Annotated in this window: 42 protein-coding genes and 1 pseudogene (1 of these 43 running past the window's edge); 15 read left to right on the top strand and 28 right to left on the bottom strand. The window is 72.7% G+C overall.

Features of this window, described 5'->3' with window-relative positions:
• Window positions 1-465: 465 nt before the first annotated feature.
• Window positions 466-3,195 carry a phosphoenolpyruvate carboxylase gene (gene ppc / locus SYYSPA8_RS34165; protein WP_323451328.1) on the bottom strand — a complete coding sequence of 910 codons (2,730 nt, stop codon included), beginning with the start codon at window positions 3,193-3,195 and terminating at the stop codon, window positions 466-468.
• Between the two features lie 209 nt (window positions 3,196-3,404).
• On the opposite strand from ppc, the gene SYYSPA8_RS34170 reads away from it, so the two are divergent.
• Window positions 3,405-4,379 (top strand): acyl-CoA desaturase, encoded by a 975-nt coding sequence (locus tag SYYSPA8_RS34170; RefSeq protein ID WP_323451329.1) that lies wholly within the window; start codon window positions 3,405-3,407, stop codon window positions 4,377-4,379.
• Window positions 4,376-5,062: a TetR/AcrR family transcriptional regulator gene (locus SYYSPA8_RS34175; protein ID WP_323451330.1), complete on the top strand. Its 687-nt coding sequence runs from the start codon at window positions 4,376-4,378 to the stop codon at window positions 5,060-5,062. Before SYYSPA8_RS34170 ends, SYYSPA8_RS34175 begins: the two co-directional genes overlap by 4 nt.
• A gap of 21 nt (window positions 5,063-5,083) precedes the next feature.
• Here SYYSPA8_RS34175 and SYYSPA8_RS34180 read toward each other — a convergent pair whose 3' ends face one another.
• Window positions 5,084-5,449, bottom strand: coding sequence for a VOC family protein (locus tag SYYSPA8_RS34180; RefSeq protein ID WP_323451331.1), 366 nt, complete (start codon window positions 5,447-5,449; stop codon window positions 5,084-5,086).
• A complete protein-coding gene (locus tag SYYSPA8_RS34185) occupies window positions 5,446-6,300 on the bottom strand; it encodes a trans-aconitate 2-methyltransferase (protein ID WP_323451332.1) in 855 nt (284 codons plus the stop codon). Before SYYSPA8_RS34185 ends, SYYSPA8_RS34180 begins: the two co-directional genes overlap by 4 nt.
• A gap of 235 nt (window positions 6,301-6,535) precedes the next feature.
• Here SYYSPA8_RS34185 and SYYSPA8_RS34190 point away from each other — a divergent pair, with 235 nt between their 5' ends.
• On the top strand, window positions 6,536-7,033 hold the full coding sequence (locus SYYSPA8_RS34190; RefSeq protein WP_323451333.1) for a MarR family winged helix-turn-helix transcriptional regulator: 498 nt from the start codon (window positions 6,536-6,538) through the stop codon (window positions 7,031-7,033).
• Here SYYSPA8_RS34190 and SYYSPA8_RS34195 read toward each other — a convergent pair.
• The 14 genes from SYYSPA8_RS34195 to rsmI form a co-directional block, all read right to left on the bottom strand.
• The gene (locus tag SYYSPA8_RS34195) at window positions 6,992-7,774 is read right to left on the bottom strand and encodes a response regulator transcription factor (RefSeq protein ID WP_323451455.1); all 783 of its coding nucleotides are present in this window, start codon (window positions 7,772-7,774) and stop codon (window positions 6,992-6,994) included. The two genes, SYYSPA8_RS34190 and SYYSPA8_RS34195, sit on opposite strands and share 42 nt — an antisense overlap.
• 301 nt (window positions 7,775-8,075) lie before the next feature.
• Entirely contained in the window at window positions 8,076-9,212 is a 1,137-nt protein-coding gene (gene galK, locus SYYSPA8_RS34200; protein ID WP_323451334.1) for a galactokinase, read from the bottom strand.
• Window positions 9,209-10,168, bottom strand: coding sequence for a UDP-glucose 4-epimerase GalE (gene galE, locus SYYSPA8_RS34205; protein ID WP_323451335.1), 960 nt, complete (start codon window positions 10,166-10,168; stop codon window positions 9,209-9,211). Before galE ends, galK begins: the two co-directional genes overlap by 4 nt.
• A complete protein-coding gene (gene galT / locus SYYSPA8_RS34210) occupies window positions 10,165-11,208 on the bottom strand; it encodes a galactose-1-phosphate uridylyltransferase (RefSeq protein ID WP_323451336.1) in 1,044 nt (347 codons plus the stop codon). Before galT ends, galE begins: the two co-directional genes overlap by 4 nt.
• A gap of 388 nt (window positions 11,209-11,596) precedes the next feature.
• The gene (locus SYYSPA8_RS34215) at window positions 11,597-12,304 is read right to left on the bottom strand and encodes a response regulator transcription factor (RefSeq protein ID WP_323451337.1); all 708 of its coding nucleotides are present in this window, start codon (window positions 12,302-12,304) and stop codon (window positions 11,597-11,599) included.
• 221 nt (window positions 12,305-12,525) lie between these two features.
• The gene (locus tag SYYSPA8_RS34220) at window positions 12,526-14,103 is read right to left on the bottom strand and encodes an outer membrane protein assembly factor BamB family protein (protein WP_323451338.1); all 1,578 of its coding nucleotides are present in this window, start codon (window positions 14,101-14,103) and stop codon (window positions 12,526-12,528) included.
• A gap of 63 nt (window positions 14,104-14,166) precedes the next feature.
• Window positions 14,167-16,272 carry an outer membrane protein assembly factor BamB family protein gene (locus SYYSPA8_RS34225; RefSeq protein ID WP_323451339.1) on the bottom strand — a complete coding sequence of 702 codons (2,106 nt, stop codon included), beginning with the start codon at window positions 16,270-16,272 and terminating at the stop codon, window positions 14,167-14,169.
• Between the two features lie 252 nt (window positions 16,273-16,524).
• Window positions 16,525-18,321 (bottom strand): ABC-F family ATP-binding cassette domain-containing protein, encoded by a 1,797-nt coding sequence (locus tag SYYSPA8_RS34230; protein WP_323451340.1) that lies wholly within the window; start codon window positions 18,319-18,321, stop codon window positions 16,525-16,527.
• Between the two features lie 145 nt (window positions 18,322-18,466).
• Complete coding sequence (locus SYYSPA8_RS34235; RefSeq protein ID WP_407706152.1) at window positions 18,467-19,390, bottom strand: 4-(cytidine 5'-diphospho)-2-C-methyl-D-erythritol kinase; 924 nt, start codon at window positions 19,388-19,390, stop codon at window positions 18,467-18,469.
• Complete coding sequence (rsmA, locus tag SYYSPA8_RS34240; RefSeq protein ID WP_323451456.1) at window positions 19,360-20,175, bottom strand: 16S rRNA (adenine(1518)-N(6)/adenine(1519)-N(6))-dimethyltransferase RsmA; 816 nt, start codon at window positions 20,173-20,175, stop codon at window positions 19,360-19,362. Before rsmA ends, SYYSPA8_RS34235 begins: the two co-directional genes overlap by 31 nt.
• A 118-nt stretch (window positions 20,176-20,293) precedes the next feature.
• Window positions 20,294-22,183: a ubiquitin-like domain-containing protein gene (locus SYYSPA8_RS34245; protein WP_407706150.1), complete on the bottom strand. Its 1,890-nt coding sequence runs from the start codon at window positions 22,181-22,183 to the stop codon at window positions 20,294-20,296.
• A 175-nt stretch (window positions 22,184-22,358) separates the two neighbouring features.
• On the bottom strand, window positions 22,359-23,231 hold the full coding sequence (locus SYYSPA8_RS34250; protein ID WP_323451342.1) for a TatD family hydrolase: 873 nt from the start codon (window positions 23,229-23,231) through the stop codon (window positions 22,359-22,361).
• 58 nt (window positions 23,232-23,289) lie between these two features.
• A complete protein-coding gene (locus SYYSPA8_RS34255; RefSeq protein WP_323451343.1) occupies window positions 23,290-23,745 on the bottom strand; it encodes a hypothetical protein in 456 nt (151 codons plus the stop codon).
• Between the two features lie 201 nt (window positions 23,746-23,946).
• Complete coding sequence (gene rsmI / locus SYYSPA8_RS34260) at window positions 23,947-24,795, bottom strand: 16S rRNA (cytidine(1402)-2'-O)-methyltransferase (protein WP_323451458.1); 849 nt, start codon at window positions 24,793-24,795, stop codon at window positions 23,947-23,949.
• A 326-nt stretch (window positions 24,796-25,121) separates the two neighbouring features.
• Here rsmI and SYYSPA8_RS34265 point away from each other — a divergent pair, with 326 nt between their 5' ends.
• Both SYYSPA8_RS34265 and SYYSPA8_RS34270 read left to right on the top strand, forming a co-directional pair.
• On the top strand, window positions 25,122-26,894 hold the full coding sequence (locus SYYSPA8_RS34265) for a dolichyl-phosphate-mannose--protein mannosyltransferase (RefSeq protein WP_323451344.1): 1,773 nt from the start codon (window positions 25,122-25,124) through the stop codon (window positions 26,892-26,894).
• 264 nt (window positions 26,895-27,158) lie between these two features.
• A pseudogene (locus SYYSPA8_RS34270) lies at window positions 27,159-27,500 on the top strand (DUF805 domain-containing protein); the annotation flags it as partial.
• Window positions 27,501-27,884: 384 nt separating this feature from the next.
• Here the strand turns inward: SYYSPA8_RS34270 and SYYSPA8_RS34275 are convergent.
• Complete coding sequence (locus SYYSPA8_RS34275) at window positions 27,885-28,313, bottom strand: PPOX class F420-dependent oxidoreductase (protein ID WP_323451345.1); 429 nt, start codon at window positions 28,311-28,313, stop codon at window positions 27,885-27,887.
• Between the two features lie 205 nt (window positions 28,314-28,518).
• Between SYYSPA8_RS34275 and SYYSPA8_RS34280 the strand changes: the two genes are divergently transcribed.
• Entirely contained in the window at window positions 28,519-30,129 is a 1,611-nt protein-coding gene (locus SYYSPA8_RS34280) for a penicillin-binding transpeptidase domain-containing protein (RefSeq protein ID WP_323451346.1), read from the top strand.
• 184 nt (window positions 30,130-30,313) lie between these two features.
• Window positions 30,314-31,138 carry a hypothetical protein gene (locus SYYSPA8_RS34285; RefSeq protein ID WP_323451347.1) on the top strand — a complete coding sequence of 275 codons (825 nt, stop codon included), beginning with the start codon at window positions 30,314-30,316 and terminating at the stop codon, window positions 31,136-31,138.
• Between the two features lie 98 nt (window positions 31,139-31,236).
• On the opposite strand, the gene SYYSPA8_RS34290 is transcribed toward SYYSPA8_RS34285, so the two are convergent.
• The 5 genes from SYYSPA8_RS34290 to SYYSPA8_RS34310 all read right to left on the bottom strand — a co-directional run bounded on the left by SYYSPA8_RS34290 (window position 31,237) and on the right by SYYSPA8_RS34310 (window position 37,592).
• Complete coding sequence (locus SYYSPA8_RS34290; protein WP_323451348.1) at window positions 31,237-33,207, bottom strand: anthranilate synthase family protein; 1,971 nt, start codon at window positions 33,205-33,207, stop codon at window positions 31,237-31,239.
• A gap of 20 nt (window positions 33,208-33,227) precedes the next feature.
• Entirely contained in the window at window positions 33,228-33,980 is a 753-nt protein-coding gene (locus tag SYYSPA8_RS34295) for an isochorismatase family protein (protein WP_323451349.1), read from the bottom strand.
• A gap of 81 nt (window positions 33,981-34,061) precedes the next feature.
• Window positions 34,062-34,832, bottom strand: a complete 771-nt coding sequence (locus SYYSPA8_RS34300; protein ID WP_323451350.1) for a 2,3-dihydro-2,3-dihydroxybenzoate dehydrogenase — start codon at window positions 34,830-34,832, stop codon at window positions 34,062-34,064.
• Window positions 34,833-34,936: 104 nt separating this feature from the next.
• A complete protein-coding gene (locus SYYSPA8_RS34305) occupies window positions 34,937-36,178 on the bottom strand; it encodes a 3-deoxy-7-phosphoheptulonate synthase (RefSeq protein WP_323451351.1) in 1,242 nt (413 codons plus the stop codon).
• A gap of 133 nt (window positions 36,179-36,311) precedes the next feature.
• Entirely contained in the window at window positions 36,312-37,592 is a 1,281-nt protein-coding gene (locus SYYSPA8_RS34310) for an IS701 family transposase (protein WP_323451352.1), read from the bottom strand.
• A 281-nt stretch (window positions 37,593-37,873) separates the two neighbouring features.
• Here SYYSPA8_RS34310 and SYYSPA8_RS34315 point away from each other — a divergent pair, with 281 nt between their 5' ends.
• From SYYSPA8_RS34315 to SYYSPA8_RS34335, 5 genes are all read left to right on the top strand, one after another.
• On the top strand, window positions 37,874-38,827 hold the full coding sequence (locus SYYSPA8_RS34315) for a 4-hydroxy-3-methylbut-2-enyl diphosphate reductase (RefSeq protein ID WP_323451353.1): 954 nt from the start codon (window positions 37,874-37,876) through the stop codon (window positions 38,825-38,827).
• 126 nt (window positions 38,828-38,953) lie between these two features.
• Window positions 38,954-40,042 carry a polyprenyl synthetase family protein gene (locus SYYSPA8_RS34320; protein WP_323451354.1) on the top strand — a complete coding sequence of 363 codons (1,089 nt, stop codon included), beginning with the start codon at window positions 38,954-38,956 and terminating at the stop codon, window positions 40,040-40,042.
• 5 nt (window positions 40,043-40,047) lie between these two features.
• On the top strand, window positions 40,048-41,895 hold the full coding sequence (locus tag SYYSPA8_RS34325; RefSeq protein WP_323451355.1) for a 1-deoxy-D-xylulose-5-phosphate synthase: 1,848 nt from the start codon (window positions 40,048-40,050) through the stop codon (window positions 41,893-41,895).
• Window positions 41,892-43,073, top strand: a complete 1,182-nt coding sequence (ispG, locus tag SYYSPA8_RS34330; RefSeq protein ID WP_323451356.1) for a flavodoxin-dependent (E)-4-hydroxy-3-methylbut-2-enyl-diphosphate synthase — start codon at window positions 41,892-41,894, stop codon at window positions 43,071-43,073. The genes SYYSPA8_RS34325 and ispG overlap by 4 nt, the downstream gene beginning before the upstream one ends.
• A gap of 720 nt (window positions 43,074-43,793) precedes the next feature.
• Window positions 43,794-45,962 carry an ATP-binding protein gene (locus tag SYYSPA8_RS34335; protein ID WP_323451357.1) on the top strand — a complete coding sequence of 723 codons (2,169 nt, stop codon included), beginning with the start codon at window positions 43,794-43,796 and terminating at the stop codon, window positions 45,960-45,962.
• Window positions 45,963-46,128: 166 nt separating this feature from the next.
• Here SYYSPA8_RS34335 and SYYSPA8_RS34340 read toward each other — a convergent pair whose 3' ends face one another.
• From SYYSPA8_RS34340 to SYYSPA8_RS34360, 5 genes are all read right to left on the bottom strand, one after another.
• On the bottom strand, window positions 46,129-47,103 hold the full coding sequence (locus tag SYYSPA8_RS34340) for a UbiA family prenyltransferase (RefSeq protein WP_323451358.1): 975 nt from the start codon (window positions 47,101-47,103) through the stop codon (window positions 46,129-46,131).
• A 116-nt stretch (window positions 47,104-47,219) separates the two neighbouring features.
• Entirely contained in the window at window positions 47,220-48,584 is a 1,365-nt protein-coding gene (locus tag SYYSPA8_RS34345; protein WP_323451459.1) for an NDP-hexose 2,3-dehydratase family protein, read from the bottom strand.
• 86 nt (window positions 48,585-48,670) lie between these two features.
• The gene (gene rfbB / locus SYYSPA8_RS34350) at window positions 48,671-49,699 is read right to left on the bottom strand and encodes a dTDP-glucose 4,6-dehydratase (protein ID WP_323451359.1); all 1,029 of its coding nucleotides are present in this window, start codon (window positions 49,697-49,699) and stop codon (window positions 48,671-48,673) included.
• Window positions 49,696-50,751, bottom strand: a complete 1,056-nt coding sequence (locus SYYSPA8_RS34355; RefSeq protein ID WP_323451360.1) for a glucose-1-phosphate thymidylyltransferase — start codon at window positions 50,749-50,751, stop codon at window positions 49,696-49,698. Before SYYSPA8_RS34355 ends, rfbB begins: the two co-directional genes overlap by 4 nt.
• A gap of 354 nt (window positions 50,752-51,105) precedes the next feature.
• Window positions 51,106-54,369, bottom strand: coding sequence for an AfsR/SARP family transcriptional regulator (locus SYYSPA8_RS34360; RefSeq protein WP_323451361.1), 3,264 nt, complete (start codon window positions 54,367-54,369; stop codon window positions 51,106-51,108).
• A 159-nt stretch (window positions 54,370-54,528) separates the two neighbouring features.
• Between SYYSPA8_RS34360 and SYYSPA8_RS34365 the strand changes: the two genes are divergently transcribed.
• The 3 genes from SYYSPA8_RS34365 to SYYSPA8_RS34375 all read left to right on the top strand — a co-directional run.
• Window positions 54,529-55,113, top strand: a complete 585-nt coding sequence (locus SYYSPA8_RS34365; protein WP_323451362.1) for an NADPH-dependent FMN reductase — start codon at window positions 54,529-54,531, stop codon at window positions 55,111-55,113.
• Between the two features lie 158 nt (window positions 55,114-55,271).
• Window positions 55,272-56,489 (top strand): class I SAM-dependent methyltransferase, encoded by a 1,218-nt coding sequence (locus tag SYYSPA8_RS34370; protein ID WP_323451363.1) that lies wholly within the window; start codon window positions 55,272-55,274, stop codon window positions 56,487-56,489.
• 132 nt (window positions 56,490-56,621) lie between these two features.
• Window positions 56,622-57,671: the 5' portion of a nucleotide disphospho-sugar-binding domain-containing protein gene (locus SYYSPA8_RS34375; RefSeq protein ID WP_323451364.1), read on the top strand. 69 nt of this gene lie beyond the right edge of the window; the window shows 1,050 of its 1,119 coding nt (coding positions 1-1,050); its start codon is at window positions 56,622-56,624; its stop codon lies off the right edge, out of view.

Below are 57,671 nucleotides of genomic sequence, written 5' to 3' on the forward strand. Positions count from 1 at the left end.
CCCCCCCCCCCCCCCCCCCCCCCGGCGGGGCTGGATTTTGCTCGGGTGATCGTCGGCAAGGCGGGTTTGTGCGGGTCAACGTGGGCGAGGCTGGTTTTGCTCGGGTCGACCGCCGCGCGGGTGTCGTGCGGGTTGGCGGGGCCTCCGGGCTCACCTCCTCGGGGTCGGCGAGCGTACTCACCAAGTTTTGTGCGGGTCGGCCTCCGCCGATCCCCTGCGGGGGCGACCCTGCACCCCCACCCACGGACCACGCGAAGGTGGCCGGTACCCCCGCCGGGGGAAACACAGGTGCGGGACCCCGTACCGACGCGGCCGGGGAGGGCGGGGCCCCGGACGAGCGCACCCCGCCCGCATCGGCGCGGGCCGGACAGCGCAAGGGCGGCCGGTGGCCCGGGGCGGGCCCGGCCGCGGACGGGGCGGGGGAACCCGGGGGCCAGGTGCGCGGCCCCCGGGCCCACGGGCGGGTCAGCCCGTGTTGCGGAGGCCCGCCGCGACGCCGTTGACCGTCAGGAGGAGGGCCCGTGCCAGCAGCGGGTCCGCCGCGTCGCCCCGTTCCGCCGCTCCCCGCTGGCGGGCCAGCAGGGAGACCTGGAGGTAGGAGATCGGGTCGAGGTAGGCGTCCCGGATCGCGAAGGTCTGCTGGAGGACCGGGTTGGAGTCGAGGAGGCGTTCGCCGCCGGTGACCTTCAGGACCTCGCTCACGGTCAGGCGGTGTTCCGCCTCGATGGTGTCGAAGACGTGCTTCAGCTCGTCGGGGACGAGGGTGTCGACATAGTGGCGGGCGATCCGCAGGTCGGTCTTCGCGAGCGTCATCTCGACGTTGGCGATGAAGTTGCGGAAGAAGTGCCAGTGCTCGTGCATCTCGTCGAGGACGGTGTCGAGCCCGGCCTCGCGCAGGGCCTTCAGGCCGGAGCCCACGCCGAACCAGCCGGGCACGATCTGCCGGGACTGGGTCCAGCCGAAGACCCACGGGATCGCCCGCAGCCCGTCGAGGCCCGCGCCGCTGTCGGGGCGGCGGGAGGGCCGGGAGCCGAGGTGGAGGTCGGCGAGCTGGTCGACGGGGGTGGAGGCGAAGAAGTACGCGGGCAGGTCCGGGTCCTCGACCAGGCGCCGGTAGGTGTCGTGCGCGGCGTCCGAGACGGTGTCCATCGCCGCGTCCCAGCGGGACAGGGCCTCCACGGACTGGCGGGGCGCGGTGTGCAGCGCGGACGCCTGGAGCGTGGCGGAGACGGTCAGCTCCAGGTTCTCCCGGGCCAGGGAGGGGATGAGGTACTTGTCGGAGATGACCTCGCCCTGCTCGGTCACCTTGATCTCGCCCTCCAGGGTGCCCCAGGGCTGCGCCAGGATCGCGTCGTGGGTGGGGCCGCCGCCGCGGCCGACGGTGCCGCCGCGGCCGTGGAAGAGCCGCAGCCGTACGCCGTGGCGGTGGGCGACATCGCGCAGTCGCCGCTGGGCGCGGTGGATCTCCCACTGGGAGGTGGTGATGCCGCCGAACTTGGACGAGTCGGAGTAGCCGAGCATGACCTCCTGGACGTCGCCGCGGAGCGAGACGAGCCGCCGGTAGGAGGGGTCGGAGAGCATGCCGTCGAGGATGACGTCGGCGGCGCGCAGCTCGTCGGTGGTCTCCAGGAGCGGCACGATGCCGATCTTCGCCCAGCCGGCGTGGAGGTCGATCAGGCCGGCCTCGCGGGCGAGGACGGCGGCGGCGAAGACGTCGTCGGCGCCCTGGCACATCGAGATGATGTACGACTCGATGACCTCGGGCCCGAAGCGTTCGAACGCTTCCTTCACGGTGTGGAAGACGCCGAGGGTCTTGGCGCCGGCGGCGTCCAGGGGCGCCGGGGTGGAGGCCAGGGGCCGGCGGGAGCGCAGTTCCTTGGCGAGGAGCTTCTGCCGGTATTCGCGCGGCATGTCGGCGTACCGCCAGGACTCCTCGCCGAGCCGGTCGAAGAGCTGGCCGAGGGCGTGGTGGTGGGCGTCGGCGTGTTCGCGGACGTCCATGGTGGCGAGCTGGAGGCCGAAGGCGGCGAGGGTGCGGATGGTGCGGTCGAGACGCCCGTCGGCGAAGAGTCCGCCGCGGTGCTCGCGCAGGGAGGTCTGGATCAGGGTGAGGTCGGTGAGGAGTTCCGCGGTGCCGAGATAGTCGCGGCCGGGCTGGTGCGGGGTGCCCTTGGCGAGGCGTTCGCGGGTGTTGACCAGCTTCTGCTGGATGCAGGTGGCCTTGAGCCGGTAGGGCTCCTCCGCGTTGAGGCGCTTGTAGCGGGGGCTGATCTCCGGCAGCCGCTCCAGGTCGGTCTGGAGCGAGGTGAGGAGTTCGTCGGTGGCGCCGGTGTAGCGGATGGACTGGGAGAGCTGTCCGCGCAGGGCGTCGATGAGGGCGAGGGCGTCGGTGATGCCGTGCTCGTGCTGGAGGATCAGCACCTCGCCGGTGACGGCGGGGGTGACGTTGGGGTTGCCGTCGCGGTCGCCGCCGATCCAGGTGCCGAAGGTCAGCGGGCGGGTGCCGGCGGGCAGCTCGACGCCGATGCGTTCGAGTTCGGCGGCGAGGTCCTCCAGGACGTCGCCGACGGCGTCGGCGTGCAGTTCGTCCAGGTAGTAGATGGCGTTGCGGGCCTCGTCGGCCGGTTCGGGACGGACGACGCGCAGCTCGTCGGTCTGCCAGATGAGGTCGATGTTCTCGGCGAGCCGGAGGTCGACGCGGCGCCGGTCGGAGGGGACGGCGGGCCCGTCGAGGAGTTCGGCGATGCGGCGGAGCTTGTTGAGGACGGAGCGCCGGGCGGCCTCGGTGGGGTGCGCGGTGAAGACGGGCCGGACGTTGAGGTTGCGCACGGTCTCGCGCAGGTGCTCGGGGTCGGCGTCCTTGAGCCGGTCGGCGGTGCGGGCGAGGAGGCTGCCCTCGGCGGCGCGGAGCCGGCGCAGTTCGTGGCCCCGGTGCACCTGCTCGGTGACGTTGGCGAGGTGGAAGTAGGTGGAGAAGGCGCGGACCAGCTTGGCCGCGGTCTCCAGGTCGGTGTCGCCCAGCAGCTCGGCGGCGGACTCCCCGTCGCTGCGGGTCAGGGCCCGTACGCGCTCCACGAGTTCGAGCAGTTCGGGCCCTTCCTGCCGGGCGATGGTCTCGCCCAGGAGGTCGCCCAGTCGGCGGATGTCGGCACGGAGTTCGGCGCTGGCCGTGGGTGTCTGGTCGGCACTGCTCACAGGTGCGGCTCCTTGCAGTGTTTGAGCACGTCTGGAGGGGTACTGGAGGCTGCGGACCGCGCTGTCCGACGAGACCCAGGATAGGTCTCCGGCGTGCGGTACTCGCCCGCAGGGCCCTTGCCGGGGCGGCGGCCGCTGACATACTGGCGTCGCCCAAGGTCACAGGCCGCTGGCTCGGAGTGATCTTCCTTCTTTACAGGGACTCCTTCATGACAACAAGCCCGGATGTGGTCGAGGTCGGGGATCGGACCGGGGGGCTGCCGTCCGCGACGCTCGGCGGGGACAGCAAAGGGTCCGTCGAGCAGCTGGCGCTGGCCCTCTTCATCATGGTGCCCTTCCTCGCCGTGGTGGCGGCGGTGCCGCTGGCCTGGGGCTGGGGAGTGAGCTGGCTCGATCTGGGGCTGCTGGTGGGGATGTACTTCCTCGGCTGTCACGGGATCACGATCGGCTTCCACCGCCACTTCACCCATGGCGCCTTCAAGGCGCGGCGGCCGCTGCGGATCGCGCTGGCGGTGGCGGGGTCGCTGGCGGTGGAGGGTCCGCTGGTGCGCTGGGTGGCGGATCACCGCAAGCACCACCGCTTCTCGGACGCGGAGGGCGACCCGCATTCGCCGTGGCGGTACGGGGAGAGCGTGCCGGCGCTGCTGAAGGGGCTGTGGTGGGCCCATATGGGCTGGATGTTCGACAAGGAGCGGACCCCGCAGCACATCTACGCGCCGGATCTGATCAAGGACCCGGCGCTGCGGCGGATCTCCCGGGACTTCCTCTGGTGGACACTGCTGTCGCTGGCGATCCCGCCGCTGGTCGGGGGCGTGGTGACATGGTCGTGGCAGGGCGCGGCCACGGCGTTCTTCTGGGGTTCCCTGGTGCGGGTGGCGCTGCTGCACCATGTGACGTGGTCGATCAATTCGATCTGTCACGCGGTGGGCCGCCGTCCGTTCCGGTCCCGGGACCGCTCGGGGAACGTGTGGTGGCTGGCGGTGCTGTCGTGCGGTGAGTCCTGGCACAACCTGCACCACGCGGACCCGACGAGCGCCCGGCACGGGGTGCTGCGGGGCCAGGTGGACTCCAGTGCGCGGGTGATCCGCTGGTGCGAGCGGCTGGGCTGGGCGTACGACGTGCGCTGGCCGAGCCGGGCCCGGATCGAGTCCCGGCGCGTTGCCGCACCGTCCGACACGGCATGATGGGAGATGTGGCGACCGACGGCAGCAGTAATGGAACCCCCGAGAAGACCCGGCCCACCCGGCGGACCCGCCGGGTGCGGATGACGGGCGCGGAGCGCCGTGAGCAGCTGCTGGACATCGGCCGGACCCTCTTCGCCGAGAAGGGTTTCGAGGGCACGTCGGTGGAGGAGATCGCCGCGAAGGCGGGTGTGTCCAAGCCGGTGGTGTACGAGCACTTCGGCGGCAAGGAGGGCCTGTACGCGGTGGTGGTCGACCGCGAGATGCGCCAGCTGCTGGAGGGGGTGACGGGGGCGCTGACCGCCGGGCATCCCCGGGAGCTGCTGGAGCAGGCCGCGTTCGCGCTGCTCGACTACATCGAGCGGTACACGGACGGGTTCCGGATCCTGGTGCGGGATTCGCCGGTGGCCCAGTCGACGGGGACGTTCGCCTCCCTGATCAGCGATATCGCCACGCAGGTCGAGGACATTCTCGGGATGGAGTTCAAGAACCGGGGCTTCGACCAGAAGCTGGCGCCGCTGTACGCGCAGGCGCTGGTGGGGATGGTGGCGCTGACCGGCCAGTGGTGGCTGGACGCCCGCCGCCCGAAGAAGGCGGAGGTCGCCGCGCATCTGGTGAATCTGGCGTGGCACGGTCTGGACGGTCTGGAGCCGAAGCCCCGGTTGATAGGGCACCGGAAGAACTGACACCCGGGTTCGGGGCCCGGATCACCCAGTGGGTTCCAGGAACTCCAGGCGGTTGCCGACCGGATCGACGCAGTGGAAGCGGCGCTGCCCGGGGAGCGCGGTGTCCCAGACGATGTCGGTACCGGCCGCCCGGACCGCCGCGGCCACGGCGTCGATGCCGGTGACCCGCAGCGCGGGATGGGCCTTGGCGGACGGGCGGTGCTCCCGCTCGATGCCCAGGTGGAGCTGGACCGTCCCGGACGCGAACCAGCAGCCGCCACGGCCGGCGAGCGCGGGCGGCTTGGGGATCTCGGTCATCCCCAGCACCCCGGCGTAGAACGTGCGCAGCCGCTCCTCCGAGCCGGGCGGCGCGGCCAGCAGGACATGATCGAAGCCCGTGATCGTCATCGTGTTCCCGCCCGCTCCGCGACAGCGAAGATCCTGCGGAACGGGAAGACCGTGCCCGCGGGACCCGGCGGGTACGCGGCCCGCAGCCCCTCGGCCAGCTCGCCCAGGAAGGCGTCGGCCGCCGCCCGGTCCTCGCCCAGCTCGGTCAGGAGCGGGCGCAGCACCGTGCCCTTGATCCAGTCGAGTACCGGGTCGTCGCCGGTGAGCAGCTGGAGGTAGGTGGTCTCCCAGACGTCGGCGGTCAGGCCCAGCTCGACCAGGCGGGTCAGGTACTCGGCGGGTTCGCGGACGGAGGCGACGACGCCGTGGTCGCCGACGCGGTCCCGCCAGCGGGGGTCGGCGGCCAGCGCGGCGACGAGGGTGTGGCTGGGGGCGGCGAAGTTCCCGGGGACCTGGAAGGCGAGGACGCCGCCGGGGGCGAGCGCTGCGGCCCAGCGGCCGAGGAGTGCGGTGTGGCCGGGGACCCAGTGCAGGACGGCGTTGGAGACGATCAGGTCGTACGGGCCGTCCGGGGTCCATTCGAGGGCGTCGCCCTCCTCGAAGTCGAGCCGTCCGCCGCCGGGCGTGGGCCCGCCGTGGGCGGTGCGGGCGTGGGCGACCATCTCGGGGGAGTTGTCGAAGCCGGTGATCAGGGCGTCGGGCCAGCGGCCGGCGAGCAGGGCGGTGACATTGCCGGCGCCGCAGCCGATGTCGGCGATCCGCAGGGGCCGGACCGTTTCACCCGCACGGGAGCGGGGCGGCTCGGGGATCCGGGCGAGCAGGTCGAGGAAGGGCCGGGTGCGGTGCCCGGAGTGCCGGAGGTACTGCGCGGGGTCCCAGGTGGGCGGGGTGGCTGACGCGGCCGATGACATGGCGGACGGGCCTCTCGGTGCGGGGAATCCCAGTACAGGAATCCCGGTGAATCCCCGTGCGGGGAACGACGGCCGTTCACATGGGGAGAACGGCGACGGTTCCCACGGGAAAAAGGGCGTGAGGGCAGGAAGAAGCCGGGCAGACGCCCTCTTCCGTCCCTCGGGCACCATCGTGCGCCGGAAGTATCTTGACGTCAAGAGACTTCACGTCGACAGACCAACTACACTGATCGTCATGGAGGACGAGGTCGATCGACTGGTCGCGGCATGGCGCCGGGAGCGCCCCGACCTCGACGTGGAACCGCTGGAAGTGCTGAGCCGCGTCTCACGGCTCGCACGGCACCTCGACCGCGCCCGCAGGCTGGCCTTCTCCGAGCATCAGCTCGAACCGTGGGAGTTCGACGTCCTGACGTCGCTGCGCCGCGCCGGGGACCCGTACCAGCTCTCCCCCGGCCAGCTGCTCACCCAGACACTGGTCACCTCGGGCACCATGACCAACCGCATCGACCGGCTCGCCAAGAAGGGCCTCGTGGAGCGGCTGCCCGACCCCAGCGACCGGCGCGGGGTACTGGTCCGGCTCACCCCGGAGGGCAGGGACCGGGCGGATCTGGCCCTGGCCGGACTGCTCGACCAGGAGCGGGCCATCCTCGCCCGGCTCTCCCACGCCCAGCGGGCCGAACTGGCGGCCCTGCTACGCGAGCTGACCGCCCCGTTCGACAACATCCCCGGCTAGGTCGACCGGGCCCACCCCCGCGCGGCGGGCCAGCGCCACCGCCGCCAGCGTGGAGTGCACCCCCAGCTTCCCCAGCACGTTCTGCATATGGGTGCGGACCGTGTGCGGGGAGAGGAAGAGCCGCTCGGCGACCGCCTTGCGGCCCAGGCCCGCCACCATGCACCGCAGCACCTCCCGCTCGCGCGGGGTCAGCGACTCCACCAGCCGCTCGCTCTCGGTGCGGTGCTTGCGCGCGGCCGTCAGCTCCCGCAGTACGCCGGTGAGCAGCGCGGGCGGCAGATGCGTCTCGTCCCGCAGCACCCCCCGGATCACGGCCAGCAGCCGCTGGAGCGAGCAGTCCTTGGCGACCCAGCCCGAGGCCCCCGCCTGGAGCGCGAGCGCGGCCCGGCGCGGGTCGTCCTTCTCGGCGAGCACCACCGTACGGACGGCCGGGTACGCCGAGCGGACCCCGGCGACCAGGCTGATCCCGTCGACCAGCCCCTCGCCGCCGTCGTCGGGCACCGCGCGGGCGACCGGCACCCGGGGCGACTGCGGGTGGACCCCGCCGCCGCCGAGGTCCGCGTCGACCAGCATCACGTCGAAGCCGCGCCCGTCGGCGAGGGCCCGCTCAAGACAGCGCAGCGCCGCCGGGCCGCTGCCCGCCGCCGCCACCTCGACATCCGGCTCGGCCGCCAGAGCGGCGGCGAGGGACTCGGCGAAGATTCGGTGGTCGTCCACCACCAGGACCCGGATACGGATCACAGACACCCCCTGGTTCGGAGGACGGATGACGCGGGTACGGCGCCCGGGAGCGGGACCGTGCGCGCGGCCGCCGCCGCGTCACACTGCTACCCCGCCCCGGGCGTCGTACCCGACTGATCTCGCCCCCTGATAAACACCGGCCCCCACCGGTGCTGAGCATCAGAGTACGGGCGGTGGACGGCAGGGGAAGGCTATTTGCAGAACTGTTTGCCTGCTGTGTGCAAGGTGGGCCTGAAGTTTTCCTTTGGGACACAAGTCCACAGAGATCCACAAGCCGAACTCCAGGAAGAGCGTGCTCCGCTCAGGACAGACGGCGTGCGCCCCCGGCGGGCCGCGCGGACCGGACCACCGGCGCACGGAAGCTCGCCTCCGCAAACGCGTGCTCCACCGCGCCGGTCACGGCCGCCGCCGTGCCCGCCCGGGCGAGCACGACCGCCGACCCCCCGAAACCGCCGCCCGTCATCCGCGCCCCCAGCGCCCCGGCGGCCAGCGCCGCCGACACCACCAGGTCCAGTTCCGGGCAGGAGACGCGGAAGTCGTCCCGCAGCGAGGCGTGCCCCTCGGTGAGCAGCGGCCCGACAGCCCGCGCGTCACCCGCCGCCAGCGCCGCCGCCACCCGCTCCACCCGCCGGTTCTCCGTGACGACATGACGGGTCAGCCGCCGCTGCTCCGGGTCGGCGAGCCGCTCCAGCGCGGCCGGCAGCTCCTCGTACCCGATGTCCCGCAGGGCCGGTACGCCGAGGGCGGCCGCCGCCGCCTCGCAGCCCGCGCGCCGCCGGCCGTACGCACCGGTGCTGTGCGCGTGCGTGACCCGGGTGTCGAACAGCAGCAGCGTCAGGCCGGCCGCCGCGAGGTCCAGGGGCAGGGGCCGCCGGGACAGGTCCCGGGTGTCCAGGAGCAGCGCGTGGCCCTCCGTACAGCAGGCGGACGCCATCTGGTCCATGATCCCGGTGGGTGCCCCGGCGTACGCGTTCTCCGCCCGCCGGGACAGCAGTGCCAGCTCGCTCCGGTCCGCGTCCAGTTCGTACAGGTCCCGCAGGGCGAGTGCGGTGACCACCTCCAGCGCGGCGGACGAGGAGAGTCCGGCGCCCGCCGGGAGGGTCGAGGTGTAGTGCAGTTCCGCGCCGCCGACCCGGTGGCCCGCCGCGCGCAGCGCCCACACCACACCCGCCGGGTAGTCGCTCCAGCCGCGCGGCCCGTGTCCGGGGGCGAGGTCGGCGACGCGCAGGTCGACGGCCTCGCGGCCGGGTCCGGCGCCGGTGGAGCGCAGCCTCAGGACGCCGTCGTCCCGGCGCCGGGCCTCGGCGACGACGGTCAGCGGCAGCGCGAAGGGCATCACCAGGCCGTCGTTGTAGTCGGTGTGCTCGCCGATGAGGTTGACCCGGCCCGGGGCCTCCCATATGCCCGCACTCCTGCCTGCGCCGGTGCTCGCGCTCACGCGAACCGGCCCTGGGCGAACTCCCACGCGTCGGAGACGATCGCGGCGAGCGCGGGCCGCCGGGGCGCCCAGCCGAGCCGGTCCCGGGCGACGGCGGCGGACGCCACCAGGACCGCCGGGTCGCCCGCCCGGCGCGGGGCGGCGGTCTCCGGCACCGGGCGGCCGGTGACCCGGCGCACGGTGTCGATGACCTCCCGTACCGAGAAGCCGCTGCCGTTGCCCAGATTGCAGATCAGATGCTCCCCCGGCCGGGCCGCGTCCAGCGCCAGCAGATGGGCCTCGGCGAGGTCGGCGACATGGATGTAGTCCCGTACGCAGGTCCCGTCGGGTGTCGGATAGTCGTCCCCGTAGACGGCGACCGAGGCCCGGCGGCCGAGCGCCACGTCGAGCACGAGCGGGATGAGATGGGACTCGGGGTCGTGCCGCTCGCCCTGCCGGCCCGCGGCGCCCGCCACGTTGAAGTAGCGCAGGGAGACCGCCGCGAGCCCGTGGGCCGCCGCCTCGCCGCCGATCATGTGGTCGACGGCCAGCTTGGTCGCGCCGTACGGATTGGTGGGGGCCGTCGGGTCGGTCTCGGCGACCGGGGTACGGGCCGGCTCGCCGTAGGTCGCCGCCGTCGAGGAGAAGACCAGGGTGCGCACGCGGGCGGCCCGCATCGCCGACAGCAGCGCCATGGTGCCGCCGACGTTGTTCTCCCAGTACTTCTCCGGGTGCGTGACGGACTCCCCGACCTGCGAGAACGCCGCGAAGTGCAGGACGGCGCCGTAGGAGTGGTCGAGCCATTTGGCGGCGTCGCGGATGTCGCCCTCGATGAACTCGGCGCCCTCGGGGACGCCCTCCCGGAAACCGGTGGAGAGATTGTCCAGGACCGTGACCCGGTGGCCCGCCGCCAGGAGCCGCTGTGCCACCACCCCGCCCACATACCCCGCCCCACCGGTCACCAGGAACTTGTTCATGCGCTCGCTGCCTCCCGCAGTCGCCGTGCCGCGGTCTCCGGCGGCACGTCATTGATGAACACACTCATGCCCGACTCCGAACCGGCGAGGAACTTCAGCTTGCCGGGAGTGCGTCGGACGGTGAAGAGCTCCAGATGGAGCGCGAGGTCCTCCCGTCCCGGCGCCCGGAACGGGGCCTGGTGCCAGGCCGAGACATAGGGCGTCGGCGGCTGTCCCTCGCCGAAGACCCGGTCGAAGCGGACCAGCAGCTCCAGATAGACCCCGGGGAACTCGGCGCGGGCCACGTCGTCCAGCTCGCGCAGGTCCGCGACGCGCCGCCGGGGGTAGAGATGGACCTCGTACGGCCAGTGCGCGGCGTACGGGACGAAGGCCAGCCAGTGCGCGGCGGCCAGGACCACCCGCTCGCCGGCCGCGCGCTCCCGCTCCACCACGTCGTCGAAGAGGTTGCGGCCGGTGCGCCGCCGGTGGGCGGCGGCCGAGCCGAGCATCAGCCGGGTGCGCGGGGTGACGAAGGGGTACGCGTAGATCTGGCCGTGCGGATGGCCGAGGGTGACGCCGATCTCGGTGCCCCGGTTCTCGAAGCAGAAGACCTGTTCGACGCCGGGCAGGGCGGCGAGTTCGGCGGTGCGGTCGGTCCAGGCGGCGAGGACGAGCGCGGTCCGCTCCTCGCCGAGACCGGCGAAGGAGGCGTCGTGGTCGGGGGTGAAGCAGACGACCTCGCAGCGGCCCAGCTCCCCGGCGAAGGAGGGGAAGCGGTTCTCGAAGACGACGACGTCGTAGTCGTCGGCCGGGATCTCGCTGAGCCGGCCGCCGCGCGAGGGGCAGAGCGGGCACTCGCCGGGGGGCGGCCGGTAGGTGCGGTCCTGCCGGTGGGCGGCGACGGCGACCGTGTCCCCGAGCAGCGGATCGTGCCGGATCTCGGTCCGGGGGGCGGCGGGGGCGAGCGGCCGGAGGTCGACGGCGTCGCGGACGGCGTCGTCCCGGGAGTCGTAGTAGAGCAGTTCACGACCGTCGGCGAGCCGGGTCGACGTCTTCTTCACACGAGACTCCCTCACCCTCCTCCAACATAACCGCACACAACAAACCATGACTCAACAGCCCAGTCAACAGCCCAGCCATGGGGCCACCGAAGAGGCTGTATTCATGACGAACACGCCTATATCTACTCATGGTTCGGAGGGCGGACGACCGAATATCGCGCGCGCCGCGCGGGGGAGCGTCCGGAGGAACGCAGGGGGACACGACCGCGCGTGGGGGCGCGTGCGGTTACGGGAGAGCGTGTGCGAACGCGGTGGGACGCGCGGACGGGTCCGGGCAGGCGTCACCGGTCGGACGGCTGCGAGAGATACGGCGTACGAAAGGTACGGCGTGCGAGAGGTACGGCTGCGAAAGGTACGGCCGCGGACAGGGAGTACGGGGGTACGGGGGTCAGCGCTCCGGGAGCCGGGAGATCCGGGCCAGGGGCGCCGCCGCCGTCGCCGCCCGGTCCAGCAGCCCCGTCCGCGCGGCGAGCGCCGCCGCCTCCAGCCGGGACCCCACACCCAGCTTCATCAGCACCCGCTGCACATGGGTACGGGCGGTGCTGGGCGCGATCCCCATGCCCGCCGCGATCAGCCGGGTGTCCTCGCCCTCGGCGACCCGCACCAGGACCTCGACCTCGCGCGGCGTGAGCAGCCGCAGCAGCCGCTGCCCCTCGTCGTCGGGTTGCGCCACCGGGTTCAGCAGCTCCGCGAACGCGCCCTGGAGCAGCGCGGGCGCCACCACCGCCTCACCGGCGCGGGCCTTCATCATGGCCCGCTCCACGCCCTCGATCCGCTCGTCGTGGCGGACATAGCCGGAGGCGCCCGCCGCGAACGCGGCCGCGATCCCCCGGGGGCTGGGCACCGGCCCGAGGACCACCACCGCCACCTGGGGCCGCTCCCGTTTGATCTTCACCACCGGGTCGAAGGCGCCCGGTTCGGCCGGCGCCGCCGTGCCCAGCAGACAGACCTCGGGGGCCCTGCTGACCACGAGATCGGCCGCGCCCGCGGCCGGAGCCGCCGCCGCGAGCACCCGGTGCCCGCGCAGCTTCAAGGCCGACGCGAGCGCTTCCGCGAGCAGTCGGTGATCGTCGACCACCATGAGCCGCACGCCCATCGAGAAAACCCCTCCCCCGCTGTACTGGCCCCCGGCCCTGCCCCGGCAAGCTACACGCTTGTTCGACTGTGCGCCGCCACAACCCGGCAGAAGTCCCCCATCGTGCGGAATCAGCTGGGGAACGGGAACAGTTATGACCACTCCATGACCAACGCATGACCAGGGCCCGGTATATCGGAGTACCGATATACCGGGCCCAAGGTTCGACCGTAGCGAGAAAATCAGTCGGCGGTCGTATAGGCCAGAATCAGCTGCTTGTCCTGCCCGGTGTGCTTGTTCATCAGAGTGGCGCTCAGATAGAGCCGGCCCCGGTGGTAAAGGATGTCGTCGCCCGCGTTCGCGAAGCGGCTCTCCGCCTCCCGGGTCCTGCGGTCGGCCGGGTTCCGCATCAGCGTCGTCGGCGCGAAGGTGGCCCCGTCCACGCTGACCACCTGGCCACCGGCCGTGTACGACGGTGTCCGGTACGCGATGACATCACCGCCGTCCATCCGCAGCGGGAAGATCATGTGCCGGTCGCCCGCCGCCAGCCGGTCGCTGGTCGGCTTTCCGGTGGCGAGGTCGTACGAGACCAGGTCGTTGGTATTGCTGAATCCCGGCTCGGAGTCGCCCTCGCGTTCGACGGTCGGGAGATAGACCCGGCCGTTGCCGACGGCGATCCCCCGGCAGCTCTCCACCTCGGTGACACCGCACTCGGCCGCGAACGTCTCGCCGGCGGCCGAAATCCGGGCCAGCTGCCGTCCCTTCCCGTCCACCGAGAAGAGATCGGAGAATCCGGCCGACCCGGCGGTGTCGCCCAGATCGGCCGCGACCACGAGCGGTTCGGCCGAGACGACGCTCGCGTTGTCGGCGCCGTCGGGCAGCCGGTACGACACCAGCGGCCGGCCGCCGGCCGGGTCGACGCGCTGCACGGTGAGCCGGGGCCGGGACGGCTCGCCGCACTGGCGGACCGCGACCAGCGCCGGGCCGCCCGCGTACCCCCGGTCGTAGCAGTTGTCGGAGCCGACCACGGGCTTCCAGCGGACGGCGCCGGTCGCCAGGTCGAAGGCGGCGCCGCCGGAGGTGCCGCCCGCCGCGACCGTGTTCCCGCTCTGCGTCACCTCGGCGAAGGCGACCTTCGCGTCGCCGCCGGTCGTACTCGTGACGGAAGCGCTCCACAGCAGTTCGCCGGTGTGCAGGTCGACCACGCCGACCTCGGTGCAGGGCTGGAAGAAGCGGGGCGCGGCGCGCGGGGCGGCCTCGAAGACGACGGCCGTCCGGCCGTCCGCCGACTGGTGGCGGGAGGCGGCGCAGACCTGGCCGGGGAGCCGGAGCGTCCAGGCGGCGGCGCCGTCCGGCCCGTATCCGGCGAGCGAGCGGATCCCGGGCTTGACGAACAGTTCGTCGGTGGCCCAGGAGCCCCCGACGTCGGTGATGTCCTCGACGCGGGGCTCGGGGAGGGTGAAGGCGACCCTGGCCGCGGTGTCGGCCGGCGGCTTCTCCCGGCCCTGCCCGCCGGGGGCGCCGTCGCCGTTCTTCCCGTCGCCCCCGGGGCGCTCCGCCTCGTCCCCGGGGCGCTCCGCCGCCGTGGTCCCGCCGCCGTCCCGCGCGCCGGAGTACCAGACGCCCGCGCCGACGATCGTCGCCATGGCCGCGACCGCCGCGACGACGATCAGCCGCCGGGTCCTGCGGCCGTCACGGGGCCGCCCGCCGGGGGGCGGGGGCTGCGGGCCGCCGTACAGGACCCCGCCCGGCGGGGGGTGTCCGTACGGCACGGGCTGCTGCGGCGGGCCGAATCCCGGGGGCGGCGGTGGCTGCGTCATGGCGTACGTACCTCTGGGGGTTCGGCCCGCCGGCGGAAGGGGACGGGGCTGGGGGCGGGAGGGTCAGCGGGTCACGGCCATCATGGTCGGCGTCCGCCGCTCCTCCGTGTCGTCGCGGGCGCTGATCCGGCCGCCGGCGATGAGGAACGTGCCGTCCTGGTAGACCAGGCGCGGGCGGTAGAAGCCGGACTCGGTGCGCGCGGTGGCGTCCTGGAGCTTGAGCAGCGTCCTCGGCGCACCCCCGCCGGGTGCGACGGTCGTCAGCTCCCCGCCCCGGTCGTAGCCGGGCTCCCGGTACGCGAGGACGTCGGAGCCCTCCATCCGCAGCGGCATCAGGGTGCTCTCGCCGCCCGACGGCGTGCGCCACTTCGGCTTTCCGCTGTCGAGGTCGAAGGCGACGATCTCGTTGGGGCCGCCGGGGCGGTCCGGCTGGGTGGCCAGGTAGAGGGCGCGGTCGTCGGCGGCGACGCCGATACAGCCCTCCAGATGCTCGCCGAGGACGACGAAGTTGCCGCCGCAGCGCGGCTGGAAGCGGTCGGCGCCGCCCTGGATCCGGGAGCGTTCGGTGCCCCGGTCCGTGAGCGCGACGACCCCCCACTTCTTCTCCCGGGTCTGCTTCAGCGAGACGACGACAGGGTCCGCCGAGAAGACCTTCTCGACCTCCCAGCCCTCGGGCGCGCTGTAGGTCCACTTCGCCCGGCCGGTCTCCGGGTCGAGTTCCTGGAGCCGGTGCCGGGGCTTGTCCAGGTCGGTGCTGGGGCAGTTGGCGGCGGCGAGCAGCCGGGGCCCGCCCGCGAACGCGAACGGCTTGCAGCCGGTGGCGGGGCCCGCGAAGAGCTGCCGGCCGTCGGTCAGCGAGAAGCCGAAGGAGTTGCCGAGGCCGGCGGCGCCCAGGGTGTTCCCGCTGATGGTGAGCGTGAAGTCGGTGAGGGAGCCGAAGCCGGCGCCGGGCTTGAGGGTCCTCTCCCAGCCCACCTCGCCCGTCCGCAGGTCGATCATCCGCAGGCGGAGGCATTCGGCCCGCTCGCCGGTGCCGTCCTTGACGCCGACGACGACCTTGCCGTCGTCGGACGCGTGGAAGGTGGCGGAGCAGATGTCCGTATCGAACGGGATCGTCCACTTCTTCCGGCCGTCGGTCCGGGAGACGCCGGTGACCTGCCGGTACACGGCGCGGACGACGGTGTCCCCGGCGACCCAGGGGCCGAAGGCGTCGACGCCGCTGCGGGGCAGGTCGACGTCGTTGACGGTGACGAAGGAGACCTTGGCCTCGCCGTCCTTGCGGCCCTCGTCGAGAGTGCCGGGCGCGGCGCCGCCGGAGCCCTCCCCGCCGGTGGACGCGGTGGGCGCGGGCCCACCGGACCGGCCCGCCTCGCTCCCCTTGTTCCCGCCGTCGCCGTCGCCGCCGCCGCCGGAGAGGGCCAGATAGGTGCCGCCGCCGACCACGAGCAGCGCGGCGACGGCCCCGGCGACGATCACGCCCGCCCGGCCCCGGAGCCCCTTGCGGCCGCCGGACGGGGGCTGCGGGGCGGGGGTGTACGGGAAGGGCTGCGGTGCGCCGTACGGGCCCTGCTGGCCCGGGACCGGGCCCGGGCCCGGCGGGACCTGGCCGTACGCGGTGCCGCCGTACCCGGACGGGCCGTACGGGGACGGTACGGAGGGTACGGACGGTGCCTGGCCGTAGGGGGTCTGGCCGTACGAGGCGGGATCGTACGGGCCCTGGGCGTACGGTCCGGGCAGCGTCGGGAGCCGGTGCCACGGATCGCCCTGCGGCACGGGGGGTGTCTGCGGCTGCGCGCCGGAACCGTACGGACCGGAGCCGTACTGGCCGGAGCCGTACGGTTCCGCGTACCCGTCGAACTGCTGCTGATGCGGCTGCCCCTGCGGCTGCTCGTACGGCTGGGGCTGGGGCTGCGGCTCGGGCTGCGGCTCGGGCCGCCCGTCGGCGTACGGCGCGTACCCCTGCCCGTCCGGAGCGACGAACAGCGTCGGCGTGTACCCCCCGTCCGGGGAACCCGGATCCGGCAGGTCCGCCTGATCCGCCGGATCGACGCGCGGGTCCGCCGGATGTCCCGCCCGGGGGTCGGCGGGCGACCCCGGCGGCGGCCCCTGCGGGGGTTCCTGCGGGGCGCCGAAGCCCCCCTGCGGTGGCCGGCTGGGCGGCTGGGACATCAGCGCGTCCCCTTTCCCACGGGCCGCTGCCCGAACGGCCTCCCCCGCTGTTCCGGCGGGCGGCGCTCCCCCCGGAGGCGATCCCCCCGAAGAGCTGCCGCCCTACCGGTAAGGAGCGTTTTCGGACATCGATCCCGCGTGTTCACGTCACTCGGAGCGGGGTTTCTTTCTATCACCCGGCCGCTGACCGGCCCCGGTCCGTCCGGCGGACGGGCAGCCGGGCGGGCAGCCGGAGGGGCCGGGGCCCGCCGCTCAGGCGTCCTCGGCCAGCTCCAGCCAGCGCAGCTCCAACTCCTCGCGCTCGCCCGCCAGTTCCCGCAGCTCCGCGTCGAGCCCGGCGACCTTCTCGAAGTCCGTGGCGTGCTCCGCGATCCGGTCGTGCAGCACGGTCTCCTTCTCGGAGATCTTGTCGAGCCGGCGCTCGATCCGGGACAGCTCCTTCTGCGCGGCGCGGGCCTCCCCCGCCGACTTGGCCTTCACCACGGGCGCGGCCGGCACCGGGGCCGCCGCCTCGATCATCCGCTGCCGCCGCTCCAGGTACTCGTCGATCCCGCGCGGCAGCATCCGCAGGGCGGCGTCGCCGAGGAGGGCGAAGACCCGGTCGGTGGTCCGCTCCAGGAAGAACCGGTCGTGGGAGATGACGACCATCGACCCGGGCCAGCCGTCGAGCAGGTCCTCCAGCTGGGTCAGGGTCTCGATGTCGAGGTCGTTGGTGGGCTCGTCCAGGAAGAGCACGTTCGGCTCGTCCATCAGCAGCCGCAGCAGCTGGAGCCGGCGCCGCTCACCGCCGGAGAGGTCGGAGACCGGCGTCCACTGCTTCTCCTTGACGAAGCCGAACTGCTCGCAGAGCTGGCCCGCCGTCATCTCCCGGCCCTTGCCGAGGTCGACCCGGTCCCGGATCTGCTGCACGGCCTCCAGCACCCGCAGGGACCCGGGCAGCTCGGTCACGTCCTGCGAGAGATAGGCGAGCCGTACGGTCTTGCCGACCACGATCCGGCCCTCGGCGGGCTGGATCTCGCCGTCGCTGCGCGCGGCGTCCGCGAGGGCCCGCAGCAGCGAGGTCTTGCCCGCGCCGTTCACCCCGACCAGGCCGACCCGGTCGCCGGGGCCCAGCTGCCAGGTCAGATGCTTCAGCAGCAGCTTGGGCCCGGCCTGGACGCCGACGTCCTCCAGGTCGAACACCGTCTTGCCGAGGCGGGCGTTCGCGAACTTCATCAGCTCGCTGGTGTCCCGGGGCGGCGGCACATCGGCGATCAGCTCGTTGGCCGCCTCGATCCGGTAGCGCGGCTTGGAGGTACGGGCGGGGGCGCCGCGCCGCAGCCAGGCCAGCTCCTTGCGGACCAGGTTCTGCCGCTTGGTCTCCTCGGTGGCGGCGATCCGCTCCCGCTCGGCGCGGGCGAAGACGTAGTCGCTGTAGCCGCCCTCGTACTCGTAGACCGCACCGCGCTGCACGTCCCACATGCGGGTGCAGACCTGGTCCAGGAACCAGCGGTCGTGGGTAACGCACACCAGCGCGGAGCGGCGGGCCTGGAGGTGGCGGGCGAGCCAGGCGATGCCCTCGACGTCGAGGTGGTTGGTGGGCTCGTCCAGGACGATCAGGTCCTGGTCGGCGATGAGCAGCTTCGCGAGTGCGACCCGGCGGCGCTCACCGCCGGAGAGCGGGGCGATGACGGTGTCCAGGCCCTGCGGGAAGCCGGGCAGGTCGAGCCCGCCGAAGAGGCCGGTGAGCACATCGCGGATCTTGGCGTTCCCGGCCCACTCGTGGTCCGCGAGATCGCCGATGACCTCGTGCCGGACGGTCGCCTCCGGGTCCAGCGAGTCGTGCTGGGTGAGCACTCCGAGCCGCAGCCCGCCGCTCTGGGTCACCCGCCCGGTGTCCGGTTCCTCCAGCTTGGCCAGCAGTCTGATCAAGGTGGTCTTGCCGTCGCCGTTGCGTCCGACGACGCCGATGCGGTCGCCTTCGGAGACGCCGAGGGACACCCCGTCGAGGAGCGCACGGGTGCCGTACACCTTGCTGGCGGCCTCGACATTGACCAGGTTGACGGCCATTTTTCTCCATGCTGCTGCCGGGTACGGGATCGGCCTTCCAGAGTAGTCCGCTCCCGTGGTCCCTCCGTCCGCGAGCCCCGGGCGGGGGCTCGCGGACGGTACTCACCGGCTCTCGCCGATACGTGATCGGCTGGTGGAGGCGGGGTCAGAGGACCGTGGCGCCCGGGGCCGGCGAGGTGGCGACATGCGTGGCCAGGCAGGTCCCGGAGGCGTCCAGCGCCCCGGCGACCTCGGCGGCGGCCTCGGCCGACTTGGCCAGGAAGGCCGTGGTCGGCCCCGAGCCGGAGACCAGGGCGGCGAGCGCGCCCCCCGCGAGCCCCGCGTCGAGCGTCGCGGCGAGCGAGGGCCGCAGCGACAGCGCCGCCGGCTGGAGATCGTTGACGAGGGCCGCGCCCAGGGCGGCGGCGTCCCCGGCGCCCAGGGCGTCGAGCAGCGGCTCGGACGCGCGCGGCGCGGGCACCCGGGCCCCCGCGTGGAGCCGGTCGAACTCGCCGTACACCGCCGGGGTCGAGAGCCCGCCGTCCGCGACGGCGAAGACCCAGTGGAAGTCGCCGCCGACCGGCAGCGGGGTCAGCCGCTCACCGCGCCCGGTGCCCAGCGCCGCGCCGCCGGCCAGGCTGAACGGCACATCGCTGCCGAGTACGGCGCACAGCTCCAGCAGCTGGGCCTGCGAGGAGCCGAGCCCCCACAGGGTGTCGCAGGCCAGCAGCGCGCCCGCGCCGTCGGCGCTGCCGCCCGCCATGCCCCCGGCGACGGGGATCGCCTTGGCTATGTGGATATGGACATCGGGGGCGATGCCGTGCCGCTCGGCGAGGAGCAGGGCGGCCCGCGCCGCGAGATTGGACTCGTCGAGGGGGACCTTCGCCGCGCCCGCCCCCTCGCAGGTGATGGTCAGCCGCTCCGCCGGGCGGACGGTGACCTCGTCGTAGAGGGACACCGCGAGAAACACATTGGCCAGGTCGTGGAAGCCGTCAGGCCGCGCACCCCCCACCGCCAGCTGGATGTTGACCTTCGCCGGTACCCGTACCGTGACGCCGCTCAAGCCTTCGCCTCCGCGATCCGTGCGAATTCCTCCACCGTCAGGGATTCCCCACGGGCCTGCGGGGAGATCCCGGCGGCCACGAGGGCCGCCTCCGCCGCCGCGGGCGATCCCGCCCAGCCCGCGAGGGCGGCACGCAGCGTCTTGCGGCGCTGCGCGAACGCCGCGTCGACCACCGCGAAGACCTCCGCCCTGGTGGCCGTGGTCTTCGGCGGATCCCGCCTGACCAGCGACACCAGGCCGGAATCGACGTTCGGCGCGGGCCAGAACACATTACGCCCGATCGATCCGGCGCGCTTGACCTCCGCGTACCAGTTCGCCTTGACCGACGGCACTCCGTACACCTTGTTCCCCGGGCTCGCCGCCAGCCGGTCGGCGACCTCGGCCTGCACCATCACCAGCGTGCGTTCGATGGTGGGGAAGCGGGCGAGCATGTGGAGCAGCACCGGCACGGCGACGTTGTACGGGAGGTTCGCGACCAGCGCGGTCGGCGGCGGGCCCGGCAGCTCCTCCACGAGCATGGCGTCGGCGTGCACCAGCGCGAAGCGGGGGGCCCGCTCCGGCAGCCGGGACAGGATCGTGGTGGGCAGCGCGGCGGCCAGGACGTCGTCGATCTCGACGGCGACCACCCGGTCGGCGGCCTCCAGGAGCGCCAGGGTCAGCGAGCCGAGACCCGGGCCGACCTCGACGACGACGTCGTCCGCGCGGACCCCGGCCGTCCGGACGATCCGGCGGACGGTGTTCGCGTCGATGACGAAGTTCTGGCCGCGCTGCTTGGTGGGGCGTACGCCCAGGGCGGCGGCCAGCTCGCGGATGTCGGCGGGGCCGAGGAGGGCGGCCGTGTCGCCGGAGTCGGCACTGGTGTCGTCGGGCGCGGCGGCGTCGGAGGCGTCGGTGGGGTCAGTGGTGCTCACCGACACAGCCTACGGGTGCTCAGCGGAAGAGCGTGCGGCCGCAGTGCGGCCAGGGCGCGGCGCCCCGGCGCTGGTAGAGCCGCTTCGCCCGGTGGGTCTGTTCGGCGGCGGGGGCGTCCTGCGGGCGGCCGCTGCCACCGAGGGAGCGCCAGGTTCCGGTGTCGAACTGGTAGAGGCCGCCGTGGGTGCCGGTGCCGTCCACCGCGCCGGGCCGGCCGCCGGACTCGCACTGGGCGAGCGCGGCCCAGTCCAGCCCGTCGGGGGAGAGGGCGGCGGCCCGGGGCGCGGGGCCGGTGCCGACCCGCACCCGGTGTGCGACGGGGGCCCTGACCTGCTCGTCGGCGACCTGCCGGGGCCGCTGGCGGACCCCGTTGACGGTGCGCAGTTCGTAGGTGACCCGCCGCAGACCGGGGCTGCCCTGCCGGTCGACGGTCTCGGTGCCGGCGCTCAGCGCGGCGTCGGGGACGCGGATCACGTCGTACGGGACCGACTCCTCGCGGACCTCCCGGTAGCCGGTGACCCGCAGCACGGTGACGGTCTCGCCGTCGCGGGGGAAGCCGCCGAGGGGGACGGAGGTGACGTCCCAGCCGCGCAGGACGATCCCGGCCTCGGTGAGGGCCTGGCCGACGGTGAGGGCGGTGGTGCGGACGGTTTGGGCACGGCCGTCGGCGCGGAAGGTCACGGCCCGTTCGGTACGGACCTCCAGGGCCAGGCCGGAGCGGGGGACGGGGCGGGAGCGGGGGACGGAGATCTGGGCGCCGCGGAGGGGGATCCCCAGCCCGCGCAGGGCGCCGCCGACGGTGCGGGCGGTGGTCCACACCTGGGCGCGGTGTCCGTCGAGGGTGAGGGCGAGGGGCCTGCCGTACTGGACGGTGATCTCGTCGCCGCTGGTCAGGTCGGTGGCGGGGGTGGGCGCGACCTGGTCGTGGGAGCCGGTGCGCAGCCCCTGTGCCGCCAGCAGTTCGCCGACGTCGTCGGCGAAGGTGTGGAGGGTGCGGGTGCGGCCGTCGACGGTGAGCCGGACGGCCTTGTCGCCGGCGACGAAGGCGGCGGTGCCGCCGGCGAGGACGGCGATGACCAGGGCCTGGGGGAGCAGCCGGCGCAGTCCTCCGCCGTCGGAGGAGGGGGAGGAATGGATCAGGACCTTGCGGCGGGGGGCGCGGTGGGCGGCCGCGCGTCTTCGGGGCTCGGGCTCGGACAGGGGGCGGAAGGTGCCGAGGACGAGGCCGTCGTCACTGTCATCGGGACCGTCGGCCCGCTCCGGGGCCGGGGCAGGGGTCCGGGGTGGTGGTGCGTACGCGGTGGGGGCGGGGTACCAGGAGGACGCGGGATACGGCGGGTAGGGCGGGTACGGGGCGTACGGGGCGTACGCGGCATATCCGGGGCGGCCGGTGTACGCGGGGTACCAGGGGTGGGGGCGGCCCGCGTGTCCCTGGGCGGGCGGGGCCTGGCGCGGCACCGGGCGCTGCTGCCCGGCGAGGCGGGGGTCGCCGCCGGGGAAGGGGGGAGGGAAGGCGAGGGGGAACGGCGGCCAGAAGGGGTTGGCCCGCAGCGGGCGGCCGGGGTGCCCGGGGTGGGTCGCGTACCCGGGGTGGCCGGGGTGGCCGGGATGGCCTGGGTGGCCCGGGTGGGCCGCCGGGCCCGGCTGTCCGGGGCGGCCCGCGAAGGCGGCGGCGTAGGGACCGTACGGGCGGGGGTCGCGGGGGCCGTACCCGTCAGGGGGGTCATGGGGGTCGCGGGGGCCGTTCGGGTCGCGGAACTCCCCGGGGCCGTACCCGTCGCGGGGGTCATGCCCGTCGTGGAGGCCGCGGGGGCCCTGGGGGCCGTACCCGTCGTGGAGATCGCCGTCGTCCCCGGCGCGGAGCCCGCCGCCCCGCCCACTGCCGCCCGCCTGGCTCAGATCGGTCACGACCACGCTCCGTAGCTCCGGGTCCGGCCCGCTGAACGGCGGCCCGGACCCCGGGACCGTACCCGAGCGACGGTCACTCTCCCAAGCGGTTCGACTACTCGGCGTTGCGAACGGTACCCTTCCCCGCTCCGCGCTCCCGGCCTCCGGCGCACGCGACGGGCCCGCCCCGGCCCGCTCAGTAGTCGAACGCCGTCGCCGTGTTCGCCGCGATCGCCGCCGCGAGGGTGTCCTCGTCCAGCCCCTTCACCGCCGCCATCGCCCGCAGCGTCACCGGAATGAGATAGGGCGCGTTGGGCCGGCCGCGGTAGGGCGCCGGGGTCAGGAAAGGCGCGTCCGTCTCCACCAGGACGAGTTCGCGGGGCGCCACCACGAGCGCGTCCCGCAGCGGCGCCGCGTTCTTGAAGGTCACGTTTCCGGCGAAGGACATGTAGTAGCCCGCGGCCGCGCACTCCCGTGCCATTTCCGCGTCACCGGAAAAGCAGTGGAAGATCGTCCGCTCGGGCGCGCCCTCCTCGGCGAGAATGCGCAGCACGTCCGCGTGCGCCTCCCGGTCGTGAATGACGAGCGCCTTGCCATGGCGTTTGGCGATCTCGATATGGGCCCGGAAGGAGCGTTCCTGCGCGGCGACGCCCCCGGGCCCGGTGCGGAAGGTGTCGAGACCGGTCTCGCCGACCGCGCGGACCTGCGGCAGGGCCGCCAGCGCGTCGATCTCCGCCAGCGCCTCGTCGAGGGCGGCCTCGCCCCCGGCCTCGCGGGCCGTGCCCTGGCGGGACCAGTTGTCGGGGTCCCCGTGGACGATCCGGGGGGCCTCGTTCGGGTGCAGCGCGACCGCCGCGTGCACATTCGCGTGCTCGGCGGCGGTCCGCGCGGCCCAGTGGGAGCCCTTGAGGTCGCACCCGACCTGCACCACCGTGGCAACCCCCACCGCCGCTGCCCGCTCCAGCGCCTCCTCCACGGTGCCCGCCTGCATGTCCAGGTGGGTGTGGGAGTCGGCGACGGGGACCCGGAGCGGTTCGGGCAGCGGCGGTGGGGTGGACTTCGACGTCATGTAGCGATCCTACGAGGGGGCCGGGCCCGGCCCCCGGGCGCCCGTGGCGGCGCGGGCCTCAGCGCCGCTGGAAGGGGTGGAGCAGATCCGAGAGCCGCCAGTGGTGCTGCGGTCTGGAGGCGGCGTCCTCCCGGGCCGGGGCGCCGTCCACCGGGGTCTGCCCCTCCCCGGCCAGCGCCTCGGCGCCGATGGGCCCGGCGATGGGCGCGGGGCCCGTCTCCCGGAGCCCGCCCGCCCCCGGGGGCGCGGCGCCGGGGCGCGCCATGCGGTCCAGCACGGAGGAGACCTGTCCCGCCCGCATGATCCGTACGACGTGCCCGCCGCAGCTCACACAGGTGGGGCTCGACAGCGGTGAGGGCACCCGTTCGCCCTCCGCCCGGTAGACGACGTATTCACGGCCGTGGGCGTCGAGGTGGTGCTCTATTTGATACGACTGTTCCCAGCCGTAACCGCATCGCATACAGGCAAAGGCATATGCCTCGTGGACCTTGGCGGCGCCTGCGATCTCAGTCATGCCAGCTCCTCTCCACCTGATCCAGTGGACGCCCATTCCGGCGGGAGCGCATCAGCTTCAGCCGATAATTGAAGCGCTCTTTGGCCTTCCCATGCCCAATCGATTCCGGAGCCGGTCTGCGCTTTGCCTTCCACGGTAGCCCTTTACCGTTTCGGGGGACCTTCGGGGGAAAAAGCCGGGCCGGGGGGTACGGGGGCGGGCTCAGGCGGGGCCCTGGGCGTTCTTCGCCGCCACCACGGCGTCGAACACCGTCCGCTTGGGCACGCCCAGCTCGGCCGCGACGGCGGCGATGGCCTCCTTGCGGCGCTCGCCCGCCTCCTCCCGCACCCGGACCCGGCGGACCAGTTCCCCGGGCGTCACATCGGCCGGCCGGGTGGCGGTGACGCCCTCGACCACGATGGTGATCTCGCCGCGCACCTCGCCGGGTGCCGCCCACTCGGCCAGCTCCCCCAGGCTCCCGCGCCGGATCTCCTCGTACGTCTTGGTCAGCTCGCGGCAGACGGCGGCCCGGCGGTCGGCGCCGTAGGCCTCGGCCATCGCCGCCAGCGTCGCGGCCAGCCGGTGCCGGGACTCGAAGTAGACCTGGGTACGGCGCTCGGTGGCGTTCTCGCGCAGCCGGGCCAGAAGCTCGCCCTGCTTGCGCGGCGGGAAGCCCTCGAAGCTGAAGCGGTCGACGGGCAGCCCGGACAGGGCCAGCGCGGTGAGCACGGCGGACGGGCCGGGGACGGCCGTGACGCGGACACCGCGCTCCACGGCGGCGGCGACCAGCCGGTAGCCGGGGTCCGAGACGGAGGGCATCCCGGCGTCGGTGACGAGCAGCACCCGGCCCCCGCCGGCCAGGGTCTCGACCAGCTGCGGGGTCCGGGACACCTCGTTGACCTCGTTGTACGAGACGACGCGCCCCGAGGGGCGGACACCGAGGGCGTGGGTGAGCCGGCGCAGCCTGCGGGTGTCCTCGGCGGCGACCACGTCCGCACTGGCCAGCTCGGCGGCGAGCCGGGGCGGGGCGTCGGCGGGGTCGCCGATCGGGGTGCCGGCGAGGACCAGCAGCCCGGCGCCGTGCGCGGGGACGGGGCCGGGGGCCTGCCCGCCGGGCCCGCCGTGCGCCTCGTCCCCCTCGCCGTCCTCCTCGTAGCCGTCGTCCCCCTCAAAGGCCTCTGAGTCCTCGTAGGCGTCGGGGGCCCCGGCGCCGCCGGGAGTGTCGGAGGTGTCGGAGGCGTCGGAAGCGGGGGTGGTGCCGGAGGCATGCGCAGTGGTCACGTACCCCATTCTCCCAGGGCGCCGGCCCGGCCCACGGCCCCGCCCAACGCGCGCGAAGGGCCCTCGCACCCTCGGGGGCGGCACCTCGCACACGGACGTTCCCTACCATGGCGCGGGTGACCAGTACCGCGCCACAGACCGTCCAGGGCAGGGATGCCGGCCAGGAGCCCCCCGGCTGGCAGCAGCGGCTGCGCAGATTCGGCTACACGCCGCCGTCCGGGGCCGGGCTGCGCGAGCGCCTGGTCCCGCCCTACACCCGACCCTCCGAACGGCTCTGGCCGGTTTTCGGGATCGCCCCGGCGACGGCCGCGACCCTGGTCAGGCTCTCCGCCTGGCTGGGGCCGCTGCTGGTCGCCCTGGTCGCCGGCCTGCTGCGGTTCTGGAACCTGGGCAAACCGGACGCGGTGATATTCGATGAGACGTACTACGCGAAGGACGCGTGGGCGCTCGTCAACCAGGGGTACGAGGGCAACTGGCCCAAGGACGTCGACAAGGCGATCCTGAACGACCCCGCCACCGTCGCCGTCCCCACCGACCCCGGCTATGTGGTGCACCCGCCGGTCGGCAAGTGGGTGATCGGCCTCGGCGAGAAGCTCTTCGACTTCACGCCCTTCGGCTGGCGCTTCATGGTCGCGGTGCTCGGCACCCTGTCCGTGCTGATGCTCTGCCGGATCGGCCGCCGGCTCTTCCGCTCCACCTTCCTGGGGTGCCTGGCGGGGCTGCTGCTCGCCGTGGACGGACTCCACTTCGTCATGAGCCGGGCCGCCCTGCTCGACCTGGTGCTGATGTTCTTCGTGCTGGCGGCCTTCGGCTGCCTGGTGGTGGACCGGGACTGGGCGCGCGGGCGGCTCGCGGCCGCGCTGCCCGTGGACGACGACGGGGTGCTACGGCCGGACGCGGCGATCGCGGAGAGATTCCGCTTCGGCTGGCGGCCGTGGCGGATCGCGGCCGGTGTGATGCTCGGCCTCGCGGCGGGCACCAAGTGGAACGGCCTCTATGTGATGGCCGCGTTCTGTGTGATGGCACTGCTCTGGGACGCGGGCGCCCGGCGCACGGCGGGCGCGGTCCAGCAGTACCGGGCGGTGCTCCGCCGGGATGTGCTGCCCGCCTTCGTCTCCACCGTCCCGGTCGCGCTCGCCACCTATCTGGCGTCGTGGTCGGGGTGGTTCTTCACCAGGGGCGGCTACTTCCGGGACTGGGCGGACCACCGCTCCGGCCTCTCCCCCGACCATGTCTCCCTGCCCCTGCTGGGCCGGATCGACCTGCCGCAGTTCTCCATGGACTGGGTCCCGGCGGCGCTGCGCAGCTTCTGGCACTACGAGTCCGAGGTCTACAGCTTCCATGTGAATCTGAAGTCGGGGCACACCTACGAGTCGAATCCATGGAGCTGGATCGTCCTGGGCCGCCCGGTCTCCTACTTCTACGAGGACCCGGCGCCGGGCACCGGCGGCTGCCCGGCGGACGCGAAGGAGAAGTGCGCGAGCGAGGTGCTGGCGCTGGGGACGCCGCTGCTGTGGTGGGCCGCGTGCTTCGCCATCGCGTATGTGCTGTGGCGCTGGTTCTTCCGCCGGGACTGGCGGGCGGGCGCGATCGCCTGCGGGATCGCGGCGGGCTGGCTGCCGTGGTTCCTCTACCAGGAGCGGACGATCTTCCTCTTCTACGCGGTCGTCTTCGTGCCGTTCCTCTGTCTGGCGGTGGCGATGATGATCGGGGCGATGCTGGGGCCGGCCGGCTCGGACGAGCGGCGGCGGGCGGTCGGGGCGATCGCCTCGGGGGTCCTGGTGCTCCTGATCATCTGGAATTTCATCTACTTCCATCCGCTCTACACCGGGACCCCGATCCCCCTGGACGACTGGCGCGACCGGATGTGGCTGGACACCTGGGTCTGACCTGTCGTCACCACCGTTCCCGGGGGGGGGCGGGCCGGCGCGGGTCCGCCCCGGCGGCCGTTCCGGATCCTGTTCCGGATGCCGCTTCGGAGCCCGGACCGGAGGCTGCGCCTTCCACATCACACCGGGATGACAAATCAGTACAGACCACTGTGATCATCCGGAATCGGCTTGACCCGTACCGTTCAAGGCACATACGTTCGGCGACTCGGGCCCGCTCCGCCGGAGCGGGCTTCTCCCTGTCGTCGTCCCCCGGGGGGTCCCATGAACTGGTATCTGACCGTCCTCAAGAAGTACGCCACTTTCTCCGGGCGCGCACGGCGCAAGGAGTACTGGATGTTCACGCTGTTCCACATCGTCGCGCTCATCGCGCTGACGATCGTGGACCTCATACTCTGGTCGCCGAACTCGTTCCTCTTCTTCCTCTACGCCATCGCCACGTTCCTGCCGTCCCTCGCCGTGACGGTCCGCCGGCTGCACGACACCGGCCGCAGCGGCTGGTGGATCCTGCTCAACCTGGTCCCGCTCGTCGGCTGGATCATCGTCCTGGTCTTCACCTGCCTGGACGGCGAGCCGCACGACAACAAGTGGGGCCAGAACCCGAAGCACGACGCGCTGGGCGGCTCCTACGGCGGCGGCTACCAGGTGCCCGGCTACCCGGCCCCCGGCCAGTACCCGGTGCAGGGCCAGGCCGGCGGCTACGGCCAGCCGCAGCAGGGATACGGGCAGCCGCAGCAGGGGTACGGCCAGCCGGGCCAGCCCGGTCCGTACGGGCAGCAGCAGCCCGGCCAGTACCCGGCGCCGGGACAGCCCGGCTACGGCCAGCAGCCCGGCCAGCCCGGTCCGTACGGCCAGTGATCCGGCCGGCCGGACAGCGGGCCACCAGCCCCCCGGCCAGGGCCTCTGACATCCGGTGAAGACCGGCGGGAACCGCTCCCCGCCGGTCTTCGCCGTTTCCGGCCGGAGAACGGCCGGGGGCGGATGCCCGGTTCAGTCCGTGAGGCCGGCGACGGCCAGGGCCCGGTTCACCCGGACCCGTACGGTCAGCTCCCCGGCGACGCCGTTGCGGCGGCCGAACTCCTCCGCCTGCTCCTCCCCCATGTAGCGGGCGGCGATCCGCGTGGCCCAGTGCCGGGCCTGCTCCACGTCGTCGCTGACCTCCGCCTGCCCCTGGAGCACCACGAAGGCGAACGGCGGCTCCTCGTCGTCCACACAGATCGCGACCCGGCCGTCCCGGGTCAGATTGCGCCCCTTGACGCTCCCGGCGCCGGTGTTGAACACCAGCTCGTCCCCGTCGAGAAGGAACCACACCGGGGCGACGTGCGGTGAGCCGTCGGCGCGTACGGTCGAGAGCTTCGCGGTACGGGTGCCCTCGGAGACGAACCCGTGCCACTCGCCCTTCGTCATAGTTTTCGCCATTTGCCCATTTTCCGATAGTCATCGGTGACGGCCGGTCAGGCTCGCCGGGGTGTGCGCCTCCTGTACGCGGCGCCCGACCGTCCCGGTCGCGTAACAAGCGGGACCTGGGTCCGTGCCCGCCGCGGGCTTTCCCTTAGGGTTCAGTGCGGTATTACCCGCTGAGTGTCTTTCAGCGGGCCGGGCGCTGAGAAGGAGACCGCGAGCGGTGCGGAGCGGAGCGAAGGTCGCCATAGTCGGCAGTGTGTTCGTGGTCGTGGCCGGCGGGGTGGGCTACGGCGGCTACGCCTTCCTGACCGGCGGTTCCGACGAACCCGAACGGAAGACCGGCCCGCTCAGCACCGAGGAGATCGATCAGGCGTCGAAGGACTTCCTCACCGCCTGGGCGGCCGGGCGGGGCGCCGAGGCCGCGCGGCTGACCAACCAGCCGGTGCAGGCCGAGCCCCTGCTGATCGGCTACAAGTCCAAGGCCAAGGTCTCCCGGGCCGAGATCACCCCGGGCCCGCCCACCGGCACGACGGTCCCGTTCACGGTGAAGGCGACCGTGACCCACGAGGGCCTCAGCAAGCCCTGGTCGTACGCCTCCACGCTCACCGTCGTCCGCGGGAAGACCACCGGGCGGCCGCTGGTGGAGTGGAAGCCGACCGTCGTGCATCCGAAGCTGACGCCGACGACCTCGCTGAAGACGACCGCGTCGGCCGCGCCGCCGATCCGGGCCGTGGACCGCGAAGGGCGCGAGCTGTCCCCGGAGAAGTACCCCTCGCTCGGTCCGATGCTGGACGTGCTGCGGCAGAAGTACGGCAGGCAGTCCGGCGGCACCCCCGGTGTCGAACTGGTCGTCACCTCCACCCAGGAGGGCGTCGCCGACCACACCCTGCTCTCGCTGGGCAAGGGCACCCCGGGCACGCTGAGGACCACGCTGGACGCCGGGGTGCAGGAGGCCGCCGAGCAGGCGGTGAAGAAGCACGCGCAGGCGTCGACGGTCGCCATCGCGCCGAGCACCGGCGAGATCCGGGCCGTCGCCAACAGCCCGGCGGGCGGCTTCAATGTGGCGATGCTGGGCAAGCAGGCCCCCGGCTCCACACTGAAGATCGTGACGGCCGCGATGATGATGGACAAGGGAATCGTCGCCGGGCCCGGCTCGCCGGTGGAGTGTCCCGCGACCGTCCAGTGGGAAGGCGCCACCTTCCAGAACCTGAAGAAGTTCGACCTGCCCGGGAAGCCCACCTTCCGGGAGAGCTTCGCGCGTTCCTGCAACACCACCTTCATCAAGGCCGTGCCCAAGCTGGGTGCCGCCTCCGGCACGGCGCTGGGCGAGACCGCGAAGAAGTACTTCGGCATCGGGCTCAACTGGAAGTCGGGCGTCGCCAGCTTCGACGGCGACATCCCCGTCTCGACCGGCACGGAGACCGCCGCCTCCTACATCGGCCAGGGCCGCATCACGATGAACGCGCTGACCATGGCGTCCATCAGCGCCACCGCGAAGAACGGCGCCTTCAAGCAGCCGCTGCTCGTCCCCGCCGACCTCGACGACCGCGAGCTGGCCACGGCCGAGCCGCTGCCGGGCGCCGTCGCCGCCGGGCTGCGGGAGATGATGAAGGCCACCGCCGTCAGCGGCAGCGGCGCGACCCCGATGGCGGGGGTCGGCGGCGACAAGGGTGCCAAGACCGGTTCCGCCGAGGTCGACGGCCAGGGCAAGTCCAACAGCTGGTTCACGGCGTACGCGGACGACCTCGCCGCGGCCGCCGTCGTCCAGGCGGGCGGCCGGGGCGGCGAGTCGGCCGGCCCGGTGGTCGCCAGCGTGCTGAACGCCCGCTGACCCGGTGAACGCCCGCTGACCCGGTTCGTGCGGATCCGGAAAGAACCTTCCGGATCCGTACAACCATGTACACGTGTCACGAGTCGGAACCGGTGAGTCAGGAGACTCCTTTCCGCTGTCCGGGCCCGGCCAGCGCGGCCGATCCCGCGCACCGGTGCCCCCCTCAAGCCACATGAGGACCTGTATGCGCTTCCGTGTTTCCGTCGCCGTGGTGACCGGTGCCCTCGCCGCCACCGCCCTCGCGGCCCCCGCCGCCACCGCCGTCGACCAGCCGACCTTCCGCGCGTCGTCCAAGGGCTACGCCTCGCACCCGGGTGACCAGCGAGTCGGCGACACCCGTATCACCTCCGTCGTCATCAACGGCGGCAAGCCGGTCGTCCTCGGCATCTCCGCCACCAAGAAGGTCAGCGTCACCATGACCGCCCGGGACAACAGCGGCATCGCCAAGGGCAGCGCCGTGCTGTGGCGGGGCACCGACCCCATGGCGGCCCAGGACCTGATCGAGCCCGACAAGGACCCCGTGTCCTGCACCAACAAGGGCACGACGGGCACCTGCAAGTTCACCTTCACCGTCGACCCGATCGGCCTGTCCAACGACATGGCCGGCGGCGGCTGGAAGCTGGGCGTCTCCGCGCACGCCAAGGACAGGAACGGCGAGCTGCGCTGGAACTACAAGAGCACCAGCCTCCAGCGGTTCTCGAAGCTCACCGTCGACGCCGCCCCGGAGCCGGTGAAGAAGGGCGCGAACCTCACGGTCACCGGTGCCCTCACCCGCGCCAACTGGGACGACCTGCGGTACGCGGGCTACTCCGCCCAGCCGGTGAAGCTCCAGTTCCGGGCCAAGAACGCCAAGACCTACACCACGGTCAAGACGGTGAGGACGGACGCGTCGGGCAAGCTGAAGACCACGGTGAAGGCGTCCGCGGACGGCTACTACCGCTACAGCTTCGACGGCACCTCCACCACCCCCGCCATCAAGGCCGGCGGCGACTTCGTCGACGTCCGCTGACGTCACCGCTCCCCCGTCCGGACACCGGACCCGCCCCGGCGGCGGCCCCGCGCTCGATGCGCCGGGCCGCCGCCGGGGGCGTTTCGCGGGGAGGGGCGTCAGCTGCCGACGGGCACCGCCGTACGGGCCGCCGGGGCCCCGGCGGCGGCCGGCCGCCCGGCGCCGTGCAGCACCTGCGTCAGCAGCTCGCCGGTGATCCGGACGCCGTTGTGCGTGAGCAGCGACTCCGCGTGGAACTGGATGGACGCGAACCGCCGGGCGAGCAGCGCGTGCACCTCCTCCGTCCGGGCGTCCCGGCTGACCCGTACCTCCCCGTGGACGGGGTGGGCGAGCCGGTCCGTCGCCGAGCGGGCCACGAAGGAGTTGTAGAAGCCGACGTCCTCGGCCCGGCCGAAGAGGTCGATCCGCCGCTGGACGCCCTGGTTGGGCGTCTCCCTGCGGTTCACGGTGAGCCCCAGTTCGCGGCTGAGCACCTGGTGGCTGAGGCAGACGGCGAGGAAGGGCCGCCCGCGCGCCAGCAGGTTCCGGGCCGCCGCCGCCATATGGGCGATCTTCGGGTGGGCGAGGTCGCCCGGGTCGCCGGGCCCGGGGCCGAGGACCACCAGGTCGTACCCGTCGGCCGCGTAGGGCTCGTCGTACCGGCGCAGGGTCACCGCGAGGCCCAGCGAGCGGAGCTGGTGTTCCAGCATGGACGTGAAGGTGTCCTCGGCGTCCACGATCAGGACGCGCCGGCCCGGCAGCGCGAGGTCCGGCCAGGGGGCCCGGTTTCCGGCGGCACCGGCTTCGGGGGCCGCCCGCCAGAACCGGGCGATCTTCGCGTTCCGTGACTCCAGCGCCGCCCGCACCTCGGGGTGCCCGCTCAGTGCCACGGGCTCCCCCGCCGCCAGCGCGGAGCGCAGCCCGGCCACCTTCGCCCAGGTCTCGGCGACCTCGGAGGCCGGCTGGGAGTGCCGCACGAGGGTCGCGCCGACGCCGATGTCCACCCGGCCGGCGGCGTCGATCTCGGCGGTACGGATGAGGATGGACGAGTCGAGGGTGGCCCGGCCCGCCGCGTCCCGGCCGATGAGGGCCGCGACCCCGCTGTAGTAGCCGCGTCCCCGGGTCTCGTACTTGTGGATCACCCGGCAGGCGTTCTCCAGGGGGCTGCCGGTGACCGTCGGCGCGAACATCGTCTCGCGCAGGATCTCCCGGGGGTCGCGGCCGGTGCGGCCCTCGATGAGATAGCCGGTGTGGGCGAGCCGTGCCATCTCCATCAGATGCGGCCCGGTGACCCGTACATCGGTGTCGCAGACGCGGGTCATCATCTTGAGTTCCTCGTCGACGACCATGTACAGCTCGTCGGTCTCCTTGCGGTCCGCGAGGAACTTCAGGACCTCCGCCAGGTTCGGGCCGGACGGCGGATAGCGGTAGGTGCCGCTGATGGGGTTCATCATGGCGGTGCCGTCCCGCAGCGTGATGTGCCGCTCGGGGGTCGCGCCGACGAAGGTGCGGTCCCCGGTGTGCAGGATGAACGTCCAGTACGCGCCGGACTCCCGCTCCACCAGCCGGCGGAAGAAGGAGAGCGCGCTGGACAGCCCGTAGTCGGTGATCTCGGCGGTGAAGGACCGCTTGAGGACAAAGTTGGCGCCCTCGCCCCGGCCGATCTCGTCGCGGACGACCCGGCCCACCATCTCGGCGTAGGTCTCGTCGTCCACGTCGAACCGCTCGCCGGTGAGCCGCAGGCCCCGGTGGGGAATGCGCTCCAGGGCGCCTGCCAGGTCCACCGTCTCCTGCTCGGTGACGGTCATCGCGATCAGCGGGGCGCCGTCGTCGCGACAGGTGTAGCCGCGTTCGGCGAGCTGGCGGTAGGGAATGACCGCGAGGACGTCGTGGCGGGCGGCGCCGGGGGCGGGCGTGCCGGGGGCCGGCAGCGGCAGTTCGGCGAGGGTGCGGGGGGTGGACACCTCGCCGAGCAGGACGTCGAGCCGGTCCGGGCCGTGCGCCTCGGGCCGGTGCAGCAGGGCGAAGGCCCCGGGCCGGTCGGACGGCCGGGAGGCCAGCGCGGAGTCGAGCGGGCGGCCGGGGGGCATGGGGTTCTCCTTCTCCGCCGTCATACGGCGGTCGATTCGACGGTCAGCGCGCGGGAGGGGCGTACGGTCCGCTCCGCCGGGCGGGCGGTCCGGACCACGCCGTGGCCGGCGTGGGCGCCGTCCTCGTCCGCGATGCTGTCGAGCACCCCGGTCAGGGTCCGGGTCAGGGTGACGACCGCGCAGCGCCGGGCCGCGTAGTCGAGGGCCATCGCGTGGTCGGCGGCGGAGAAGTCGGCGACCGCGTCGGCGACCAGGAACGGCTGGATGTCGTGGGTGAAGGCCTCGGCGGCCGTCATCAGGACGCCGACATGCGCGTAGACACCGCAGATGATGAGCTGGTCACGGCCCTGGAAGCGCATCCGGTCCAGCAGGTCGGAGCGGAAGAAGGCGCTGTAGCGCCACTTGGTGAACCGCCAGTCGTGCGCGGCTGGTGTCAGGGGTTCGACCACCTCGCGGTCGGCGGGGTCGACGCGCATGCCCGGGCCCCAGAAGTCCGCGAGGAGGCCGCGCTGTTCGGGGGTCATGCCGCCGGGCTGGGCGGTGTAGCCGACGGGGATGCCCAGGCGGGCGCAGCTCGCGCGGAGTGCGGCGATGTTCCCGACGACCTCGTCGCGCAGGGCCGGCGCGCCGGCCAGTGGGCGCAGGAAGTAGCGCTGCATGTCATGGATGAGCAGCACCGCGCGGGCCGGGTCGGGGAGCCACCGGGCGGTGTTGCCGGGCAGGTCGTCCTCGGTCGGCAGGGGGTAGGACGTGATCTCGGGGATGCCGGACATGGTGCACCTCTGCTCGTTTGCTGTGTCTGCTCTGATACGCGCGGCCCGCTGTGTTGCCGGGGGGTCGGGGGAGCGTCCGGGTCATGTCCCGAGGGTGGCGCCGCCGTCGACCGTCAGCGTGTGCAGGGTGATCTGCGCGGCCTGGTCGGAGAGGAGGAAGACGACGGCGTCGGCCACGTCGGCGGGCCGGGCGACCTTCTCCAGCGGGATGCCCAGCCGGTAGGCGTCGAGGGAGCCCCTGACGGTCTTCTCGGGGCCGGTCTCGTCGTGCCACATGGCCCGGAGCATGGGGGTGTCGGTGGAGCCGGGGGCCACGACGTTGCAGCGGATGCCGTGGCGGGCGACTTCGAGGCCCAGGCACTTGGTGAACATGGCGGCGGCCGCCTTGGAGGCGGAGTAGGCCGCCATCTCCACGCGGGGGGTGGTCGCGGCGTTCGAGGCGACGGTGACGATGGCGCCCCGGTTGCGGCCGGTCATCCGGGTGGCGACGGCGCGGGACATCAGGAAGACGCCGAGGGTGTTGACGCCGAAGGTGGCGGTCCAGTCCTCGTCGGTGAGGGCGTCGACCCGGCCCAGGCGCAGCACGCCGGCCGCGTTGACGAGGTGGTCCAGCGGGCCGAGTTCCCGTTCCACGGTGTCGACGAGCGTGTCGACCTCGGCGGCGGAGGTGACGTCGGCGGGGAAGGGAAGGATGTCGTGGCCGTCGGCGGTCAGCTCGCGGGCCGTCTCGCGCAGCCGGTCGGCGTCGCGGTCGACGGCGGCGACCCGTACGCCCTGTTCGCCCAGGGCGCGGGCCACCGAGGCTCCGATCCCGCCGGCGGCCCCGGTCACCAGGGCTGTCTTTCCCTTCATCGGTCGATCTCCCTCACCTCGTCATCGGACATCGGACATGGACGGATCGCGGCGGCCCCCGGGGGCGGTGGGCTCCCGGGGGTGGCCGCGGGGGCGGCCGCGGGTCAGCCCAGCCAGGCCGCCACGACGGCCGTGGCCTGTGCGGGGTTGAGCCTCGGATCGCAGAAGCTGGTGTATTTCTCGGCCACGTGGTCGGCGTGGGACGCGTTGGTCACGCATTCGGTGACCTCGTCGGGCGTGGTCTCCAGATGGAGTCCGCCGGCGACTCCGCCGGCCTGCCGTACGGCGGTCTGGAACTGCTGGATCTCGGCGACGACGGTGTCCACGTACCGGGTCTTGAGGCCGGTGGCGGTGGCGACGGTGTTGCCGTGGAGGGGGTCGGTCAGCCAGATCACGGGGTGTCCGGCGGCGCGGACGGCGGCGACCAGCGGGGGCAGGACGCGGGCGACGGTGCCCTCGCCCATGCGGGCGACGAGGGTGAGCCGGCCCGGCTCGCGGTGCGGGTCGAGCCGGGCGCAGAGGGCGACGAGTTCGTCCGGGGTGATGGTGGGGCCGACCTTGCAGGCGACCGGGTTGACCACGGTGGCGAGCAGGGCCACGTGGGCGCCGTCGATGTCGCGGGTGCGTTCGCCGATCCAGGGCCAGTGGGTGGAGCCGAGCAGCAGGCCACCGCCGTCGCCGCCGCCCTCGTCGCCGCCGCCCTCGTTGTCGCCGCCGTCGCCGTCGTCACCGCTGCTGCCGCTGTTCTCCGTGCGGCGGAGCAGGGGGATCTCGTAGTCGAGGAGCAGCGCCTCGTGGCTGGTCCATACCGGGGTGTCGGGTCCGGCCGGGTCGGTGCCGCCCCAGCCGAGCCGGTCCATCGCGGCGGCGGCGGCCCGGTAGCCGGTGAGGATCCGGGTGGGGTCGGGGGCGCGGACGGCGGCGTCGGGTTCGGGTCCGTTGACCATGTGGCCCCGGTAGACGGGGAGTTCCACGCCGCCGACGTGTTCGGTGGGGCGGGAGCGGGGCTTGGTGAACTGGCCGGCGATGCGCCCGACGCGGAGGACCGGGGTGTGGGTGGTCATCATCAGGGTGCCGGCGAGCACGTGCAGCAGTCCGGCCTTGCGGGCCACGTCGCCGGCGGTGCACTCGGCGGGGTCCTCGGAGCAGTCGCCGGCGAGGACGACGTGCGCCTCCCCCCGGGCCACCCGGGCCAGCGCGGTGCGCAGCCGGAGCACGTCCCGCCGGCGCACCAGGGCGGGGCGGCGCGCGAGTTCGGCGCGGACCGCCGCGAGGCGCGGGTCGTGGTCCCAGTCGGGCTGCTGCTGTGCGGTACGAGACCGGATGTCCAGCAGGGCGTTGTCCACTGACTCCTCCACGTCCGGGGTTGAGCGGGCAGGCGAGATGAGCGGGGCGGGGCCGGGGTGAGCGGGTGGAGCCGTGGGGCGCGTACGGCCGGCGGGTGCGGCGGCCGGTGCCGGGGGTGCGACGGCGGCGGGGTCAGGAGGCCCTGGCCGCCGGGACGGTCCGGCGGGCGGCGGCGGACGCGCTGAGCGCGGCGACGGTGTGGGCGGCCGAGGCGAGCGTGACATGGCGGTGCCAGCCGCTGTAGGAGCGGCCGACGTAGTCGCGGATGCCGACCTGGTCGGTGATCTCGTCGAAGGCCCGGTCGACGCGCTGGGTGAGGCTGCTGAGCTGGGGTACGGCGGTGGCCTGGGAGGCGGGCAGGTCGGTCAGCCACAGTTCGGCGGGCCACCGCTGGTCGGCCGCGCCGACGCCGACGAGCAGCAGGGAGCCGTCGCGTTCGGTGCCGGGCCTGCCCTGCGCCGACGGGAGCGGGTGCGGGCCGGGGGCCGTCACGCGGACGGTCGTGATCAGGCTGGTGCGCAGCCTGGGGTGGGGGTGGTCCTGCCGCCAGACCACGGGCCTGCGCATGTTGCGGGCCGCGCGCATGATCTCGCCGGCGGGGAGCAGCTGGGCTCCGTGGCCGGTGAGGGCGCGATCGCTGACGCCGAGCCGGAGTTCGCCGGAGACCCTGATCAGGGAGGGGATGCCGGCGGTGTGCAGGGCGCCGACGGTGGCGAGGGGGTCGGCCTCGCCGATGTCGATGACGACGGGACGGGTGGGAAGGCCCCAGTCGCCGCCGAGCATCTCCCGGCAGGCGGCGAGGGCGCAGTCGCTGAGGGTCTCGGGTTCGATCTCGCACGGGATCGACGCCTGGTTCCGGCGCAGCCCGTCCTTGATCCATATCTGGGGGAGGTGGAGGCGCCAGTTCAGCGGCACCGCCGTGCGGTCGGAGGCGGCCCAGACGCCGATGGCCCGCTGGGCGTTGAGGGCCTGGCCCTCGTCGGGGGAGAAGTAGCGGCTGACGCCGACGGAGTGCTGTCCGACCTTGGGGATGGTCATGGGGCGGGCGACCCAGGCCTGGGGCGGGGCGGCGCGGACCGTGTACTGGGCCATGGCGCGGCGGACCGGTGTCCAGTCCCAGGTGGAGCTGCAGATGAAGTGGTGGAGGGACTGTCCGGTGCCGCTGCCGCCGATGAGCGCGGCCATGTTCCGGATGGACTTGCGGCCCTGGGTGGAGAGCAGGCCGTGGATGTACTCCATGCCCCTGCGGCGCTGGTCGCTGCGGCGCAGCGAGCGGAACAGGGGGACGCACAGGTCGCCGAGCACCGCCTCGGGGTCGGCGGACAGGGGGTACGGCTCCGGCTCGTCGGCGGCCGGCGGCGGACTCCACAGGGTCGGCAGGTCAGCGGCCGGTCGGGGGCTGACGGTGCTCATGCGACTCCCTCTGGGCAGGTGCGGTGCGGTGTGCGCCGCGGTCTTCGGCTCGCGCTCCACATTAGGAATTGACGGTTGCCCAGTTGAATAACAATGGCATGACAAGGTTCAGCGGTTGGGACTGTCTGTGCGCATGACTACTTCATGCCCGTGCCTAATTCTGCGGTTGACCGATGGGTGGCCCGGCGGCCAGAGTCGGTATACCAGTGATCAAGGGTTGGCCGACCGGGGTGCCGGCCCTGGACGGTATCGATATCGATGCAGTGGAAGCGGAGCGAAGAGTGGGGCTCAATAAGAAAGTGCTCCTCGCGGAGCCGCGTAGTTTCTGCGCAGGAGTACGCCGGGCCATTTCCATTATTGAGTTGGCGCTTGAGCGTTACGGCGCACCTGTTTATGTGCGCAAGGAGATCGTCCACAACCACTATGTGGTGCGGCTGCTCCAGCAGCGTGGCGCGATATTCGTGGAGTCGGAGGACGAGGTTCCGCAGGGTGCGGTGTGCGTCTTCTCGGCGCACGGTGTCTCGCCGCAGGTGCGGCGGAACGCGCAGGTGCGCGAGCTCGATGTGATCGACGCGACGTGTCCGCTGGTCTCGAAGGTGCACCAGCAGGCCAAGCGGTTCGCCCGGGAGGACCGGACGCTGCTGCTGATCGGGCACGAGGGGCACGAGGAGGTCGAGGGCACCTTCGGGCACGCGCCCGACCGGACGATCATCGTGGAGACGGTCGAGGACGCCGAGCGCCTGGAGCTGCCGGCCGACACCCCGACGGCGTTCCTGACGCAGACCACGCTGTCGGTGGACGAGACCAAGGACATCATCGAGGTGCTGCGCGGGCGTTTCGACGATCTGAGCGGGCCCGGTACCGATGACATCTGCTATGCGAGCCAGAACCGGCAGGACGCCATCAAGGCCATCACTCCGCAGAGCGATCTCGTCCTGGTGGTCGGCTCCCGGAATTCCAGCAATTCGGTCCGGATGGTGGAGGTCGCCGCCAGGATGGGCACGGCCGCTCATCTCGTACCCGATGTCACGGAATTCGACGAGAGCTGGCTCGAAGGCGTGACGACGGTCGGTGTGAGCGCGGGGGCGAGTGCTCCGGAGATCCTGGTCGAGGAAGTCCTGGCGAAACTCGCGGAGTTCGGTTACGAGGATGTCGTGCTGGAGCAGGTCGCGCAGGAGGACATCGTGTTCCATCCGCCGGCCCGGCTGGCCGATCCGGCCGCTGCCGCCGGCTGACGGCCGACGGCTGACGGCGGTCACCGGCGTCCGGCGGGATCCGCGGGATCCACCGGCGTACAACGCACCACCACCGACTACGGCCGACGACGGCCGACTACGGCACGGAAGAAAGGGAGGGGCGAGATGGCTGGTCCCACGGTTGGGACTGTTGCGCGGGGTCGCGCCGCCGGGGTCCTCGGCGACGCCGGCGTCTCCGCGGCCCGGCGGGCCCGGATCGACATCATGCGCCGGGTGGACGAGCGGCTCGACGCCTTCCTCGGCGCCGAGCGCCGGCGCTGGGCGGCGGTGGACGGCCGCGGCGCCGTACCGGTGGACGCGGTCACCTCGCTGGTCGCCGCCGGCGGCAAGCGGCTGCGGCCCGCGTTCTGCGTCGCGGGCTTCCTGTCCGCGGGCGGCGACCCGGCGGACGGCCGGGTCGTGGACAGCGCAGCCGGGGTGGAGCTGGTCCACACCGGGGCCCTGATCCACGACGACGTCCTGGACGCCTCCGAGCTGCGGCGCGGTACGCCGACGGTCCATGTCGAGCAGGCGCGCGGCCATGAGGAGCGGGGCTGGCTGGGCGAGCCCCGCCGCTACGGCGAGGGGGTCGCGATCATCTCCGGTGTCCTCGCCACCGTCTACGCCGACCGGCTCACCCGGGATCTGCCCCCGGCGGCCCGGGACATCTGGGGCGAGATGCTGACCGAGATCCAGATCGGCCAGTTCCTCGACATGGCGGTGGCCGCGGAGGGCGTGGTCGAGCCGGATCTGCTGCGCTGGGTCGCGATCTGCAAGTCCGGCCGGTACAGCATCCACCGCCCGCTGGTGCTGGGGGCGGCGCTGGCCGGCCGCGGCGACCTGGCCCCGGCGTTCGAGGAGTACGGGGAGACCCTGGGCGAGGCGTTCCAGCTCCGGGACGACCTCATCGGGGTCTTCGGGGACAGCGGGGCCGCGGGCAAGCCGGTCGGGCTCGACCTGGAGCAGCACAAGATGACGCTGCTGCTCGCCGAGGCGGCGCAGCGCGACGGGGTGGTCCGGGAGCTGATCTCCGCGCGCGAGTGGGACACGGCCCGGATCCTGGAGCGGCTCGGGGAGAGCCGGGAGCTGATCGAACGGCGCATCGCGGGCCTGGTGGAACGGGCCTGCGGAGCGATCGACCGGGCGGAGCTGGACATCGCCTGGCGTACCGAACTGACCGAGATGGCCTACGAAGTCGCCTACCGCAACCGGTGAGGGAAATGTCGCTGCTGGAGACCGTGCACAGCCCTGCCGGGCTGCGCGAACTGACCGCCGCCCAACTGGACGTCCTCGCGGCCGAGATCAGGGAGTTCCTGATCGACCGCGTGGCGGGTTCGGGCGGCCATCTCGGCCCCAATCTGGGCGTGGTGGAGCTGACGATCGCGCTGCACAGCGTGTTCGACTCGCCCCGGGACCGGCTGTTGTGGGACACCGGGCACCAGTCCTACGTCCACAAGATCCTGACCGGCCGGGCCGGGGGGTTCGACCGGCTGCGCAAGGGCGGCGGCCTGTCCGGCTATCCGAGTGCCGCCGAGTCCGAGCACGACCTGGTGGAGAACTCGCACGCCTCGACGGCCCTGTCGTACGCGGACGGGCTGGCCCGCGCGGACGCCCACCAGGGCCGCCGGGACCGTTCGACCGTCGCGGTCATCGGTGACGGGGCGATGACCGGCGGCATGGCCTGGGAGGCGCTGAACAACATCTCGGGCGGCCCGGACCGGCCGCTGATCATCGTCCTCAACGACAACGGCCGCTCGTACGCGCCGACCCAGGGCGGGTTCGCCGACCATCTCGGCGGGCTGCGCGAGGGGCGGCCGGGGCCCGCGCTCTTCGAGCAGCTGGGGCTCTCCTATCTCGGCCCCGTCGACGGGCACGACATCACCACGCTCCAGCACACGCTGCGCGAGGCGCGGGCGCTGCGCCGCCCGGTCGTGGTCCACGTGGTCACCGAGAAGGGCCGGGGCTGCGTCCACACCGAGAACAACGAGCTGGACCGCGGGCACGCCATCCGGCCGATGGACCCGGTGACCGGCGAGCCGCTGGGCACCTCCACCGGTCCCTCGTTCACCTCGGTCTTCGGCCGGGAGATCGCCCGGATCGCCCAGGAGCGCCCCGAGGTCGTCGCCATCACGGCGGCGATGCTGGAGCCGACGGGCCTGCTGCCGATGCAGAAGCTCTTCCCGGAGCGGGTCATCGACGTGGGCATCGCCGAGCAGCACGCGGTGACGATGGCCGCCGGTCTCTCCCTGGGCGGGGTGCACCCGGTGGTCGCGATCTACGCGACGTTCGTGAACCGCGCCTTCGACCAGGTGCTGATGGATGTGGCGCTGCACCGCCGGGCCGTCACCTTCGTCCTGGACCGCTCCGGTGTCACCGGTGACGACGGCCCCAGCCACAACGGCATGTGGGACATGTCGGTGCTCCAGGTGGTGCCGGGGCTGCGGATCGCGGCGCCCCGGGACGGCACCCGGCTCGCGGAGCTGCTGGAGGAGGCCGTGGGCTGGGAGGAGGGGCCGACCCTGGTCCGCTTCCCGAAGGGCCCGACGGGCGAGGACATCCCGACGAAGGGTGTCTTCTCCGGGCTCGACGTGCTGCACCGCGCCGGACCGCTGGACGTGCTGATCGTGTCGGTGGGCGCGCTGGCCGGGATGGCGCTGCGGGTCGCGGAGCTGGTCTGGGCGCAGGGCCTGGGCGCGACCGTGGTGGACCCGCGCTGGGTGACGCCGGTCAACCCGGCGATCGGGGACATGGCCCGCCGCCACCGGCTGGTCATCACCGTCGAGGACAACAGCCGTACCGCCGGGGTGGGTTCGACCGTCGCCCAGCATCTGCGCGACGCGGGGGTGCGCACACCGCTGCGCGAGTTCGGTATTCCGCGCCGCTTCCTCGACCACGGCAGCCGGGCCGATGTGCTGTCCGGCTGCGGGCTGACCGCGCAGAACATCTCCCGCACGGTGGTGGAGGAGCTGAGCGGCAACCAGGAGCCGGCCGCCCCCGTGCGGCTGGGCAGCCTGGACGAGGAGATGGCCCGTCTGATGGATCAGGGAAGCCGGGGAGAGACACGATGAGCGCCATTGGCCTGGGAATTCCGACACTGCGCCCGGAGGCGGCGCTGCCGCCGCTCGCGACCCGCCGGGTGTCCCGCAAGATCATGGTGGGCTCCGTCGCGGTCGGCGGGGACGCCCCCGTCTCGGTGCAGTCGATGACGACGACGCTCACCTCCGACATCAACGCCACGCTCCAGCAGATCGCCGAGCTGACGGCGTCCGGCTGTCAGATCGTGCGGGTGGCGGTGCCCTCGCAGGACGACGCGGACGCGCTGCCGATCATCGCCCGCAAGTCGCACATCCCGGTGATCGCGGACATCCACTTCCAGCCCAAGTACGTCTTCGCGGCGATCGACGCCGGCTGTGCGGCGGTCCGGGTCAACCCGGGCAACATCAAGAAGTTCGACGACCGGGTGGGGGAGATCGCCAAGGCGGCCGGGGACGCGGGCATCCCGATCCGGATCGGCGTCAACGCCGGTTCGCTGGACGCCCGGCTGCTGAAGAAGTACGGCCGGGTGACCCCCGAGGCGCTGGTCGAGTCCGCGCTCTGGGAGTGCTCGCTCTTCGAGGAGCACGGCTTCCGGGACATCAAGATCTCGGTCAAGCACAACGACCCGGTGGTGATGATCGAGGCGTACCGGCAGCTCGCCGCCCAGTGCGACTACCCCCTGCACCTGGGGGTCACCGAGGCGGGGCCGGCCTTCCAGGGCACCATCAAGTCGGCGGTCGCCTTCGGCGCGCTGCTCGCCGAGGGCATCGGGGACACCCTGCGGGTGTCGCTGTCGGCCCCGCCGGTGGAGGAGGTCAAGGTCGGCAACCAGATCCTGGAGTCGCTCAACCTCCGGGAGCGCGGGCTCGACATCGTCTCCTGCCCGTCCTGCGGCCGCGCCCAGGTCGATGTGCACACCCTGGCCGAGAAGGTCGCCGCGGCCCTGGAGGGGTTCCCGGCGGCGCTGCGGGTCGCGGTCATGGGCTGTGTGGTGAACGGTCCGGGTGAGGCCCGTGAGGCCGATCTCGGGGTGGCCTCCGGCAATGGCAAGGGGCAGATCTTCGTCAAGGGCGAAGTCATCAAGACCGTGCCCGAGTCGCAGATCGTGGAGACCCTGGTGGACGAGGCCATGCGCATCGCCGAGGAACGCGGTCTGGACGTGGAGGGGGAGACCGGCGCCACCGTGGTCGCCATGGCCGCATCGGATTGAGTGTCCACCGTGTGAAGACCATGGTCCGATCTTCACGGCCCGCCAGTTCTGCTGGCGGGCCGTTGTGGTGTATGGGCACGCCGCCGCCCGCGGCACCCTCCAAGGGAACTACACATTCCTCTTATTGCGCGCATCACTGACATCCCAGAGTGATACGTGTAAGATACATGTACTCACTCCTCGACCTGTACGTCCGTCGAGATTCAGCCAGCGGCCGCCGCCCGGACCGTACCAGAATTTACGACTCCTTTGCCCGTATTGACACGCGTATTAGCGGCTCCTGACGCGGCCTACTTTCAGCCACCATCCACCACGAACGGGGGTGACAGAACCTCCGATGGTGACGGATGCGCAGCTCTCCGTGGCGGGGTAACGTGATTGCGCCATGTCGAGAGGGGGCTCAGCATGACAAGGGGGTACGCCAGGGTGAGATGTCGCCGCGTGCGCGAATGACCTGATGATCGCTTTCATGAGACAACCGACACAGCGCGTTTATTGACAGGCATCGGAAGGACATCACTCATGCAAGCAACGCGCCAGGGCATTGCGGATAGAAATCTGGACATCGTGCCGATAAATGCCGTATCCAGGTATACTTCCGGACTGGTCGGCCGAGAGGCGGAATTCGCTGAACTCCGCCATCGGGTGACCAGCCCCGACATTCGCATCCTGACCGTCACGGGACCGGTCGGAGTCGGAAAGAGCCGACTCGCCGCAGCCGTGTTTGACGATGCTATCGGAGAATTCACCCACGGCGGACGCCACCTCGACATCGACGAGTGGTGCGACCGGGGCGACGTGACGGAAACACTGCTCGCCGTGCTGGGTCTCGGCGTCAGCCTGGACCCCCGGGAGGCCCGCGAACGGCTGACCGGCCATCTGCGGACCCGCCACTTCCTGCTCGCCCTCGACGGCTGCCACCACCGACGGGCCCATCTCACCCCGCTCATCTCCCACCTGGTCAAGGAGTGCCCGGGACTGACCGTCCTGGTCACCGGACCGGACCGGCTGGGTGTGTACGGGGAGGTACTGCTCCGCCTGGACCCGCTCGCGGTGCCCCGCGCGGACGACACCTACACCATCGCGACGCTCCAGCGCATTCCGTCGGTACGGCTGTTCGTGCAGCGCACCCGGATGGTCCGCCCCCGGTTCGTGCTCACCGACGACAACCTCGACGCGGTGGCCCGGCTCTGCGTACGCACCGACGGACTGCCCATGGCCGTCGAGTTCGCCGCCGCCCGGATGAAACTGCTCTCGCCGCAGCGGCTGCTGACCGAGCTGGACGAAGGGCTGGACAGCCTCTCCGGCGCGGAGTTCGACACCCTCACGCAGCACAGCGGCATGCCGGCCGCGCTCGACCACGGACTCCTGGGCCTGACCCCCGGCGAGCGCTCCTTTCTCGACCGCCTGGCCCTGTTCCACAACGAGTTCGAATTCTCCGCCGCACAGGGCGTCTCGGCGACGCCCCCGGGCGAAACGCACCGGCTGCTCGAAATCCTCGTCGACAAAAGCCTGTTGCGGACCCGGGAATGCCCCGACGGCGATGTGCTGATCACGATGCTCGGCCTCACCCGCCAGCACCTCGTGGAACGCATGCGGGCGGACGGGACACTGACCGCCGTGGAGCGTGAACACGCCACCTACTGCCTGAAGCTGGCGGAGGAGTCGGAGAACGGCCTGCGCGGCTCGTCCCAGGGCCGCTGGTTGCAGCAGATCGACCACTGGCTGCCGGACATAACCGCGGCACTCGCCCATCTCGCGGCGGCGGGGGACCGCGAGCGCATTGTCCGGATCGCTTCGGCGCTGCGCCTGTACTGGCAGGCGCGCGGCACGGTATACGACGGCATCGCCTGGCTCAGCGGCCACGAGAACGCCGGCCTGCCGCCGGAGGTCGCCGCCAAGGGCGAGCGGGCCCTCGCCGAGCTGCTGCTCTGCGGGGGCGAACTGTCCGCCGCCGGGGAACGGCTCGCCCGCGCCCGCGCCCTCTACGAACACCTGGAGGACGGCTCCGGGATCGCCGGCTGTCTGCGCCGCGCGGGGCTCATCGCCTACTACCGGGGGGACCTGGTGGAGGCCGAGCGCCGCTTCGACGAGTGCGTCTCGCTCGACCGGGTCGACGACGCCGGCGAGCACGCCGAGGCCCTGCGCAACCTCGCCGACTGCCGGCGGGTCGCGGGCGACCCGCTCTCCGCCCGGTCCCTCGCGGAGGAGTCCCTGCGGCTCTTCGAACGCGCCGGGGACGTACGGAACATCGCGCTGACCGACTACGTCCGGGCCGATATCGCCTTCGCCCTGGGCGAGCAGGAGACCGCCGCCGAGCTGTACCAGTCGGCCCTGCTCCGGGTGGCCGCGCTGAAGCACACGGCCGCCACCGCGATCGGCCTGGAGAAGTTCGCCATCCTGCTGACCCGCAGCCGGGGCCGGGCCACCGAGAGCTGGCGGCGGGCCGCCCGGTCCTTCGGCGCGGCGGCCCGGATCCGCGCCGCCGCCGGCTGCGTGGCCCCGGCCACCACCAAGATGGAGGTCGACAGCGTCGTCGCCACCACCCGGGTCCGCCTCGGCGACCAGGAGGCCCTGGAGCTGGCGGCGGCCGGGGCCCGGATGGAGCCGGACGTGGCGATCGCCGCCGCGCTCACCCCGCTGGACATCGCCCGTACCGCCCGCGACGGGATCGACCGCGACAACCCGCTCACCCAGCGCGAGCAGGAGGTCGCCGAACTGGTGGCCGCGGGCCTGACCAACCGGGAGATCGCCCGCCGGCTCGGCATCGCCGAATGGACGGCGGTCAACCATCTGCGCAAGATCATGCGGAAGCTGTCGTGCTCCTCCCGGGTGCAGGTGGCCAGCTGGGTCGCGAACCGCGCGGAGGCAGTGGCGGTGGCCGAGTAGGGCACGCCGTGTGTCCGGCGAAGGCACGGAAGGAGGCCGGCCCGTGAGATACGGGCCGGCCTCCCGCGTCCGGGACGAGCCGGACGCCATGAGCCGCGAAAACGCGGGAACGCAGCAGGAACGCAGGAACGCGAGAAACGCGAGGGTTGGCCCCCGGGTCCCCGGGTCAGATCCCGAAGTGCAGCACGTTGAAGACGACCACGCACACCACGGTGACCCGGAAGGCCACCACACCCCGGCTGCGCGCGAGCAGCGCGTGATCATTGCCGAGGAACGCCCCGTACTGCCACAGCCGTACCGCCATCAGCGGCAGGGTCGCGACGACGAACCACCCCGGGATCCACCCCAGGGCCGCCGGCAGCAGGATCACCCCGAGGTTGAGCGCGGTCAGCGTGCCCAGGAAGACCTTGTTGCCCCGCGCGGAGGTGAGCACCGCGACCGTGCGGCGCCCCACGGCCGCGTCCCCGCTGATGTCCTTGGTGTTGGAGTATCCGGCGATCATCAGCTGCCCGAAGCCGAAGAGCAGCGCCTCCACCAGGATCAGCGCGGGCAGCTCGCCCATCGTGATGCCGTAGGGCGCGAGCACGAACGCCGAGGCGGAGAAGAGCAGCAGCGCCTCGCCCAGGCCGATGTAGCTGAGCTTGAGGCCCCAGGAGTACTGGACGCTGAGGACGAGCAGCGCCGCCGTGACGATCAGCGCCCAGGTGGGGGTGTGCGGCGCCTGGAGCGTGGCGATCAGCCACCACAGCGCGCCCCAGGCGAGGCTGGCGTAGCCGAAGCGCTGGGCCTTCTCCACCGTCAGATCGCCGGTGAGCAGGGGCTTGCGCTTCAGCGGGCGCAGTTCGGTGTTGCCGTCGTCCAGGTAGTTGGCGGTGTCGCTGCCGTCCTTGACGCCGGTGACGTCGTCCAGCGTCATCACCGCCGACAGCACACCGACCTTGCCCAGCGCGAAGAGCAGCACGGTGAACAGGACGGCGCCGTCGAAGCGGTCCTCCGGTTCCATCCCCGTCCACACGATGACCAGCGCGAGGAAGAAGTCCAGTACGAACTGGAACTTCACCAGCCGCGCGTAGACGCCGAAGCGCCGCAGCGCACCGCCGCCGGTGGCCGGCCTCGGCCGCACCTCACTGCTCGCTGTCATGGTTCGTCCTCACCTTCGTCGAAGCCGTCCCGCCGTCACGGGGTTTCGCCGCACATCGCCGCACATCGCCGTGGATCCCGTGGGTCCCGTGAGTCCCGTGAGTTGCGTGGGTCCCGTCAGCAGGGCGCCGCCAGGGTGTTCAGGCAGGCGAGCAGGGAGCGCGCCTGCACATTGACGTAATGTCCGTGCCGCACCAGCGAGGAGAGCTGACCGGGGGTGACCCAGCGGTAGCCGGGCGGGGGGTCCGCCGGAGCCTGCTCCTCGTCCACGTCCATGATCAGGTAGCGGCTCTCCGCATGGTAGAAGCGGCCGCCCTCCTCGGAGTGGACCGCTTCGTACCGCACCTGCCCGGGGTCCGCGCCGAGGACCAGGTCGAGGAAGGGCGGCCGGTCGGCGCCGGTCAGGGAGGTGTAGTTCTCCGGGGTGCACTGGACGGTCGGCGCCAGCTCGATCGTGTCGAGGAAGCCGCCTTCGACGCGGGCGTGCACCAGGACGTGCGGTACGCCGGAGAAGCGCCGGGTCAGCAGCGCGGTGACGCCCAGGCCCAGCGGCTGGACGAGCGGCTGGGTCCAGCTGGTGACCTCGCGGCTGGCGGCCTGGACGGAGACCGCCATGACGCGGAAGTACCGGCCGTCGGGGCGGTCGATGGAGTGGGGGCCGCGCTCCCAGCCGTCGGTGTCGGCGAGCGGGATCCGCCGGACGCGCACGTCGTGGCGGGAGCGTTCGGCGGTGATCCAGGAGCGCAGCTCGGTGTCGGAGTGGAGGGCGCTGTCTTCGTCGCGTTCGATCGGCGCGCAGGCCAGGACGGTCCGCGCGTCCATGTTGACGACGTTGTCGTGGCGCAGCAGCTCGCCGAGCTGGCCGAGGGTGAGCCAGCAGAAGTCGTCGCCGAGGGGGACGTCCTCGGTCGTCTCGACGATCATGTTGCGGTTGGATTTGCGCAGGAACCAGGCGCCGTGCTCGGACTGGAGCACGTCGGCGACGACCTGTCCGGGCCGGGCGTCGGTGAAGTGCTCCAGGTAGCGGACGGCCGCGCCGCCGTGGACCTTGGTGTAGTTGCTGCGGGTGGCCTGCACGGTGGGCGAGAGCTGGAGCAGGTTGGGGTTGCCGGGCTCCATCTTCGCCTGCATCAGACAGTGGAGTACGCCGTCGAACTCCTTGACGAGGATGCCGAGGATGCCGACCTCGGGCTGGTCGATGACGGGCTGGCGCCACTCGCGGAAGGGGCCCTCGTCCCGGGTGACGTGCAGCCCTTCGATGGTGAAGAAGCGGCCGCTGCGGTGGACGAGGTTCCCGGTGCCGTCCTCGAAGGACCAGCCGTCGAGCCGGTCGAAGGGGATGGGCTCGACCCGGAAATGGTGGGCCTCGGCCCGTGCGTCGAGCCAGTCGGGGACATCCTCGGTGCGCGGGCCCGCGCCCTTGGTGGTCCGGGCGGAGAGCGCGAACCGCCGGGCGGCGGAGGGGTCGTTGCGCGGCCGCAGCGGGACGGCGGTGCCGTGCGCAGTGTCCGTGGCGGGGGCGGTGCTCGTGGCGGGGGCGGTGGTGCCGGCGGGCGCGGGGGCCGGGGTCACGGTGTGCTCCCTTCGAGGAGGACGGAGGCGTGGGCCGGGGCGCCGCCGCCGCGTTCGGCGGCCCGCTTGACCGCCTTCCACCAGGCGGGGTTGTTCCGGTACCAGTCGACGGTCTCCCGCAGGCCCGTCGCGAAGGGGATCTCGGGCACGAAGCCGGTCTCGTCGCGGAGCTTGGACCCGTCGAGGGAGTAGCGGTCGTCGTGGCCGGGCCGGTCGGCCACCCGCTGGATCGCGGACGGGTCCGCGCCGAGCAGGTCCAGGACGCGGTGGGCGATGTCGGTGTTGGGGAGTTCGGTGCCGCCGCCGACGTTGTAGATCTCGCCGCCCCGGCCCCGGGTGAGGATCAGGTGCACGGCCCGGCAGTGGTCGTCCACGTGGATCCACTCGCGGACGTTGTGCCCGTCGCCGTAGAGGGGGACCTTCCGGCCCTCCAGCAGATGGGTGACGAAGAGCGGGATCAGCTTCTCGGTGTGCTGGTGGGGGCCGTAGTTGTTGGAGCAGCGGCTGATGGAGACGTCCAGGCCGTGGGTGCGCCAGTAGGAGCGGGCCACGAGATCGGAGCCGGCCTTGGAGGCGGCGTACGGGGAGTTCGGCGCGAGCGGCCAGTCCTCGGTCCACGAGCCGGTGGCTATGGATCCGTACACCTCGTCCGTGGAGACGTGCACAAAGCGCTCGACGCCCGCGCGGACGGCGGCGTCGAGCAGGACCTCGGTGCCGACGACATTCGTGCGGAAGAATTCTCCGGCGGCGTCGATGGAGCGGTCCACATGCGATTCGGCGGCGAAATGCACGACGGCGTCATGACCGGGCATGAGGTCCCGGACGAGTCCGGTGTCGCAGATGTCGCCGTGGATGAATTCCAGGCCCGGGGCGGCGGCCGGGAGATTGTCCCGGTTCCCGGAGTAGGTCAGTTTGTCGAGTACGGTCACCCGGGCGTCGGGGGTCTGCGGATAACCGCCGGAGAGCAGGGTGCGCACATAGTGCGAGCCGATGAAACCGGCGCCGCCGGTCACCAGGATCCTCATCGTGCGATCTCCACTTCGGAATCGTCACCGACGATCAGCCGGTGGTGGGAGCCGGCGCGGACCGACGCCGACCGGCCGATCAGGGAATCGCTCAGACCGTGCAGGCCGGTCAGGGTGGTGCCGTCCTGGACGATGGAGGCGCCGATCCGGGTGTCCCGGACCGCGCAGTCCCGGCCGATGGCGGTGTACCGGCCGATGCGGCTGTCCTCGACGAGGGTGCCGGCGCCGATGACGGCGGGTCCCTCGATCCGGGAGCGCACCACCTTGGCGCCCGCCTCGACCACCACCGGTCCGGTGACCGTGCTGTCGGCGTCGATCTCGCCGGCCCGGCTGGCGGTGAGCCGGTCGAGGAGCCGCCGGTTGCAGTCCAGGACGGCGTCGACGTTCCCGGTGTCCTGCCAGTACCCCGTGTATTCGACGGCGGTGACGGTGCGGCCCCGGGTGACCAGCCACTGGATGGCGTCGGTGATCTCCAGTTCGCCCCGGGCGCTGGGTTCGATGGCGGCGACGGCCTCGTGGATCACCGGGGTGAAGAAGTACAGGCCGATCAGGGCGAGGTCGCTGCGGGGCCGCACGGGCTTCTCCACCAGCGCGCCGACCACGCCGTGCGCGTCGATCTCGGCGACGCCGAAGGCGCTGGGGTCGGCGACCTTCTGCACCACGATCCGGGCGTCGGGCCGTTCGGCGGCGAACCCCCGGACGATCCCGCCGATGCCCTCGGGGAGGATGTTGTCCCCGAGGTACATGAGGAAGTCGTCGTCACCGAGGAAGTCGCGGGCGACGGTGACGCAGTGCGCGAGGCCGAGCGGCTGGTCCTGCCGGAGGTAGGTGATCCTGGCGCCGAAGCGGGAACCGTCCCCGATGGCCTGCCCGATCCGCTCCGCCTGATCGCCGACGATGATGCCGATATCGGTGACACCGGCCGCGACGATATTGTCCAGGACATGTTCCAGAACGGCCTTTCCGGCCACCGGGACGAGCTGTTTCGGAGTGGAGTGGGTGAAGGGCCGAAGCCGGGTCCCCGTTCCACCGGATAGCACTAGAGCCTTCACTGGATCCTTCCAGAGTGAATTCTGCAGCCGGTCACAGGTCTGGGGATGCGCGACCCGTCCGAACAGAAAAGGATGACCTCGCTACCCGGCTCCGTTTGGATCTCTTACAAGGATGCCGAACTGTCCTTTCGGAAATTCCAGGAGGACGCTTTGAATCTAGCGGGGGCCCGGTGGGGGCACGGCCGGGAGACGGGGGAGTCTGTCAGGTCATCGGCGACCTGACAGACTCCCCGGCCGGGCCCGGAAAGCGGGGCCGGCGGGCGGGTCAGGACGGCGCGGAGAGCCCGCAGGACCCGGGCACGGGTACGCCCCCGGACCGTGGCGGTCCGGGGGCGTGTCGCGGTCGGAAGGAGGCTACGTGCCGGACGCGGCGGGCGCGGGGCGCGACTCCCAGGGGGCGTCGGGCCCTTCCTCCCCGCCGTGCCGGAACGCCTTCTCGTACCCGTCGTCCCCCAGCGCCTCGCGCGCGCCCCGGGAGATCCGGTCGACGTCGCCCCGCTCCCCCGCCGGGAGCGGTACGCCCACCGACGCGCGGGCGCCGGCGGCGGCGCCCAGCAGACCGGCGGCGAGGGCGGGTTGCCCGTCGAGGAGCCGCGCCCCGGCCAGCCCCTCCAGCGCCAGGGCGACGGCGCGCGGGTCGCCGCACGTGCGCGCGGCGGCGAGACCGTCGAGGTGGAGCCGCAGCGCCTCGGCGGCCTGTCCCCGGGCCTCGGCGACGAAGCCCAGCTCGGCGAGGATCAGCGGCGGTACGCCCGGCTCGTACCCCATCTTCCGGTGCAGCCGCAGCACATGGACCATATGGGCCTCGGCGGTGTCGAGCCGGCCCTCGCGGCGGGCCCCCATCCCGAGCCCGATCTCGGCGTACTGCTCGCCGAAGGTGTCGGACTGCTCGACCGCGAGCCGCCGGGCCCGCTCGTGGTACTCGCGGGCCCGTGCCAGGTCCCCGGTGAGCAGGGCGATCCTGCCGACCCCGGTGAGCTGGAAGGACACCTCGGGCCAGAGCGACAGGTCCTGTGCCATCCGCAGCCCCTCGCGCAGCAGCCGGCCCGCGCGCGGATAGTCGCCGACGACTTCGGCGAGGGTCTGGAGCGGTACCATCGCCTGCAACTGGCCCCAGCCGTCCCCGAGGTCGGCGAAGAGTTCGAGGCTCTGCTCGCCGTACCGGCGCAGGGCCGGGAAGTCCCCGCGCAGCTTCGCCTGGAACGCCTGGCTGGCGAGCGCGGCGGCCGTGCCCCACTGGTCGCCCTGCGAACGGAAGGTGGCGAGCGCGCGGGCGACCAGCTCCCGGCTCGGGGCCGGGTCGCCGATGCCGTAGAGGTTGGAGCCCAGGTACCACTGGGCGCGGGCCTTCCCCACCGGGTCGGCGACCCGCTCGTACGGCTCCAGCGCGGCCCGGTACTCGCTCAGCGGGTCGGCGCTGCCGCCCAGGGCGAGGCCGAACCCGCCGTGCCAGGCGGTGGCGGTGGCGACCCGGGCGGCGCGCGCGGGCCCGTGCGGGTCCCGCAGCCCGGTCACGGCCTGCGGGGAGACGGCGGCCGTCAGCGACAGGGCCTGCGCCAGGGAGCGCTGGGCCTCGCTGTAGCGGCCGCGCAGATGCCAGTACCAGGCGAGCGCGTTCACCAGCCGCAGCGCCCGTTCCGCGTCCCGGGCCTGCGCCGCGCTCTCCAGCGCCGTACGGAAGTTGGCGCTCTCGGCGTCGAGGCGGCGCAGCCACTGCCGCTGTCCGTGGCCGCGCAGATGCGGTTCCGCGCGCTCGGCGAGGCGGGTGTAGTGGTCGCGGTGGCGGAGCTGGAGCGCGGCCAGTTCGCCGTTGTCCCGAAGGTGTTCGACGCAGTACGCGGTCACCGATTCGAGGAGCCGGTAGCGGGGCCCGTCGGCGGTGTCGGTGACGACCACGAGGGACGCCCCGACCAGCCGGGCCAGCAGGTCGACGACGTCCGCGCGGTAGGTCGTGCCGGTGGGGCAGATCTCCTCGGCGGCCGCGAGGGTGCACCCGTCGGCGTGGACGGCGAGCCGCCGCAGCACGGTGCGTTCCTCGTCGCCGAGGAGTTCCCAGCTCCAGTCGATGACCGCGCGCAGGGTCCGCTGGCGGGCGGGGGCGCCGCGCACCCCGGAGGCGAGCAGGTGGAAGCGATCGTCGAGACGGGTGGCGAGTTCCGTGACACCGAGGACCCGGACCCGGGTGGCGGCCATCTCCAGGGCCAGCGGGATGCCGTCGAGCCGGCGGCAGATCGAGGCGACGGCGTCCGTGTGGCTCTCGTCCAGGACGAGATGCGGGGCGGCGGCGCGGGCTCGCGCGGTGAACAGTTCGACCGCGCTGCTCCCGGTCAGCGGCGGCACCTCCTGCAGCCACTCGCCCCGGACCTGGAGCGGTGTCTGTCCGGTGGCCAGGACCCGCAGGCCGGGCTTGGCGCCGAGCAGGTCCCGTACGAGCGCGGCGACGGGTCCGGCGACGTGCTCGCAGTTGTCGAGGACGAGGAGTACGGGCCGGTCGCCGAGGACGTGGACCACCCGGTCGGTGAAGGTGCCGGCGCCGGTGGCGGGCGGCGCGGCGAGGTCGCCCCGTACCCCGAGGACGGTGGCGACCAGCTCCCGTACCTCGGTGGCGCCGGGCCCCGGGGAGGGGTCGAGCGCGGCGAACTCGACCAGCCGGACCCCGCCGGGGAACTCCCCGGCGAGCCGGCGCGCGAGAGCGAACGCGAGCTGGGTCTTTCCGACGCCGCCGGGCCCGGTGAGGGTGACCAGCCGGTGCGCGGCGAGCGCCTCCCGCAGGGCGTCGACGGCCTCGTCGCGGCCGATCAGATCGGTGAGCGGGCTGGGCACGTCGGACGGCGGGCGGGCGGTGGCCGCGTCCGGCGAGGGCACGGCGGCGAGCGCCGGATCCTGGGTGAGGATCGCCCGGTGCAGCGCGGCCGGCCCGGGCCCCGGGTCGACCCCGAGCTGATCGGCGAGGCGTTCGCGCAGCTCCTCGTAGCTGCGCAGGGCGGCGCTCTGCCGGCCGGCGAGGTAGAGGGCCCGGATCTGGGCGGTACGGAGCCGCTCGCGCAGCGGGTGCAGGGCGACGAGGTCGCCCAGCTCGTCGGCGACGAGGGCGTGTTCGCCCAGCTCGATGCGGGCCTCGGCCTGTTCCTCCAGGGCGGTGAGGCGCTGTTCCTCCAGCCGGGCGGTGGCGACCCGGACGAACTCCTCGTCGGCGAAGTCCGCGAAGGCGCCGCCGCGCCAGAGCGCGAGGGCGTCCGCGAGGAGGGTGGCCCGGACCCGTGGGTCGGCGGCGGCGCGGGCCCGTGCGGTCAGTTCGCCGAAGCGGCCGGCGTCGACGGCGTCGTCGGCCACGAGCAGCTGGTATCCGGGCGCGAGCGAGGCGACGAGGTCACGGCCGCCGGGCTGGGCGTGCTCCAGGGCGCGGCGCAGCTGCCAGACCTTGTTCTGGAGCACACCGGCGGGGTTCCCGGGGAGTTCGTCGCCCCACAGGTCGTCGATGAGCCGGTCCGCCGACACGGGTTCGCCCTGGCGCGCCAGCAGGGCGGCGAGCAGCGCCCGCACTTTGAGTTCGGGGACCCTGACCGGGCGTCCGTCAGCTGTCCACACACTCAGGGGCCCGAGCACTCCGAAACGCATGCGATCACGCTAACTCACGGACAGGGCCTGCTCACAGGCTGGACAGAGGTGCGAGCCGAGCCTGCAAAGGCCGAGAGCGGATCGAGAGCGGACCGACAGAGTCCCTCCGCAGGGTGGCGTCGACAGGAGCCGTGATCGTGCAGTGTGAAGGGGATTGACATGTCCGAAGGCAGTCTGCGGGTGGCCGTCATCATCGGCAGCGTCCGGAACGGGCGTTTCGGCCCGACGCCGGCGCAGTGGATCGCCGCCGAGGCGGCCAAGCGGGAGGACCTGGAGGTCGATGTGATCGACCTGGCGAAGGTGTGGCTCCCCGATGTGCTGCCCGAGAGCCACAGCGGCCCGATGCCGCAGGCCGTGCAGGATCTCGCGCCCTGGCTGGCCCGTGCGGACGCGTTCATCCTGGTGACGCCCGAGTACAACCACAGCTTCCCGGCCTCGCTGAAGAACGCGATCGACTGGTACATCGAGGAGTGGAGGGCCAAGCCGATCGGCTTTGTCAGCTACGGGGGCCTCGCCGGCGGTCTGCGGTCGGTCGCCCATCTGCGGGAGGTCTTCCCGGTGCTGCACGCGATCACCGTGCGGGACTCGGTCGCCTTCCCCAACTACTGGGAGACGTTCGACGACGAGGGCCGGCCGAAGGACGCCGAGGGCGCTTCCGCCGCCGCGAAGGCCATGCTCGACCAGCTCACCTGGTGGGGGCAGACCTTGCGCCGGGCCCGCGCCGAGCAGCCCTATCCCGCCTGACACCGGGCCGGGCGCCCGGTTCCGTTCGCTGTTTTTCCGGGCGGTCCGGTGAACCTGACACATGCGCCACCGCTGTGTTGAGGGCCGCTGCCCGGGCCAACACACTCGACCGGGGAATGCGCTCCCGTCCACAAACACTCGACTGAAGGAGTACGACTGTGGCCGAATGCAGGATCTGCGGTGGCACCGTCGATGAATTCTTCGACTTTGGACGGCAGCCGGTCTCGGATTCCTTTGTGACGCCCGAGACCGCCGGCAGCGAGTACTTCTTCCGGCTCGCGGCCGGTATCTGCACCCATTGCACGATGGTCCAGCTGCTGGAGGAGGTGCCCAGGGAGCGGATGTTCCACGAGGACTATCCCTACCGCTCCGCCGGTTCCTCCGTGATGCACGACCATTTCGAGGCGTTCGCCCGCCGGCTGCTGGAGACCGAACTCTCCGGCGCCGACCCCTTCATGGTGGAGATCGGCTCCAACGACGGCACCATGCTGAAGACGGTCCAGAAGGCGGGCGGGCGCCATCTCGGGGTCGACCCCTCCGCCCAGGTCGGCGACTTCGCCCGGGCCGACGGCGTCCGGGTGCGGACCGACTTCTTCGAGGAGTCCTCCGCCCGGGAGATCGCGGCCGGGGACGGCCCGGCGGACGTCATCTTCTCCGCCAACACCACCAGCCACATCGCCTACATCGACTCCGTCTTCCGGGGCGCCGACGCCCTGCTCGCCCCGGACGGGATCTTTGTGATCGAGGACCGCTACCTGGGCTCCATCATGGCCCAGCAGGCGTTCGACCAGATCTACGACGAGCACTTCTATCTCTTCTCGGTGACCTCGGTCCGGCGGATGGCGGACGTCTTCGGCTTTGAGCTGATCGACGCGGAGCCGCTGACGGTGCACGGCGGCTCGATGCGCTACACCATCGGCCGCCCCGGCCGGCGCGCGGTCTCGCCCCGGGTCGCGGAGTTCCTGGAGCTGGAGGCGGGCCAGGGCCTGGCCAGCCCGGAGACCTACCGGCGCTTCGCCGACGGTGTCCGGCGCACCTCCAGGGAGCTGGTGGAGCTGCTGGAGAAGCTGCGCGCCGAGGGCAGGACCGTCGTCGGCTACGGCGCCACCGCGAAGAGCGCCACCGCCATCAACTACTGCGGCATCGGCACGGATCTGGTCCCCTTCATCTGCGACAGCACCCCGGCCAAGCAGGGCCGGCTGACCCCCGGCGCGCATATCCCGGTGCGCGCGCCCGAGGCGTTCGCCGACCCGTATCCGGATTACGCGCTGCTCTTCGCCTGGAACCACGCCGAGGAAATCATGGCGAAGGAAAAGGCGTTCCGCGAGGCCGGCGGTCGCTGGATTCTCTACGTCCCCGACGTCCACATCGTCTGACCGGCCCGGTCGGCCACCGGATCGCTTTTCTCCGATCCGCGTACAGGAACCCGCACAGAATCCGCGGCGAAGGAGACCGGGGGCCGCGCCGCTCTCCGGGCTCCGGGCCGCCGATTCCCTCATGAAAGCACGGTGAACCAGACGATGAAGGCACTCTTCGTACCGGGCAACAGCCCTTATCCGGTCTTCTCGCACGCCCCGCTCGCGACGGCGGTGCGCAACGCCGGCCATCAGGTCCTCATGGGCGGGATCGAGTGGCTGCTGCCGAACATCGCCAGCGTGGGCCTGCCCCCGGTGAAGATCTCCCCGATCTCCGTGGAGGAGGTCCAGGCGTTCATGGGGACGATGCCCGAGGACCCGGACGAGTGGGCCAGGGCCGTCGGGCGGGTGTACGCGGAGATCGCCGTGAACAGCCTGGACGCGCTGCTGGAGCTGGCCGACCACTGGCGGCCGGACATCGTCGTCGGCGGCGGCATGTTCTACACCGCGCCCCTCCTCGCCCACCATCTGGACATTCCGTCGGTGCGGCTGGAGTGGGACCGGATCGACACCCGGATGTACGACCCGGGGGCGGCGACCGTCCTCGCGCCGGTCCTCGCCGAACTGGGCCTGGAGCGGCTGCCGGAGCCCGATCTGTGGCTGGACGTCTGCCCGCCCGCCCTCCAGCCGGAGAACCCGCTGCCCGCGCGCCCGATCCGCTGGGTGCCGGGCAATCCGCAGAAGCCGCTGGAGCCGTGGATGTACGCGAAGGGCGAGCGCCCCCGTGTCTACATCACCGCCGGGACCCGGCTGTTCAGCGGGGACGCCCTGCGGGACCTGGCCAAGAGCATCGCCGGGCTCGGCGTCGAGGTCGTCGTCGGCGCCCCGGAGAACGTGGCCGCCGATCTGCGCGACGCGCTCCCCGATGTCCGTATCGGCTGGGTGCCGCTGGACGTCCTCGCCCCCACCTGCGATCTGATCGTGCACCACGGCGGCGGCGGCACCGACATGACCTCGCTGAACGCGGGCGTCCCGCAGCTGATCGCCAACCCGGAGTACCCGACGCGGGCGACCCGCACGGTGGCCGCGTACGGCGCCGCGATCCTCATCGAGTCCGGCGGGCACGAGGAGATCACGGCCGCCGTGCAGCAGCTGCTGACGGACCCGTCGTACCGGGAGCGGGCGCAGAGCGTCTCCCGCGAG

It is taken from the genome of Streptomyces yaizuensis (genome assembly GCF_034961445.1).
GTDB lineage: Bacteria > Actinomycetota > Actinomycetes > Streptomycetales > Streptomycetaceae > Streptomyces > Streptomyces yaizuensis.

Excerpts from the sequence above, each read along its gene's own strand:
- SYYSPA8_RS34170 (WP_323451329.1), top strand. The coding sequence starts at position 3,405 with ATGACAACAAGCCCGGATGTGGTCGAGGTCGGGGATCGGACCGGGGGG.
- SYYSPA8_RS34175 (WP_323451330.1), top strand. The coding sequence starts at position 4,376 with ATGATGGGAGATGTGGCGACCGACGGCAGCAGTAATGGAACCCCCGAG.
- SYYSPA8_RS34180 (WP_323451331.1), bottom strand. The coding sequence starts at position 5,449 with ATGACGATCACGGGCTTCGATCATGTCCTGCTGGCCGCGCCGCCCGGC.
- SYYSPA8_RS34185 (WP_323451332.1), bottom strand. The coding sequence starts at position 6,300 with ATGTCATCGGCCGCGTCAGCCACCCCGCCCACCTGGGACCCCGCGCAG.
- SYYSPA8_RS34190 (WP_323451333.1), top strand. The coding sequence starts at position 6,536 with ATGGAGGACGAGGTCGATCGACTGGTCGCGGCATGGCGCCGGGAGCGC.
- galE (WP_323451335.1), bottom strand. The coding sequence starts at position 10,168 with ATGAACAAGTTCCTGGTGACCGGTGGGGCGGGGTATGTGGGCGGGGTG.
- SYYSPA8_RS34215 (WP_323451337.1), bottom strand. The coding sequence starts at position 12,304 with ATGGGCGTGCGGCTCATGGTGGTCGACGATCACCGACTGCTCGCGGAA.
- SYYSPA8_RS34220 (WP_323451338.1), bottom strand. The coding sequence starts at position 14,103 with ATGACGCAGCCACCGCCGCCCCCGGGATTCGGCCCGCCGCAGCAGCCC.
- SYYSPA8_RS34225 (WP_323451339.1), bottom strand. The coding sequence starts at position 16,272 with ATGTCCCAGCCGCCCAGCCGGCCACCGCAGGGGGGCTTCGGCGCCCCG.
- SYYSPA8_RS34230 (WP_323451340.1), bottom strand. The coding sequence starts at position 18,321 with ATGGCCGTCAACCTGGTCAATGTCGAGGCCGCCAGCAAGGTGTACGGC.
- SYYSPA8_RS34250 (WP_323451342.1), bottom strand. The coding sequence starts at position 23,231 with ATGACGTCGAAGTCCACCCCACCGCCGCTGCCCGAACCGCTCCGGGTC.
- SYYSPA8_RS34255 (WP_323451343.1), bottom strand. The coding sequence starts at position 23,745 with ATGACTGAGATCGCAGGCGCCGCCAAGGTCCACGAGGCATATGCCTTT.
- SYYSPA8_RS34275 (WP_323451345.1), bottom strand. The coding sequence starts at position 28,313 with ATGGCGAAAACTATGACGAAGGGCGAGTGGCACGGGTTCGTCTCCGAG.
- SYYSPA8_RS34285 (WP_323451347.1), top strand. The coding sequence starts at position 30,314 with ATGCGCTTCCGTGTTTCCGTCGCCGTGGTGACCGGTGCCCTCGCCGCC.
- SYYSPA8_RS34290 (WP_323451348.1), bottom strand. The coding sequence starts at position 33,207 with ATGCCCCCCGGCCGCCCGCTCGACTCCGCGCTGGCCTCCCGGCCGTCC.
- SYYSPA8_RS34295 (WP_323451349.1), bottom strand. The coding sequence starts at position 33,980 with ATGTCCGGCATCCCCGAGATCACGTCCTACCCCCTGCCGACCGAGGAC.
- SYYSPA8_RS34300 (WP_323451350.1), bottom strand. The coding sequence starts at position 34,832 with ATGAAGGGAAAGACAGCCCTGGTGACCGGGGCCGCCGGCGGGATCGGA.
- SYYSPA8_RS34310 (WP_323451352.1), bottom strand. The coding sequence starts at position 37,592 with ATGAGCACCGTCAGCCCCCGACCGGCCGCTGACCTGCCGACCCTGTGG.
- SYYSPA8_RS34320 (WP_323451354.1), top strand. The coding sequence starts at position 38,954 with ATGGCTGGTCCCACGGTTGGGACTGTTGCGCGGGGTCGCGCCGCCGGG.
- SYYSPA8_RS34325 (WP_323451355.1), top strand. The coding sequence starts at position 40,048 with ATGTCGCTGCTGGAGACCGTGCACAGCCCTGCCGGGCTGCGCGAACTG.
- ispG (WP_323451356.1), top strand. The coding sequence starts at position 41,892 with ATGAGCGCCATTGGCCTGGGAATTCCGACACTGCGCCCGGAGGCGGCG.
- SYYSPA8_RS34340 (WP_323451358.1), bottom strand. The coding sequence starts at position 47,103 with ATGACAGCGAGCAGTGAGGTGCGGCCGAGGCCGGCCACCGGCGGCGGT.
- rfbB (WP_323451359.1), bottom strand. The coding sequence starts at position 49,699 with ATGAGGATCCTGGTGACCGGCGGCGCCGGTTTCATCGGCTCGCACTAT.
- SYYSPA8_RS34360 (WP_323451361.1), bottom strand. The coding sequence starts at position 54,369 with ATGCGTTTCGGAGTGCTCGGGCCCCTGAGTGTGTGGACAGCTGACGGA.
- SYYSPA8_RS34365 (WP_323451362.1), top strand. The coding sequence starts at position 54,529 with ATGTCCGAAGGCAGTCTGCGGGTGGCCGTCATCATCGGCAGCGTCCGG.